The sequence below is a fragment of the Lactobacillus isalae genome (assembly GCF_947539375.1).
Taxonomy (GTDB): Bacteria; Bacillota; Bacilli; order Lactobacillales; family Lactobacillaceae; genus Lactobacillus; species Lactobacillus isalae.
This window is the reverse complement of sequence record NZ_OX443569.1, coordinates 807402-865072: the sequence shown is the minus strand read 5'-3', so window position 1 is coordinate 865072 and position 57671 is coordinate 807402. Positions and strand designations below refer to the sequence as shown.

Below are 57671 nucleotides of genomic sequence, written 5' to 3'. Positions count from 1 at the left end.
AAGTGCGGGGATGTTATTTCTAAATTTTTCCAAAAAGATTTGTCAAAGAATCTAAGTCAATCAGCACTTGAAATTCTGTCTATTATTGCATATCGGCAGCCAATTACTCGAGTTGAAATTGATGATTTAAGAGGAGTGAATTCGTCTGGAGCTTTGCAGACGCTAGTTTGGCGTGGATTAGTTAAGGTAGATGGTAAAAAAGACGTCCCTGGACATCCTAATTTGTATGTGACAACAGATTATTTCTTACAATACTTCAACTATGAGAGCTTAGCTGATCTACCAGTGATTGAAGAGTTTGAAGCAGATGATAATCCGGTTAACTTGTTTGATCAGGATGATAGAAATAATAAAGAAATTAATTTTGATGAAGGTGAATAAAATGGCTGAAAGACTACAAAAAGTAATTGCTCAGGCAGGTGTTGCTTCAAGACGTAAAGCAGAAAAGATGATTACGGCTGGGCAAGTAACTGTTAATGGTAAAAGAATTACAGAGCTTGGAACTAAAGTTGAACCAAGTGACAAGATTGAAGTAAATGGGGTTCCGATTGAAAAAGAAGCACTCCATACTTACTTGTTTTACAAGCCACGTGGTGTAATTTCTTCTGTAAAAGACGATAAGGGCAGGAAGACAGTGGTCGACTTTTTTGAGGATGTACCATATCGTTTATATCCTGTTGGTCGACTTGATTATGACACCTCTGGTTTATTGTTAATGACAAATGATGGGGAGTTAGCTAATAAGCTAATGCACCCACGCAATGAAGTGCCAAAGGTTTATGTAGCAAAAATTAAGGGGATTCTTTCTCCAGAAGACATCCGCTCTCTTACTCATGGAGTTCGAATTGATGGTCGCAAGAGCGCTCCAGCTAAGTTGAAGATCTTAAAGACTGATGAAAAGAAGAAGACTCAAATTGTACAATTGACAATTCATGAAGGCCACTATCACCAAGTTAAAAGAATGTTTGAAGCAGTTCATCATTTTGTTGAAAAACTATCTCGTGAAAAGTATGCCTTTTTGACTTTGAAGTCACTTACTTCTGGTGAATATCGTGAATTAACCCATGAAGAAGTCTTTCGTTTAAATCACTTAGCCGACTAACGCTCATTTAAAAGCTATGATAGAATAAAACTAATAAACTTAAATTGTGGAGGATTTTGGAATGAAGGAAAATAAATCTCAGGACAATAAAGAACCTAAGGGCCCTTACAAGCATTTTGAGCGTCCAACAACGTCTAGAAGTGCGATGCATCATCGTCATTCAGAGCCTGCGCCTGAACCAACTCCTAGCAGACCAGAAAATAATTCAAAGGGTACTAACCATAGTCAACTATGGGCAGGTTTAATTATTGTTGCGATAATTTTGATTGCCTTAATTCCGATTGTATCTTCAAAATTGCATTCTAGCTCTAATAACTTAGCTGAAAAGAGTGTTAAGGTTTCTAAGAGCTCTTCTTCTAAGTCTCATAAGCATAAGAGCAAAAAGAGCAAGAGTAGCTCATCCAAGAAGAGTAAGTCTAAGAGTAGTAGCAAGAAAGAAGAAAGAAAATCTTCAAGTCAATCGCAAGACGTAACGCCAGTAGTAACTAGTCAATCACAATCTCAAAGTAGTGAATCTAGCCAAAGCAGTACGCAGACTTACCAGTCAAGTACTAGTCAAACCACTACTCAGGATCAAACTCAACAAGGAACGCAAAACTACCAAACTAATCAAAATACTTGGCAAAATAGTTCTACTGAGACTGAACACAGAGCACCAAGTTCTTATACAGTTCAAGAAGGTGACTCTTTATCAAAGATTGCTCGTGAAAATAACACTTCAGTGCATCACCTAGAGCAACTTAATGGTTTAGAATCAGCTGATAGTATTAGTATTGGTCAATCAATTAAATTAAAATAGATTGCAAACAATATTGTTTACAATCAACTTAATAAGTATTATTATTTACTTGTAAAAAGTAAATAATAGGATGTTGTCTTCAGGGCAGGGCGAAATTCCCGACCGGCGGTTAGAGTCCGCGAGCTACGATGTAGTTGAACCTCAGGTACCGATAGTTAAAGTCTAGATGGAAGAAGACAGACTTAAAAACTAAACATGATTTAGATGAATAAGGTCTGTTGCTGAAGCAACAGGCCTTTTGTATGTTATGGAGGAAATATACCATGCAAAGAAAAACTAGTTTAAGTCATGTGAGACTCGCTTATTGGCTCGCTTGGGCAATGATTGGTGCATTAGCATTTTTAATTATGAAAATTGAAGTACCAATTATTCCAGGCTTTGATTACTTAAAGATGGACTTTTCTGATTCGTTAGTTGCACTAAGTACCTTGGTTTTTGGCCCTTTGGGCGGAACCATGATTGCATTATTTAAGTCCTTATTGAGCCTTTTTATTTCAGGCTTTAATCCAATTTCAATGATTGGACAATTAGCAGCATTTCTAGCAAGTCTAGCCTATATTTTGCCTTTCTACTACATTAGTAAAAAGCATGAAGACAAGGTTAAATACCAAATTTTAGGCTTAGTTGTAGGAACATTAGCTTTAACAGTTGTGATGTCATTAGCTAATTACTTTGTTTTAACTCCAATGTATATTTCCCTAATGGGCTTTAAGTTAAATTCATCGCTTTTAACTTATGTTGTTTCTGCAATTATTCCTTTCAATTTAATTAAGGGTTTAATTAACAGTATTGTCGTTTTACTATTAGCTAAGACTTTATTGCCAGTCTTAGAAAAATTCGTAAGACGTAATTTCTAAAAGAATTATGTTTAGGCAGAAGTCGATTGACTTCTGCTTTTTGTTTTGTGGTAAAATTTATTCTATATGAAAAAAGAAAGGACTCAATTATTTAATGCAAGTAGCTATTGATGGTCCTGCATCTGCGGGTAAAAGTACAGTTGCTAAAATTATCGCACATAATTTGGGCTATATTTATATCGATACTGGTGCAATGTATCGAGCATGTACATTAATTGCACACGACAATCACGTTGACTATGGGGATGAGAAGGCAATTTTAGACCTAGTTGACAAGAGCACAATTGATTTTAAGCAAGAAGACGGTGAACAAAAGGTTTATGTAAATGGCAAGGATGTATCGATTGCTATTAGAACACCGGAAATTACCGAAAATGTTTCGCAAGTATCAGCCTTGAAGTCAATTCGTGAAAAGATGGTTGAATTGCAGCGTGAGATGGCAGGTAAGCACGATGTAATTATGGATGGTCGTGATATTGGAACGACAGTTTTACCAGATGCAGAGGTAAAGATTTTCTTAATTGCAAGTGTTGCATCAAGAGCTAAAAGACGCTTTTTAGATTTTCAAGAAAAGGGAATCCATCAAGACTTAAAAGATATTGAACATGATATTGAAGTTCGAGACTATAAAGATTCTCACCGTAAAATTTCTCCCTTAAAAAAGGCAGCCGATGCGATCGAATTAGATACGACAAACCTAACAATTGATGAGGTTGTAGCCAAAATAAGCGAGATAATTCAAAAAAAGCAAAAAAATTAAACAAAAGTGTGGAAAAAAGATATCAAGTACTTTAAAATAAAGTATGATATTGGGAGGTAATTATGACAGATAATAGTAATCAATTCTTAGATGCTCTAAAAGAAATGCAGGGAGTTGAAGTCGGCAACATTGTTAACGTTGAAGTTTTAAGTGTTGAAGATGGTCAAATCGCTGTTGGTGTTGAAAATGCAGGTGTTGAAGGTGTAATCACTAAGCGTGAATTCACTAACGACCGTAATGCAGATTTGAACCAATTGGTAAAACCTGGTGATAAGTTTGAAGCTTTAGTTCTTAGAAGAGCTGGTGGCGATAAAGAAAACGGTGAATTCTTCTTCTCAGTTACTCGTTTGAAGGAAAGAGAAGCTTACAAAGAATTAGAAAAGGTCTTCGAAGAAGGCAAGACTGTTGAAGGTACTGTAACTGGTGCTGTTCGCGGTGGTTTATTAGTTGACGTTGGTACACGTGGATTCTTACCAGCATCACTTATTTCTAACCGTTACGTTTCTGACTTGAAGCCTTACATTGGCAAGAAGATGAACTTGAAGATCACTGAAATTGATCCTAACAAGAACAGATTAATTCTTTCAAGAAAAGACTTAATCGAAAAAGAACGTGAAGAAGCATTCGAAAACGTTGCTTCACAATTGGTTGTAGGTGATACTGTTGAAGGTAAAGTATCACGTTTAACTGGTTTTGGTGCCTTTGTTGACGTTGGTGGTGTGGACGGTTTAGTTCACATTTCAGAAATTTCTTACAAGCATGTTGACAAGCCAAGCGATGTTTTGAAGGCTGGTCAAGATGTTAAGGTTAAAGTTATCGGTATTGATGACGATAGACACAGAATCTCCCTGTCAATTAAGCAAACTTTACCATCCCCATTTGAAGAAGCTACTGAAGGCTTACACGAAGGTGACATCATTGAAGGTGAAGTTAAGACTTTGACTTCATTCGGTGCATTCATCGAAGTAGCTGATGGAATTCAAGGCTTAGTACACGTTTCAGAAATTGCTAACAAGCACGTTGATAAGCCAAGTGATGTTTTAAAGGTTGGTCAAACTGTTAAAGTTAAAGTTTTAAGTGTTGACCCAAGTGACAGAAGAATCTCATTGTCAATCAAGCAAGCTGATCCTAATGCTGCTAAGAGTGAAAACAACTCACGTCCACGTCGTCGTCAAGATTCTGTAGCTGATAAGTACATGAATGACAATGACAACGGTTTTGCTTTAGGTGACATTATTGGTGATCAACTTAAAGATAAGGATTAATCGTCATTAGTCTAAAAAAAGCTGACTCCGGTCAGCTTTTTTTATTTCTTAGATAAATAGAAAGGGGTAGAAATAATATGTCATTACCTATCGTTGCTTTAGTTGGACGACCAAATGTTGGTAAGTCAACTATTTTTAACAGAATTATTAATTCTCGTGTAGCTATTGTTGAAGATAAGGCCGGAGTTACCAGAGATAGAATTTATGCCCGTGCTGAATGGATGGGCCATGAATTTATCCTAATTGATACTGGTGGTATTACTTTAGACTCTGGTGAAATTGAAGAGCAAATTAAAGCTCAAGCTGAAATCGCGATTGATGAAGCTGATGTAATTGTGATGTTAGGGGATGTTACCCAACACATGACTAACATGGACGAAACAATTGCTAGAATGCTTTATCGAACTAAGAAGCCAGTTATTTTGGCTGTTAATAAGGCTGATAATCCTGAACAAAGAACTGATATTTATGATTTCTATAGTTTAGGTCTAGGTGACCCAATTCCTGTTTCTGGTAGTCACGGAACTGGAATGGGTGACTTGCTAGATGCCATTGTTGGTGAGTTTGGTGATAAAGCTAATCAACATGAAGATGATTCAATTCGCTTTAGTGTGATTGGTCGTCCTAACGTAGGTAAGTCTTCACTTGTGAATGCTATCTTAGGTGAACAGCGTGTTATTGTTTCTAACATCGAAGGAACGACGAGAGACGCCATTGACACGACTTTTACTAATGATGGGCAAAAGTATACTATTGTCGATACGGCTGGTATTAGACGTCGTGGGAAGGTGTATGAGAAGACAGAGAAGTATTCTGTCTTAAGAGCAATAAGCGCTATTGAAGAAAGTGACATTACCTTGCTAGTTTTAGACGCTAGCACAGGAATTCGTGAGCAAGATAAGCACGTTGCTGGATATGCTCATGATGCAGGCCGAGGCGTAATTATTGTCGTAAATAAGTGGGATCTCCCTAAAAAAGATAGTACAAGTATGAAGGATTTTGAAAATACAATTAGACAAGAGTTCCAATACTTGGACTATGCGCCAATTATTTTTGTTTCCGCTAAAACTGGTCAAAGAGTTCCAAATATCTTGAAACTGGTTAAGGAAGTTCACGATAATCAAACTCGTCGCATTAAGTCTAGCGTCTTGAATGACTTGCTTCTTGAAGCGACAAGAATCACACCAACTCCGCTTGTTAACGGAAAGAGATTAAGAATCTATTACATGACGCAAGTTGCAGTGACTCCACCAACATTTGTTGTCTTTGTAAATGATCCTGAATTATTGCACTTCTCATATCAAAGATTCTTAATTAATCAGTTACGTCAAAACTTTGATTTTGTAGGAACTCCGATTAAAATCTTAGCTAGAAAACGTAAATAAGCTTTAAATTTCAAAAAAATAAGGATATATCTGCGAAAAAGCTTGCAACTAAGCGTCTTAGTGTGCTAATTTTATTGCAGGGAATAAATGAATAAATCATTTTTCTTATTTTCAAAGGTTTTGTTTTAAAATATTATTAGTTCATTTCGGGAGGTGAAGTGGAATGGCAAACAAGGCAGAATTAGTTTCTGAAGTTGCTGCTAAAACTGACTTAACCAAGAAAGAAGTTGCTGCTGCAGTTGATGCAATCTTTAACTCTATTCAAGAAGATCTTGCTAAGGGTGAAAAAGTTCAATTGATCGGTTTCGGTACTTTTGAAGTACGTCACCGTGCAGCTCGTAAGGGTCGTAACCCACAAACTGGGGCTGAAATCGAAATCCCAGCTTCTAAGGTTCCTGCATTCAAGCCAGGTAAGGCTCTTAAGGATGCTGTTAAGTAATTGTTCAGTTACTAGCAAAATAAAAACGTGCTAAGTTGTATAGCTTGGCACGTTTTTTGTGTACAATTATTGTGTTAGCACAAACGAAAAGAGTGAAAAAATGACTTATTCTGAACAACTATTAGATGCAATTCAAAATCACGATTTTTCTGATAATCGAATTCTTCTTAAAAAAGCACTTGATAATGATGATCCAGAAGTTTTAGCCTCGTTAGCTGAAAATTTAACTGATCTTGGTTTTACTGATCTTTCTAAGGAAGTTTATCGTTATTTGATTGCACAATTTCCAAGAGAAGATTTGTTTAAGGTATACTTAGCTGAGATTTTGTTAAATGATGGCGATGAAGACGATGGCTTGCAGCTTTTATATGATGTAAAGCCAGAAAGTGATGCTTATGTCGAAAGTTTGCTTGATTTGGCTGATTATTACCAAAGTAATGGCCTGATCGAAACAGCTCGTCAAAAGCTCTTGGAAGCTCATAAATTGGCTCCTGAAGAAGATGCAATTAACTTTGGCTTAGCTGAACTTGATTATTTAAGTGGCGACTATGGTGAAGCATTAGGCTTGTATCGTGAGCTTGCAAAAGAAAACAAGACCTTTGGTGAGGTAGTTTTAAGCCAAAGAATCGCCGCTTGTCTTGCTAAGTTAGGTGAGTACGAAGAAGCAGCAAACGAAATTAAGAGTCATGAAAATGATATCTTGAGTATTGATGCTTTGTATGAAGCAGGTCTAATTATGTTATCTGCTGGCGACAACAAAGCCGCAATTAAGTACTTAGATCAAGTGATCGAAACTCAACCGGACTATGTAAATGCATATCCATTGCTTGCTCAAGCTTATGTCGCAGAAGATAATAATGAAGAAGTATTGAGAACGGCTCAGACAGGTCTTTCTTATAATGAACTAGATGAAGTCTTGTATAGTTTGGGTGCTAAAGCAGCTGCTAATTTAAATCAACTGGATGAAGCAGAACGCTTGCTTAAGAAGGGCCTAGAAATCGCTCCAGACAATAGTGACTTGCGCTTGCAACTATCTAACTTGTATCTTCACCAGCACCAAGATGAGGCTAATATTGCCTTATTTAAGGATCTTGATGATGAAGAGCTTGAACCACAAGCTCACTGGAATATGGCTATCTCATATCAAAGACTTGAAGACTATGATAAGGCTAAGAGTGAATTCTTACTTGCTTATCCTGCCTTTCAACAAAATGCAAGCTTCTTGAGACAAATGATTAGCTTGTTCTATGAATTGCGTGAAATTCCAACGACTAAGGAATTAATTAAGAAGTATTTGCAAGTTCAACCTGACGATATTGATATGCAAGATATGCTAGATGAATTGAATAGTGAAGAGTAGTATAGCAACTGTTTAGAAAGTAATAGACTTTGATATTAAAAAATATCCCTCGAAGATAATTTGAGGGATATTTTATTTATAATAATTTATCCAGTTGTTTGTTAAATCTTCTAACACCTAATTTAAGTATAAAAATCTTAAGTTTACTTAATTGTACTTTGTTTATATTTCGTTGCATATTAGTGATTGAACGATTACAGCTTTTATGATTATATTTTCGACTTAAGTTGTTAATGTACGCACTTGGCACTTCTTGCCCATAAATTTTAAGTAGGAATTTATTCAATGAGATTAAAATTTTGACAAATTTGCGGTTAAATTTTTCTTCATCCGTTTTAGTTTTTGCCTTAGTTAATTTCATTCTTATAGTATTAAAGTTATTTGTTTTTTGATGTTGGTGAGAATCCAAGTCTAGCTTATTCTTAAGTACTTTTTTAAAAGCTGTTAAATCTTTTTTAGTAGGACTTTTCATTGTAAGACTTACTAAAACATATAATTTCAAAAAGGTGTCTTGATCTTGAAAATCTAGAGTATCAATCATTGATGTAACTTTAAAAGGAATGATAGTGGTATTCTCATCATTTACGCCATGTTTTTCTTGCTTGCGATAGACCCCAACGAGCATATCAGCCATTTGAATACCTAACTCTTTCTTACTGTCGCACGTTTGATAGCTGAAAAGCATATGGTTTTCTTCGCCTAAACTTTTGATAATCTGGGAAAGTAACTTACAGCTAAAATATTCACTTTCAAGCTGAGAATTCAAATTAGTTTGATCAAGATAAATATGTAATTTTAAGTCAACAGTAGGATTGTGGTGGCGTAGATCTGCAATAATTTTTTTAATTGGGTAAATGTAAGATTGAAGCATTAACACTTGCTGCACAATAGCTTTATCAAGTGAAGTATCCTGCTTATGGTAAGTAGGGCGTTGATAAATATAAGCGCTAGTTAGAAAGGGGTTAACAATATCTAAAGCTAACCGATTCATCGTGTCTGAAACATTTACACTCTTTTTCTCTCTTTTACGATGTGAGCGATAGATTTTTTGAAAATACCTATCATATAGCTCTCTGAGCTGAAAAGTTGGAATGACTAAAAAACCGGTATAAAACTGTTCAGTTGTATTATTTGAGTGAGATTGAAACGAGATGCTTTCATCAATAAAAATATGGAATTCTTTAGCATGCCGTCGTGGTTGAAAAAGTTTTTTCAGAATCATGATTTCACCTACAAGTAATTTATATGAGCATTATATCGAACGTATGTTCTTAAAGGAAGCGAACACGGGAATATATTTTAGGGAAGGTTAGGCTTTAGTGCAATTCATATTTTTAATTATGTGAAGTTGTATAAAATGAGTTCTATAAATTGAAAATGGGCTTTTTTGTTTAATGAATACTGTGATATATTTTAATTTAATGAGTAGAAAGAGAGTACATTAGTTTGACAAAAAGAAATCTAAAATCACCGGTAATATATAAAACTAAATATAACGTTCAAACAGCTAGTCAATTAAATACACAGATTAGTGAAGAATATGCTACGGATGAAACAAAAAGAGTTTTATTAACTGAGTTCCCGACTGTTTATGTCATTAATGATCCGATAAATAGTAAAAGGTCACAATACACAGTTTATGTTGGTGAAACGAATGATATTCAAAGACGTACATTACAGCATTTAGATGCAGATCCAGCTAAACGTGATGATTTTTTTAACTTCAAAAATTCAAAAAATGCAAATATGTTTGTAATTGGTCACGAGCATTTTAATAAATCTATGACTTTAGACATAGAAAATAGATTGATGCAGTATCTAAGTAGTGTGCCAGCTGTACATCGTTTAAATAATAGACGTCATAATGAGCAAAATAGATACTATGATTCAGATGAATTTAATAGTTTATTTAATCTGATTTGGAAAAAACTAGGTAACCAAAATGACGATTTATTTCCTGCACGTAAAATTATTGAATCTTCAGCTATATTTAAAGCTTCACCATTTAATAAATTAACGAATGAACAATTGTTAGCAAAATCTAAGGTTATAGATAAAATCAATGAAACTTTATTTGTTCAAAAAAATAAAAATCTGCCTGAAGGTCAATTGATTTTAGTTGAGGGAAATGCCGGATCAGGTAAAACTGTGTTAATGAGCAATATTTTTTATGATTTGGTACATGAAGATCAAATTTCTGCAAAAGAGCAAAGAGGAGGTAAAAAAGCTGAAAGATTATCAGTAGCAATGATTGTTAACCAAAATGAACAACTTAAGGTATATGAAAAAATATCACAGAAACTCTTTGATAAAGATGAACAAGTACTGGTGGCTAAGCCAATTACATTTATAAATAAGGTTAAGCCATCGAAAAAAATTGATATAGCTTTGATTGATGAAGCGCATTTACTACTGACACAAAGAAATCAAGCATATGCTAAGTACGGAAAGAATATGTTAGAAGATATTTTAAAACGAGCAAAAGTAGTTATGGCCGTTTATGATCCTGCGCAAGTTTTGTCAATAGCTTCTGTTTTAGAAGATGAAAAATTTGCTGATTTGGAACGAAAAGCAGGTAAGGAAAATATTATTTATTTGAAAAATCAAATGAGAATTGACGCTTCTCAAGCTACAATAGATTGGCTTCGTAATCTTATTGATAATGGAATCATTAATAAAATACCTCAAGATAGTAAATATCAAATCAAAGTTTTTAAGACTCCTGAGGAAATGCAAAAGGCCATTGAGGAAAAGAACAAAGATCAAAAAAATGGAATTAGCAGAATGGTTGCAACTTTTGATTGGGAATATTCAGGAGGAAAAACACAACCGCCAAAAAATCAAAAATATTGGGAAGTATCTGAGGGCGATTGGCATATGCCATGGAACTATGAGATTAATAAACGAGATAAATATGAAAGCAAGCATAGAGCACATAGAACCGTAAAATATAGTAATCAATCATGGGCAGAAAAAGACTATACTATTGCGGAAATAGGATCAACCTACACAGTACAAGGTTTTGATTTGAACTATGTTGGTGTTGAACTTGGTCCCTCTGTAAAATATCGTAATGGTCGAATTATCCATGATCCAGCAGAAAGTTCTAACAGTAAAGCGACGCAGAAACGTGATTCAACTAAGAGTTATGCTGATATGTTATTAAAAAATGAATTCAATGTTTTAATGACACGTGGTGTGCATGGTTTGTATATTCATGCTGTTGATCCAGAGCTGCAAAAGGCGTTAGAGAAAGCGAAAAACAATTAGGGATGAAAGAGGAGCATTAAATCATATGAATAGAGAAATAAATATTCCAAATTCATACAGAGAAGCGAAAAGAATCATTCAAGAAGCCAAAGATGCTGATCAATTAGTTTTGTTTATTGGAGCAGGTGTATCAATTAATTCTGGTATGCCTATTTGGAAAGATGCAGTGCAACACATAGGAAATTTACTTGGACTTGGTAAAATTGAAAACAGTGATTTTCTAAAAATACCACAATATTACTATAATTCTCATGGAAAACAAGCATACAATACTTTAATGAGAGAAATATTTAAAGATGGTATAAATTTGCCAGTATCTGATATTCATCGTAAAATTTTAAGATTTAATGCGCGCTCTATTATTACTACAAATTATGATAATCTTATTGAACGTGCATCAGAAGAATATGGAGAAATTAGACAGATAATTTCGCAAGATAAAGATATACCATATAGAAAATACAATAAAGAATTAATAAAAATGCATGGGGACTTCGCACATGATAATTTTGTATTGAAAGAAGAAGATTATTTAAATTATTCTAAAAATTTCAAGCTGATAGAGAATTATATTAAATCAATCATAGGATCTAAAGTTCTTTTATTTATTGGTTATTCTTTTAATGATCCAGATTTAAAACAGATCTTTACTTGGGTAAAAAATATTGTTGGTGAGAATATGCGATTCTCTTATTTAGTTAATGCTGATAGTATATATGATGAAAATGAGGAGTTATATTATAAAAATCTTGGGGTAAAAATTATATATGCAAGCGAATTAAACCAAGATAGCTTTGATTCAACGAATGTCGGTATGAATCTTAATAATGTTTTAGATTATTTTCTGTTACCGGATAGAACGTCTAATTTAATTGATGATATATATATTGAACTAAAAAAGTATAATGACTTTCCTTATATAACTATAAAGCATTTGAATAGTGCACTATGGAAGCGTGGTTTTTATATTGCAGATAATTTGTTTTTATCTGCAGGTAATACTAGTAAGAAGATACAAAAAACGCTGAATATACTTTGTTCTGATTTAGATGATATACAAGATCCTGTTGAAAAACAAAAAGTAAAAACAATTTTAAATATACTACATAAAAGCATGATTCAGGGAATAAAAAGTGATAATAAAAAGATAACATTTGATACTCCTACGAAAAAGACAAATATAGAGGAGTATGTATATACTTTTAACTGGCAAATGCTTAATAAATTAAAAAATAAAAACGAGATTTTATTAGAAAAAAATAGTGGTGAAGTTCTTCTTCAGCAGGCGAGCATAGCTTATTACTTGGGAGATCTGTTGTCTAGCTATAATTATTTAAAACAAGCAAGTATTGCACTTTTTGAAGAAAGAGCATATGGATTATATTATATTTCACAATTTAATAGAAAATGGATTGGTAAAATTATTACCGAGGCATCTTATAGATTTGAGATTGATGAATCTGCAGTCGAAGCGATTAAAGATGAAATAAGTAATATTGATTTTAGTAAAAGATCGGATGACATAAATGATAAAGTCCCCCTAATAAGGGATATTGATCATTGGAGCTATTCTTATACTATATTTCAAGATTTGTATGATTTAAACCTAAAAACTTCTAAACAAGCAAATACAGATTATATGTTTTTTCACGGTGTTCCAGGTTATGAACAAGCTCAGATTAAAGCAATGGACTTATATAATTTTGTTTTCAAAAATTATTTATTATTAGATTTTTATAGAGATATTAATGATAATTATAAGTTATATATTCGCACTATACTTTTTTCTGTTGCGTCCGATGAAAAAAAGATACTTTTGATCCATTGATTCATACGGGTAATATAAAAAAAGAATATTTAGATGCTTTTGATTTGTTTTTAATAATTAAATATTCTTCAAGCTCCAAAAGTATATATGAACTATTTGATAAGTATCAATATCAACCATTCATTAATCTAAACGAAAAGGGCATCGATTATTTGGAAACGATTATTCCTAATATCATCGAGGCACATTATAAAGATGATATAAGAAATGATTTATATTGGAAATTAATAGCTTTATGTGGTTTTTTAAAACTAAATACTAAAATAGCTAATAAAATATTGAATTCTATTGATGATTACTTGATATATTCTTATGTTGTCACTAATCAAAATCTCATTAGCCAGTTTTTGATCAATATTAAACGCCAAAAATTAATTAATAATCAAAACAAAGAGAAGTTAAAAAAGATAATAATCAAAAATATAAATTTGATTATTGAAAATAAGTTAGCAATGGCTTCAGAGAGAGTCTGCTTCTTAAATGAATATTTGAAAAGCATTGATGAGTCATTTGATAATATATCACTAGTTGAACAAGCTATAAAAAATAATATGGATGAGGTAATAATTTCTCTATATGGGTTGGCTAATAATAGCGTTAGAAATAAGATAAAAAATTATTTTAAAGATAAAGAATTTAACAATGACTATGATAGATTTAGGATAAAATTGTATCTTGCTATCTTTAATATTATTAACTTAGATGAAGAAGAAAAAAATAGTTTAATCAATTATTTGCGAAGTAAAGACATTTCGGCTTTTCAAGTAAAAGAGCTACCAAATAAAGTAAAAGAACTAACGCATCTCTTAACAAGATTATGTGTTGTAAGAAGTAAATATACGAGTGAAGATGTGAGAGATGTTATTAAGAGATATGGTATGCCCGCAGATCAGTGGTTAATTAATTATCAGAATTTTGATTATAATAAGTTTAAATTAGATTGGTTGAAAGAGTTCGAAGTAAATATTTTAGAAAGTGTTTCTTCAGATAAAGATATTAAAAATAAAATAAAACGCAAATTGATACAAGCATTTAGAGAAAATAAGTTATCGCCTGACTTAGAAACTATTTATTTTAATTATTTTGCATAAACTTTAAAATTAAATAACAACTATCCCCACCACATAGCTAATTATTATACAAAGCTTTAGTCAACGCTTATAATATCTCTTGTAAGCGATAACAAAAAAGACGAGGGAATAGATATGGAACAAGAAACAAAGTCTCCAGTTATTGACTGGAAAGCAAATTATGATGTTGTTGTTTTAGGTTTTGGTGGAGCAGGCGCAACTGCTGCAAGATTCGCAGCTGATAATGGCGCTAAAGTATTAATTGTTGATGTTGCTCCTTATGGTCATGAAGGCGGCAACACTAGATATTCTGCCCAGCTTCTTGGCACCGGGACCGATTATGACAAGTTAAAGGAATACTATCATGGCTTAACGCATCCGATGGATTTGCCAGAAGATATGGTTGAAACCTATGTACGCGGAATGTGTAACATGCGGGAATATGTGAAGAAGTACTTAGGCGTTGAACCAGTTAGTTTTATTAATGACTTTAGTAAGATACCAAAGGAATATCGGGCTGAAGTTGCTCAAGAATATCCTGAACTAAAGGGACATGAAGCACATGACTATACATTGGTTCATAATGGATGGTTTGATGCAGCTCTTTGGAAACTTTTAAGACAAAAAATTCTAGATCGTAAAGATAAGATTGATGTCTGGTATGAGGCACGTGCTAGTCATTTGATTCAAGATCCAGTTTCTAAAGTGATCAAGGGTGTTCAGATTGAAAAATTAGGTCAAAAGATCAATGTCCTAGCTAGACGAGGCGTTATTTTGACAACAGGTGGTTTTGAAAATAACAAGGAAATGATACAAAACTACTTGGCTGCTCCTAAACTTGCTCCATTAGGTACTATTTACAACAAGGGTGATGGTATTTCGATGGCACAAGAAGTCGGCGCTAAGATGTGGCATATGTATAATTACGAGTCGCTTGGTTTACTGCATGGTTTATCATTTGATACACCAGAAGGCGAGAGATCTAAGCTAGTTCTCAGTTGGCCTGAGCTTAACCACGGTAGCGTATTGATGGTAGTAGATGATGGTAAGCGCTACTTTAACGAAGCTGGTCCCAACCGTCATGGACACATTTTCGATCACGGTATTTGGCGCGTTCCACGCAGTCATGAGAAGCCATATATTATTTTTGATCAAAAACAATATGAAACTATTGAAGCAGGGCAGATTCCATACGATAAGTTCAATGAAAAATTGATTAAGGCTGATACGCTTGAAGAGCTGGCTAAAAATACAGGCGTTGATGCAAACGGCTTAAAGGAACAAGTCGAGATGTTTAACCGTTTTGTAGAAAATGGTCATGATGATCAATTTGGTCGAGATATTAAGTCAATGGCTAAATTTGCGGAAGATGGTCCATTTTATGCAATTAAGATGGCTTACAATGTTTTGAATACGCAGGGAGGACCAGAAAGAAATACTAAAGCTGAAATTCTGGATGTTAATAACAATCCAATTCCGCACTTGTATGGTGCTGGTGAATTAGGTGGTATTAACGCAAATCAGTATCAAGGCGGTGGCAATTTAGCTGAGTGTTTGATTTTTGGTAAGATTGCAGGCGAGCAAGCAGCTAACGTTACTGATGAGGTTACGGCTGAAGCTTCTGATAAGTATAACGGAATTAACGAATTAGCTGACGGTGATAAGATTAAGGATATTAAGCTTGATAAGGACCAATATTTGGGCGAATCTAATGCCGGTATTGGTGGCAAGCTTGTTGTGCGTGTCACCTATGACAATGGAATTAAGAATGTCGAAGTTGTACAAAATCACGAAAGTGAAGATGTCGGCAAGCGAGCACTAAAGGTCATTCCAGAGCGGATTGTTAAAGAAAACACTCCAGATGTTGATGCAGTTTCGGGTGCATCTGCTACAAGTCGCGCAATCAGCGAAGCCGTCCGCAAGGCTTTGAAGAATGTGAAGGAATAAGCATAAGGAGTACTAATTCTTATAGTATTTGTCGTATAAAAAACGCTACTAGAGTAGCGTTTTTTTTGTTTTATGAAATTTGTATAGTCAAATTTCATAAAATATGTTTACAATTATAAAAACGGGTCTAAAATGACTGTAGAGGTGATAATATGCTACCATACCAAAACAAAGATTTGACTATCAGAGAGCGAGTAGAAGATTTATTAAAACGAATGACGATTAAAGAAAAAGTAGGTCAAATTAACCAACACCTTTATGGTTGGAAAACTTACTCATTTGATCATCAAAGTAAAGCGATTAAAATAAAAAAAGACTTTATTGATCATATTAAATGGGGCGGAGGTATTGGTGCACTTTATGGTGTATTTAGAGCAGATCCTTGGTCGCAAATTAATTATGAAAATGGTGTTTTACCTCAAGATGCTTGGAAGGTTGCTAATAAAATTCAAAAGACTGTAATTGAAAACTCTAGATTGCATATTCCGGCTTTATTAGTAGAAGAGTGCCCACATGGTCATCAAGGCTTAGATTCGATCTCTTATCCTACTAATATTGGTAAAGGAAATTCTTTTGATACACGATTAATTAGAAGTAGCTCGCATTTAATAGCTGAAGAATTAGCATGTAAAGGTGTGAATCTTGCATTAGTTTCTACTTTAGATCTAGCTAAGGATCCTCGTTGGGGAAGAACTGAAGAGTGTTTCGGAGAAGACCCGTATTTGACTAGTGAAATGACTACAGCTACGGTTGATGGATTTCAAAATGGCTTAATAAATGAAATGGGAGATTTTACACTAAAAACAGTTGCACAAGCTAATCCGAATCATAAGCGTATAGGGGTTGTTTTAAAACACTGCATAGCTCAAGGAGAGGCCCAAGGTGGGCACAACTCTGGGACGGTAGTTATTGGAGAACGAGATTTTAAAGAAATATATTATTCACTTCTTAAATCTTGTGCAAATGCAATTGGTATTATGGCTGCTTATAATGATATCAATGGAGTGCCATGTCACATAAATCAACGTCTATTGAAGAATATATTGAGAGAAAAATATAAATTTAAGGGAATAATTATGGCAGATGGTCTAGCTTTAGATCGCTTAAGTGATGCAATTTCTGATCCAAATTATGCAGCAAGTTTAGCCTTAAAAGCTGGAGTCGATCTAAGTTTATGGGATGATACATATACTAAAGTGGAAGAGGGAATAAAAAAGAAAGTCATTTCTGAATTTGATTTAGATCAAGCTGTTCGACATGTATTACAGATTAAATTCCTTCTTGGTCTTTTTGATCATCCCTATATTACTGATCCCAAAGAAAAATTACATAAAATACAGGAAAAATCAAAAAATATTAATAAAAGGTTAGCTGAAGAAAGTATTACTTTGGTTAAAAATGATAGCTTTTTACCTTTAAATGATAAAGTCCATCAAAAAATTGCAGTAATTGGTCCAAATGCTGATCATTTTTATAATATGTTAGGAGATTATACTTCGCCACAAAACAAATTTTTTCAAAAGAAGACTATATATAATTCAATTAAATACCAGTTTAAAGAGTCACAAGTTAGGTATTGTCAGGGGTGTGAGGTACGAAGTATTAATGATATATCTAATTTCGACCAAGCCATTAAGTTAGCTAAAGAAAGTGACATAATTATCTTGGTTCTTGGTGGATCGAGTACAAGAAATTTCGGGGCGGATTTTTTAGACAACGGGGCAGTTAAGTCATCTGATAAAAATATGGATACAGGTGAGAATTTGGATTTAGCTGATCTGTCATTAGGTGGTAATCAAGATAAATTATTAAATGCGCTGCATGAAGTGAATAAGAATATTGTTTCTATTTTGATTCAAGGAAGACCATATGATATTAGAAATGCAACTAAAAAATCAAGGGCTGTCTTAATTGGTTGGTATCCTGGTCAAGAAGGTGGAGAAATTATAGCGAATTTATTAAAAGGAGATGCAATTCCTTCAGGACGTTTGACTATTTCATATCCAAGAAATAGTCAGCAATTACCAGTTTATTATTATCAGCGAAAAAACTCTAAACAGTATAATTATGTAGATGAGCCTGGATTACCATTGTATCCATTTGGATTTGGCTTATCTTACTCTACTTTAAAATACAAGAATTTAAAAATTTCAAACATTGAGGACCTAATTAAAATAAAAATAGAGGTAGAAAATACAGGTCAGTATTTAATTAAAACATCAATTTTATTATTTGCTACTCTGTTTGGAGGAAACGTATTACCAAGATATAAGTTGCTAAAAGGCTTTAAGCGGACTTCTATCCCACCGAGACAATCTAAAGTGATTGTATTTAAAATATCTAAAACTAGTCTCAGCATCTATGATTATCAAATGAAGAAAGTTAGAGCTAATCAGGTTAAATTTCAGGTAGGAAATATATCTAAAATTATAAATATATAAAAAAGACGATAAATCCAATTGCGAAGTGTAGATATGAGCTTCACAATTAAGACTTATCGCTTTTTATTTTTGAGAATAATTTAAAATATCATTCATATCACGATGAATATCAATAGAAAAATGAGAGTGATTTCCAATAAAACGGGACTTGGAATATTCAAAAGGAATTCCATTTTGATTAAAAGCAACTTGTTCAATAACTAGTAAGGGTGTATTGACTTTAATTTCTAAAAGTTTAGCCAACTCTTGAGTTGTGCTTTCTGCATAAATAATTCTTCTTGCATCAGTTAAAAAGATATTTTTAGATCCTAAATATCCATAAATTGACTGATTTAAGACATCTTTATCTATAACGGCTATCTTAGTAGGCATTATAGTGTGTTCATAGCTATGGAATTTATCATTAATATATCTGATACGTTTAATTTCATATACAGGTTCTTCTGGAAAGAGATGTAATTTCTTTTGTTCAACTTCGTTTGGGAGTCGTGCATTAAAGTATAAAACTTTACTGGTTATTTTTTGATCACGGTGAGTATAGGTGGTTCCAATTGGCAAATCTAAAGGGAGCAATTCATCATCAGTGTCAAATAAATGTGGTCTTACAAAGGTCCCAGATCCTTGATGACTATAAACTAGTCCTTCTTCTTGAAGTTTATCTAGTGCTTTTTTTAAAGTAACTCGACTAGTATTATATTTTTTTATTAAAGTTTCTTGAGTGGGAAGAGGTTTTCCAGCACGATAATGATTGGTTAGAATACTACTCTTAATATCATTATATATATCTAGATATAAACTCATCTATCTCAGTTCTTTCTATGTTTAATCTAAGTCTATTATACCATTCTTAAAATTTGTATTTACAAATTTTGAGATATACGTTGTCAATTATATAAAACGGGTGTATAACTAAAAATGAAGAAAGCGCTTTCTATAAAAGGTATATTTAGGGAGATATATTCATAGAATGTGAGGAAAGAACGATGAAATTCGATCTGAATAAACTCCAACAAAGATTACTTGCTATTTCAGAATGGGTAAATGGCAATAGTGTATTACAAGCATTAAAGAATGCTTTTATCAGAATTATTCCGTTTACTGTTATTGGGTCATTTTCAAATTTAATTAAAACAGAACTAGATAATTTAATTAATAATCAACATATTACTTGGTTTTGGCTGGTTGAATTAGATAAACTTTGTGGCTATATTGGTACCGCTACGTTAGGAATGATCGGTATAACAGTTCTATTTTCAAGTGGTTATTCTTATGCTAAGGAATTACATAAAGATCCTAAAAATAAGAACATGAATATCTTTATTGCAACATTACTTTCCTTTGCAACGTATTTTGTAATGGTGCCAAATAATGTTAACTTTAATAATTCTAAAGCTAAAGTAGTTGAAGGATTTGCTACAAGTTTTTTCAGTTACGAGGGGATGTTTACAGCCTTACTAGTAGGCATGATTTCCGTATTTCTATATTCTCGGTTTAGTAGATCGAAATTTGCAATTAAAATGCCTTCTAGCGTGCCACAAAATATTTTTGACTCATTCTTTGCTTTGATTCCGATGCTTGAAGTATTGCTTATCTTTGGTGTTGCAAGATTAGGTCTTGAAGCATTAGGATTTAATTCATTAGTACAAATGATTTCTCAAATTTTAATGAAGCCTTTACTTTCTGTAGGTACTGGATTACCAGCTATTATTATCGTTATTTTAGCTGAACAGCTTTTATGGTTTGTTGGATTGCATGGATTTAATATCGTTTGGGGAATTATTTCAGGATTTTGGCTACCACTTTTCTTGGAGCAAGTAGCGAAATATGCTAAAACACAAAGTTTTAAAGGAATTATGATTGCTCCTAATACCATGACTAATGTTTATGCCATGATTGGTGGTTCTGGTGCTACTTTTGGATTGTTACTTGCAATTTTAATTTTCTGTAAAAAGAAATCTATGGAGCGTGAAGTGGCAAAATTAGCATTTATTCCTGGATGCTTTGGGATTAACGAACCAATTATATTCGGTCTTCCAATCGTTTTAAATCCAATTATGTTTATTCCATGGGTATTTGTTCCAATTATCAATGCAGTAATAGCTTATATTGTCACTAAGATTGGTTGGGTAGTTCCATTAGTTGTCCTTAATACTGGTAGTGAACCTATCTTTGTAAGTACATGGATTTTGGGTGCGTTTCACTTAAGTCCCGTTGTATTAACATTGGTTTTAGTAATTCTTGATACTTTCTTGTATGCACCATTTGTTTTGGCAAACCAAAAACAAGAAATGAAAGCTCATAAAAAAGCTCAAGCTGAAGGTAAACATGCCGGTGCAAGAGCAACTGCTTAAATTAAAGAGGAAGCAACATTATGAAAAAAGTACATGTAATTGCACATACCCATTGGGACTATGAATGGTATTTTACTCGTCAGCATGCGCGTGTTCAATTCGCATATCATTTAAATGAAGTCTTAAAAGCTTTAGAAGAAAATAAACTAGATTATTACCTGTTAGATGGACAAATGGCAATTATTGAAGATTATCTAGAAACTAATCCTGATAAGAAAGAAACGATTGAAAAATTTGTTAGAGAACGTCGATTATTTGTTGGACCATGGTTTACACAAATTGATGAGTTGCTTTCCCCAGGTGAATCAATAGTAAGAAATCTGCAATTAGGTATTAGAGAAGCTGATAAATTAGGTGGAGCAATGAAAATTGGATATTTACCTGATTCATTTGGACAAGGGCAAGACATGCCTAAGATTTATCAAGGTTTTGGAATAGAAAATGCAGTTTTTTGGCGAGGAATGCCGAAAGAAAAGAATGCAAGGTATTTCTATTGGACTTCTGATGATAAATCTAAAGTATTGGTTGCTGAGATCAAAAATAGTTATGCAATGGGATCACAGTTGATTGAAAATGAAGATTATCCTAAGTTATTACATCAAATTTCATCGGATACAAAACTAGATGATTTGGTTTATCCAGCAGGAGGAGATCAACGTCCAGTTGATTTCAACTTGAAGGACCGAATTAATTATATTAATGGAATTCAGAAGGATTATAGATTAGTGGAGGATAACTATCCATCCTATTTTGAACAGATAGCTAATTCAAATTTACCAGAATATACTGGAGAATTTATTGATCCTAGTTCTTCAAAGATTCATAGAGGCATTTATTCCTCAAGAGCTGATATTAAATATCTTTATAATAAATTAGAAGATGAAATGATTAATGAAATTGAGCCTTTAATGGCAATAGCTAAATATCATGGCATTGAGACTGAGACGGGTATGCTTGATATGATTTGGAAGACAATTTGTAGAGGAATGGCGCATGATTCTTCCGGTGGATGCAATTCTGATTTAACTAATCAAGATATTAAGCAACGAGGCAAAATTGCTCTGCAGCTAGCAGATGCTTTAAAATACTATATTTTGAGAAAATTATCTTCTAATTCTGATAATGGCGACTTATTCTTTTGGAATGTAAAACCTCAAAAGATGAGTGAAGTAGTAAAAGTAATCTTAAGTACAAAAAGTAAATATTTTAAACTCTTAAATTCAACTGGAAAATATGTAGATTTCGATGTGTTAGGCCAAGAAAAAGTTAATGCAGCTGAATTGCGTAAAAATAAAGCTGAGATGAAACAGGATATTTATTATAGAACTACTATTGCTGTTTTGGTCGAAGTAGATGCTTTAGATTGGACCAGTTACCAAATAAAAGAATCTGGATCATTTAGTATTGAGTTTATTGACAGTAAAACAATTGAAAATAATAATTATTCGTTAAGTTTTAGTAATGGAAAAATAGGTCTTTTGGATAAAAGAAGTAAAAGAAAATATGAAAATATTTTGCAGTTAGAAGATGGTGGAGATGAGGGTGATGGATATGATTATTCACCAGCTTATGAGGATTGGATTATAGATCTTGATTTTAAGGATGCTGACGTTAAGGCATACAAAGGAAAAATATATTCTAAATTAATCATAAAAGGCACATGGATCCTACCTAAAGACTTAAAAGCTCGATCAGAGAAAGCTAGAAATCAGAAAGAAAAATATTGTCTTACTCTAATATTAAAAGCTAATTCGCCAGTAATTGAACTCAATTTTGATATAGATAATGAGGTGAAGGATCACCGCTTAAGATTGATTGTTAATACCAATGTAAAAGCTACATATTCATATGCTGATACGGCGTTTGGATACATCAAACGACCGGTTATTGATAAGCATTTATATGATTGGAAAGAAATAGGTTATCATGAAGAGCCAACTGCTATCCGTCCACTTCTTCATTTTGTTAACAGTCATGATAAGCAAAGCAGTTGGAGTGTATTATCTAACGGACAAAAAGCATATCAATTAATTGGTAAAAAATTTCAACAAATTGCTATAACTTTATTTAGATGTGTAGGTTTTTTGGGACGTCCAGATATGATTAGACGTCCAGGTGACGCTTCTGGATTAATTAATAAGTGGGTTCCAACGCCAGATAGTCAACTACAGGGAATGCAGCATATATCTTGTGGGTTAGTCATAAATACAAAATTTGATCCTGCAAATTTACAAAATTTGAGAAGTCAAATGGTATCACCATTTTTATGGTTCCAGGAGCAAAAGATTGATGAATATACTAATCCACTACAACATTTTTGGATTAATGAAAATTCAGAATTATTAACACATAAAAAATTATTTAATCTAACTTGTGATGAATTAGTAGTTTCTAGTTTATATACTAGTAATGACAATACTGGACTTGTGCTGAGAATTTATAATCCTAATAAATATACGCTAAAAAAAGCAGGGAGGCTGAATTTTAAATCTATAGTTAATGTGTTAAAAATGGATTTAAATAATAAGGTAGAAAAAACACTCGCTGTAGATGCCAATAGTTTTGAACTTTATAATTTTAGACCTGGTGAGATTAGAAGTTATGGAATTTTTTTAAAGAAGTGATTTAAATGATAAATTTAGATGATCATATACTCGATTCTTACTTAGAAAAAGTAGAAAATCGATGTGATTTTCATCAAAACTTATATAAAATTTTCAAAAAAGGATATTTAAAGACTTTAAATGAAACACTGTATCCTGATAAAGACAATAAAATATTTGTTATAACTGGCGATATTCCAGCAATGTGGCAGAGAGACTCATCTGCTCAATTACGTCCTTTTATTTCTTTAGCCAAGAAAGATCCAGCAATAAAGCAGATTATTCTAAAGGTTCTTAAACGACAATTTTTTAATATGAATTTAGATCCGTATGCTAATGCTTTTAATCAGTTTCCTAATGGGAAGCATTATGCAGAGGATCAGACTGACATGACAGATTGGATATGGGAAAGGAAATTCGAACTTGATTCTTTATGCTATCCAATTCAATTAGCTTATTTATTGTATAAAAGAGTCGGTGAAATATCTCAGTTTGATGAACAATTTAATCAAGGCGTTTTAAAATTATTAAACGTGTTTAAAACTGAGCAACATCATGAAATTTCAAATTATTATTTCGAAAGAGATACAGATTTAGTAACAGAAACTCTGGCACACCATGGTAGAGGAAATAAAGTAAAATACACTGGAATGATTTGGAGTGGTTTTCGACCTAGTGATGATGCATGTAGGTATAATTATTTGATACCAGCTAATATGTTTGCGGTGGTGATATTAAAGTATATTCAAGAAATATATTCGAATATTTTAAAAAATGATGACATTGTTTTTTGCGCTAAGCAGTTAGAAAAAGAAATCGAAGACGGCATACAAAGATATGGCATCGTAAAGAAAGATGGACATAAAATATATGCATATGAAGTTGATGGATTAGGTAATTCAGTAGTAATGGATGATGCTAATATTCCTAGTTTACTTGCTGCACCTTATATTGGATATTGTTCACAAGATGATTCAATTTATTTAAATACGCGAAAAGTTTTATTATCAAGTGAAAATCCGTATTTTTATTTTGGTCAATATTGGTGCGGACAAGGAAGTCAACATTCTCCTCGTGGATATATTTGGCCACTTGCGATGATAATATTGGCATTAACTCAACCGGAGAAAGCAGAGCAAATAAATATTTTAGATGTATTAAGTCATACAACTGGTGGAACCAACTCAATGCATGAAAGTTTTGATCCTAATAATCCTAGAAAATATACTCGAGAATGGTTTTCTTGGGCAGATATGATGTTTTGTGAGCTTCTATTAGCTTATTTAGATATAAATTAATTTACAACCACAATGCGGTTGTAAAAACGGTTGAAAAGCTTTTCGACCGTTTTTTTAACCGTAAATAGATTGAAAAATAAACTTTTGTTTTTTAAAGTATTGAAAATCATTGATATCATAGGATTCTTATTTTAACTCTCGCAAGAGTTTAGTTGAAATGATTAAGTATATTCTAAAAATATATAAAAAACAGAAAAAGTTTGGAGTTAACTCCAAATCGCTACTTACATTTAGTAAATAAAATAGGACTTTAATAAAGCAATATGAAAAAAATAAATTTAGTTAGTGTCAATTTTTGGCGCGAAGCAGATAAAAGAAAAATCGATTTTAATGTTTTAGACGTAACTAGAAACGAGAATAGTTTAAATATAATTATCTGTGCCTAAAAAATGATCAAGATATAATTGATAATTGTGATGAAACGAATGGTGATGAATGGTTTGAGCGTGGAATATGAAATTGGAAAAATAAAGCTTGGGCGATAGGAATTCATCTTGAAACAAATGAAGATTGGTCCACCAATAGAATAGGAGTTGGTGAGGACGCAATAGCATCTTATTATGAAATAGCATATTCTAATTCTATACATGAGGATAATTCGCTATTTTTTCCAATGAACGCGATACATGAATTTATGCTTAAGTACAAAAAAAGAAACTAACCACAACGACTAGTTTCTTTCTTATATCTTGGCTGTTTTGCAAATCCTGTTGATGAATAGCTTTGAATGAGAATCAAGCAACTAAAGAATAGTTGTTTGATTCCTTTTCTTTTATGATATTTTCTTCCAGTCTGATTCTAATTAATAGATGTCTAAAACTGCTATAGCCATAGGCAGTACGTTCAATTTGCTTAATTTTACGATTGACACCTTCAAGACAGCTATTAGAATAGCTGGAAGAGAAGCCGTTTAGTACGCCAGTATAATTACGTTTAAAAGTTAATAATGTCTGATGCATTTGCTTGCCGACAGCTTGTTTTGAATGAAGGAAGTGAATAATTTGCTTTTCGTCTTTGTTTTGGATAGCAGCCATAAAGTTCTGCATAACCCAATATGTGTTTTCAAGCTCTTGATTGCAGTCTAAGCCATCTAAAACAACGTGCTCTTGAGTCAGATAGTCTTTGAAATGCCAGTAATAGCAAGGCGTTTTCTTATTGAGCTTATCATACTTCATGAGATAAAGCTTTCAGGTAGATTTTAATAGCTTATATTCACGGCTTTGCTTCTTAAAATGCTTCATAGTCTGAACTCGTAAGCTATTAAAAGATCTGGTGAGCATTTGCACGATGTGAAAACGATCGATGACAATCTGAGCATTAGAAAATAGCTTTCTAGTCACGATTGGATAATAGCAGTTAAGATCCATGGTTACTGTCTTAACCATAGCCCGAGCCTTCGGAGTAAACTTATAGAAGTAGCGCAAAATCTCAGGCTTAAAACGCGTTCTAAGGATTTGGACTACTTGGTGAGAATCACCATCTAAACAAATAAAGTGGAGCTTCTTGCCAACGCCTTTAAACTCATCAAAAGCTAAGTGCTCAGGAAGGTGATCTAAACCATCGTAGAACTTAGAAGAACAAGATTCCAAGACTCTTTGAACCGTATTAACTGATAAGTTATGCTCACGAGCAATGCTGGTCATAGAGCGATCTTCTGTTAGAGCGGCTAATACTTTACGCTTGGATGCGTTAGAGATATGGCAATATTTATTAACAAGGTTAGATTGAGCCATAGATCTTTTCAGGCAGTCATTGCATAAAACACGCTGTTTATTAAGTCTGATAGTAACTGGATGGCTAGCATCAGCAGTAATAAAACGCACGTTAGAAGTATAGTGGCCATTATGCTTAAAAAGGACAAGCAGGCAGAACCAGTTCGGCTACGTAGACCTTATGAAACTTGCCGTTAATAAATTTTTTAAAATAATCAGAAAAAACAATATTAGGGTCTTCAATATTGAGATGAAATTTAATACAATCATTGTTAGAGGACATAAGCAATCACTTTTATTCTTTAGAGTGGAATCAGAAGATTTAATGCAGTGAGGCTTATGCCTCTTTATTTATGCAATAAAAAATCCTGTCGATAGAATATCATAGATATCCATCAACAGGATTTTTTATAGAGCCGTTTTTTGCTATCTTTTTATTAAGGCCAAAATGAAAAATAGACCAATATAAATTGTGAAGTATAGTGACTCGTTTTTGATGAAGATCATATAGGTTTTGTGTTTGTCTGGATTATTGAAGAAAGTCTGTAAATTTTTCCATAAAAATGGTGTTATGAGCACAACTAGGGTATTAAGCCACCTAATTTGGTTTATAGCTGCTAAAAGAATCGGAGTAATAAAGGCCAGGATCGTAAGGATCTTCAGTAAATAAACAGATTTTTGGGTTCCAAGATAACTGGCAAATGTCCGTCTACCATTTGTGATATCCTCTTGTAAATCACATGTATTATTAGCTAGTTGCGTGGCAAAAAATAAGAAGAATATTGGTAAACACTTAAGTAGGGTAGTTAAGAAAGTGGTCCAGGTAAAAGTGTATTGTCCGCAAATGGCAACATACACGCCGACTTCAATAATAAAAACTGAAATCATCCCACTAACAATTAATTCACAAAATTTGGTTGCATTAAGCGGCTTAGGACCAGCAGTATAAAAGATCCCGAAGAAATAGCCAATCATCCCTAGTATCAAAACGATATAGTTAGTTCGGTATACTAAAATTAGACCTGGAATAGATGAAACAACGTACATAATGACCATTAATTTTTTAACTGCCGGTAGTGAAAGTTTCATTCGACCAATAGTACTAGTAACAGTTAAAAAATGTGGATCTTTACCGTGCAAATAATCAAAATAGTCATCTGCAATATTAACTGCTAGATCAAATAAAAATACATCTAAGAAACAAAGTAAAATATTGATAATGTTTAGATAGTGAAAGTCTTGATAGGCAATTGCACTGGCAAATAAAAACCAAATTAGATTTAAAGGTGCAATATAAATTTCTGATAGTTCGTAGAAGGCTGCCCAAGTAATCTTATTTTCCATTATTTTCCTCCATATTATAAATAAAATCCTTAATTTATAATACTCGTTTTTTAATTGATGTAAAATAGGGCGCTATATTTGATAAATAAAAGTTTGGAGTTAACTCCAAACTAATGAAGATATTTTAAATATAATGTCGAAAGGAATAATATGAAAAATCTAAATTTAAGTGGGATAAACTTTTGGCTTGAAGCAGATCAAGAAAAAATAGATTTTGAGACGATAGATGTTACTAAGAAAGAAAATAAAAAACTTATTGATGAAGAACCTCAATACATAATGGAACAAGCAATAATGCTTTTGCCTCATTTTTCCAAATCTTTTCACTATAATTATCTCTGTTTAAAGAATGATCAAAATATAAGCCAAGCTTTTAATGAGACCAATGAAGATGAATGGTTTGAACAAGCAATATGGTATTGGAAAGATAGAGCATGGAGCATTGGAATTCATATAGAATCAAACGAAGAGTGATCAAGTAATAGAACAGCTTTTAGAGACAATGGATTAGCTGCTTATTATGATATAAATGATACCTTAGTTAATAAATTATACTTTGAAATCATTTATAAAGACGCGATTGAGTATAGAAAGAATGTAGAAAAACACCTTGCTTATATCCATAGCAGCGAAAAATTTGATCAGCCAATTTTTGAAGATAATTCATTGTTTTTTCCAATGGATGCTATGCATGAACTTATGCTTACAAAAAAAGAAACTAACCACAACGACTAGTTTCTTCTTAACTACTATCTTCTAAAGAAAATATGTCTCTTTTTTCTTTCGTAGGTAAAGCCTTGACCTAATGCTTCGTGAACATCAACTACGGAAACAAAGGCATTAGGATCTTCACGCAAGATTAAATCTTTTACTTGACTAATTTCTCGAGGGGATACTACGCAATAAATAATCTTTTTAGCAGAGCGATCATAACCACCTTCGGCATCTAAGAATGTATAGCCGCGGTCTAGTTGTATATCAATCATCTTGGCAATTTTTTCATACTTATTTGAAATAATAAACAATCCGCGTGCAGCATAAGAACCGGCTTGAATCGAATCTGTGATCCGAGATAATACAAAGCTAGCAAGTAAGGTATAAATCATATGTTTAATGTCTAAGTAAGATAGTGAGATTGTTAGAACAAAGGCATCAAGCGCAAGAAGTGTTTTACCAACAGGAATACCTAATTTTAAGTCTAAGATTCTTGCAATGATATCAGTTCCACCGGTCGTTCCACCATATTTAAAGACAATACCAATTCCAAAGCCAGAAAACAGACCAGCTAAGACACCGGCAATAAAAAGATCATGTTCTAAATCTAATTGGTTTATAATAGGAATGTGCAACCAAAATGATAAAAAGAAGGATAGACAAAGCGTACCCCAAATGGTCAGAGCAAGCAGCCGTTTGCCCATAAAACGATATCCGATTATAATTAAAGGGATATTTAGAAGTAACGTTGATAGACCAGGATTGATATGGAACCAATATCTAAGTAAAAGCGCAATACCACTTATTCCACCATCAGCTAGTTTATTAGGGATGCTGATGGCATCTAAGCTAAAAGCATAAATACTACACCCAAGAGTTATGAAAAATAATTGTTTGAAGAGTTGTTTATTGAAAATCTTAGTCATGTTACTTCCTTCTTTCTTATATTGCAAACGAAGAAATAATTAAGGGGAATAGGGAATATATGAAAATCACTAATTTACCGGAAGTTTTTACCGCTGCGCTTCCAGTTTTGAAACAAATTAATGAAGCGGGATATGAAGCTTATTTTGTCGGAGGAAGTGTTAGAGACTTGCTCTTGAAGCGTCATATTCATGATGTTGACATTGCAACAAGTGCTTATCCAGCAGAAGTTAAACAAATTTTTAAAAAGACAATTGATACAGGAATCAAGCATGGGACTGTGACAGTTCTGTATAATGATGAAAGCTATGAAATTACAACTTTCAGGACTGAATCTGGTTACCAAGACTTCCGCAGACCCGATCATGTGACCTTTGTACAAAATCTGTCAGAAGATTTGAAGAGAAGAGACTTCACAATTAACGCTTTGGCAATGGACGTTGATGGTAATATCATTGACCACTTTGATGGCTTAGGCGACTTAGAAAAGCATCTTATTCGCGCAGTTGGTAAGGCCGAAAATCGTTTTCATGAAGATGCTTTAAGAATGATGCGTGCAGTTCGCTTTATGAGTCAGTTGCAATTTACACTTGAGCCAGAAACTGAACAAGCAATTAGTGACAACCATGAATTGCTTAGCAAGATTTCTGTTGAACGTATTCGTGATGAATTTGTAAAGATGGGAATTGCACCTGGTAGTCAAAAGGCCTTCCAGGTGTTCTTAGATACTGGTTTATCAGAAGAGGTTCCAGGTTTTAAAGGTAAAAAAGAGAACTTGTCTCTCTATCCTCAACTTAATTTTAGTCCTACTAATGAAGCTAATCTATGGGCTTTAATGATTATTTTACTAAAATTGCCAAATGAGAAGATCCCTCATTTCATGAGAATGTGGAAAAACTCTAATGCAATGGAGCGAGAAGTTGCTGACATCGTGGCATTCTTTGACTTAATTAGTTCACGTGCTCCAAATAATTACGACTTGTTCAAAGCAGGCTTAGAAACTATTGTTTCGACTATTGACCTAGCTCATATTTTAGGACAGCCAATTAATGGTAGTGCTTTAGTAGACCGCTATGAAGCTCTTCCAATTAAGAATAATCATGACCTAGTAGTTGATGGACACTTTTTATTAAAAAATGGAATTCCAGCTGGACCTAGAGTTGGACTTTTATTAGAAGAAATTAAAAAAGCAGTTCTTGAAGGAATGATTAGTAATAACCAAGCGGCAATTACCGAATTTCTTTCTTTAAATAATTAATAATAGCTAACAAAAAAGGCGAGTAGTGAGATAAAATCACTACTTGCCTTTTTTAAACGTAAAGTAAAATTGAAAAATACATCAAGATCGAACCCAATAAAACAAACATGTGCCAAATTACATGAATGTAAGGAACTCCGCGCATTGAGAATAAGATGGCGCCAACTGTATAGGCGATCCCGCCCCAAACTAAGAGCCAAAAACCAGTTGGTCCCAGAACTGGATAAAGAGTGCTAGAAGCAATAATTACGATCCATCCCATTAATACATACAGAATCGTATCTAAAACAATATGCTTTCCTTGATTAAAGATGTAAAACAAGATGCCGAAAATTGCTAAAGCTAAGATAATTCCAAACATTATCCAACCTTTGGCCCCGCCAATTGCAACCAAAGTATAGGGTGTATAAGTTCCAGTAATTAAAATAAAAATCGAGGAATGATCAAATACCTGAAAAACTCTTCTAGCTCTTGTAAAAATCAAACTATGGTAGAGCGTTGAAAAAAGATATAGAATAATCAAACTAGAGCCGTAGAGCGTAAATGCTGTTACTCTTAAGGCGCTTCCCGTGCGAGCAGCTTTAACGATTAAAACGACTAAGCCAGCGATTGCTAGGCCAAAGCCAATGCCGTGAGTAATTGCACTAAAAATATTATTTAAAATGTTGTATGTTTTTGAGCGATCTTTTGGCTCTTGCCACAATTGTTTAAAAGACATTCATTGATTCCGCCTTATATACTTTATAATCTATTTAATAAATTTTAACTCATTTTTATATTTTTGATATACTTGAGATTGTACTTAATAAATTCTAACATAGAATAATAATTAAAGAAGAATAGGGGATAGGAGCTAGAATGGCTAAGATTAAAGTAGTAACTGATTCCTCAGTTCAATTAACTCCTGAAGAAATTGATAAATATGACATTACTGTGGTTCCATTAACCATTACCATTGATGGTCAGACTTACACAGATGGCGTCGACATTAGCCGCGAAGAATTTGTGAAAAAGATGGATGAATCAAAAGAATTACCTAAGACCAGTCAACCATCAATCGGAATTTTTGAAAAAGTATTCAAAGACTTAACTGCTGATGGTAGTCAAGTTGTAGGTATTTTTCTTGCCCGCTCTTTAAGTGGAACGATTGAAGCTGCAAGACAAGCTGCTGACTTGATTGGTAAGAGTAAAGAAGTAACTTTCATTGATTCTGAATTAACTGATCGAGCAGAGGCATATCAAGTATTAGCTGCAGCTAAGGACGCTCAAGAGGGCAAGAGCCTTGAAGAAATTGTTGACCATGTTGAAAAACTTAAGGAAAAGCAAAAGCTTTATATGATGGTTGTAAATCTTGATAATTTAATAAAGGGTGGTCGTCTGGGGCCACTTGCTGGTAAGATTGCTACCTTATTAAATATTAGAATTGAATTGCAGATGCCTGGTGGTAATTTAAAGGTTGCGAAAAAGGGACGCGGTAAGAAATTTTCTAGAAACTGCGACAAGCATATTTTGAAGGACATCGAAGAACACAAGCATGAGATTAAAGAAGTAGCAATTTCTTATGTCGATACTCCTGAAGATATGAAGGTTTGGACTGAAAAGATCAAAGAAATCAATCCAGATATTAAGGTCTTGGCCCGTGTGACCAGTCCAATTATTGCAACTCACGCAGGTAGCGGTGCATATGCAGTCTTCTATACAATGGAGGAATACTAATGGCCTATCGTGAAAGTTTTTATCGCTTTTTGATGACGCAAAGAGATCCAGGATCCGTAGATGATATTGCTCAATTTGCTAATAATGCGCAACATGATAGTTCTTTTCCAAAACAAGAAGAAAATTATGAAAAGCTATCAGAATATTTAGAACTAAATGCTGGCTATTTGCCAAGCATGAGTGTTTTTGACAAGGCATATCAATTATATTTAGACAATATGAACTGAGGCTAATATGGCAGAAGTAGAACCCAATAATTCTCATCAAAATAAAGAAACTTCAAAGCGTAAAAAGAAGCATCTTCCCAAATATGCTCAATTTTTGTTAACCGGTATAGCTGGTGCGGCAATTGGTGCAGGTTTGACCTTTGGATTAATGGAAGTTAAGGAATTAAAGTCGCCTTTTTATCAAGTTGAAAAAGTGTATGAGCAATTACAAGGTTCATATTATAAAAAAGTTTCACCGCAAACATTGCGCCAAGGGGCAATTAGTGGGATGCTTAATAGTCTTAATGATCCTTTTTCAGAAGGCTTAAGTGGAGTAAATCAAGAACAGGTTAATAATATCTTAGAAGGTTCAAGTTTTGGTGGAGTTGGTATTCAGATGGCAGTACGCAATAATAAAGTTGTTGTGGACTCGATTGTTGCTAATTCTCCAGCTTCAAAAAGTACTATTAAGCCCGGCGATGAAATTGTGGCCGTTGACAATAAAAAAGTTAGTGCAGCTCAATTTGCTAAAGTCGCTTCTTTAGTTAGAGGAAAAATTGGAACAAAGGTGACATTGAAACTTAAGCGTGCTAATTCAACCTTTAATGTTACTTTAACGCGGGCTAAAATTTCTCAATCTAGCTTAACAAAGCGAACAGAAGATAATGCGACAATTATTACAATTACGCAGTTTGATGTAAATACTGCTAAAGATTTGAAGACTGCTTTAAAGTCAATCGATACTAAGAAGTACCCTAAGTTAATTATTGACTTGCAGGATAATCCAGGCGGCGAGATGAATGCGGCTTTGAAGTCAGCATCTTATTTCTTGCCAAACAACAAGGTTATTATGCAGTATAAGGATCGCACTCAAAAAGAAGTGATTCGTTCTGATAAAAAACTTTCTGGTGGTTTCCATACATCCCTAAAACCAATTATCTTAATTAACGCAAATACTGCAAGTGCAAGCGAGATTTTTACAGCTGCTCTAGTTCAAAACCATCGTGCAGTTTCAGTGGGACAAACAAGTTACGGTAAGGGAACAGTGCAACAAGTTGGTCAAACTGAAGATTCAGAGTATAAGTATACAGTTGCCAAATGGCTTACTCCAAATGGTACTTGGATTAACCAAAAAGGTATAAAACCAACGTATCCAGTTCCAGAATCTTCTTTGGCGAAATTGCCGCAATTCCAAAGTATGAGTATTTTGAAGAAAGATATGACTGGCGTTGATGTAGCTACATTGCAGCAGTATTTGACTGCTCTGGGGTATATGCCAAAGCATGTTACTGGTGTATTCGATGATGAAACAAAGAATGCAGTAATTGAGTTCCAAAAGTCTCACGGCTTGACAGCTGATGGTATAGTAAATGGGCAAGTACAAGCTCAACTTTATTTAGCAGTTGCTCAAAAATTGCAAGATGACAATCCTGCTTTAAAGAAAGCATTGAGTTTAAATCTAAAGGATATGGAGGACTAAAAATGGCAACTATTCAATGGTATCCAGGACATATGAATAAGGCTAAAAATCAACTTGAAGATAATTTAGACTTAATTGATGTTTTAATTGAAGTGTTAGATGCACGTTTACCAGTTTCTTCTCGTAATCCAATGATTGGACAATTAACGAAGAAGAAACCTCATATTATTATTTTGAATAAGTCTGATCTAGCCGATCCAATTCAGACTAAAAAATGGACTCGTTATTATCAAGACGAGGGTAATTTTGTAATCTCGATGGATGCTCAGCATAATACGAATATGACTAGTCTATTTAAGATTATTAAGTTAGCTGGCAAGGAAAAGACCGATAAGTTAATTGCTAAGGGTGCATCAAACCCAATGATTCGAGTAGCTATTGCTGGTATTCCAAACTGCGGAAAATCAACAATCATTAATCGAATGGTTGGGAGAAATGCCGCAATTGTTGGTGATAAGCCAGGCGTCACTCGTGGTCAAAGTTGGTTAAAGACCAAGACAAATGTTCAAATATTAGACACGCCAGGAATTTTATGGCCAAAGTTTTCCGATCAAGAAGTAGGTTATAAGCTTGCTGCCTGTGGAGCAATTAAGGCTGATATTTTTCATCCAGATGATGTAGCCTTATTTGTAATTGAATTTTTGAAGCAAAATTATGAAAAAGATCTGGCTAAATTTGCGCAAGCAAGTAGTGAAGAACTTGAAAATATGTCTAATCCAGACTTATTGTTAGCTATGACTAATAAATATGGTATGAGAGATGACTACGACAAGTTTTCACTCTTTATGCTTCAACGCTTACGTAAAGGAAAACTGGGAAGGATTACGTTTGATCTTCGATGACCATTACTGAAATAAAAAACTTACTTCAAGGAGAAGTAAGTGACAAACAACTAGATGAATTAAAAGCTGACGAAAGAAAAGGCGTCCAAAAGCTCTTAATTAGCTACGAAAAAAGACAGGCTAAGCTTGCACAAGCTCGTGCTCAGTTTCAAAATCGTTTTTCTTATGAACAGGAATTTTGGCAAAAAAATCAGCTTGTCGCTGGAGTAGATGAAGTAGGCAGAGGACCACTAGCTGGTCCTGTAGTTACTGCGGCAGTTATTTTGCCACACGATTTTGATTTAATTGATGTTAATGACTCAAAGAAACTTTCTCCTAAGAAAAGACAGGCACTTTTTCCAAAAATATTAGAAAAAGCTGTCAGCGTTAGCGTCGGATTAGCTAATAATGACGTGATCGATAGAATCAATATTTATGAAGCAGATCGCGTGGCAATGGCGCATGCAGTTCAAGGCTTAAAAGTTAAGCCAGATGCTTTATTAGTTGATGCGATGAATGTGCCTTTAAATATTCCGCAAGTTAAATTAATTCATGGGGATGCTAAGTCTAATTCAATTGCCGCTGCTAGTATCGTAGCCAAGGTGTTTCGTGATAATTTAATGGATGCTTATGGTGAAGTTTACCCAGAATATGACTTTAAACATAATGCAGGATACGGAACGCGCGAACACATGGAAGCTTTGAAAAAGTATGGTCCAACCCCAATTCACCGTCGATCTTTTGCTCCAGTTAGCGAATACGAAAAATAAATAAAAAATAAACCTTCACTTTTGCGTACTTGATAGTGGAGGTTTTATTTTATGAATTTAAAAGAATTTTGTTTGAGACTAAAGTTGCAAAAAGGTATCGGAATTACAACTTTAGGAAAAATTGTAGAAAATTTCACTGCTAGCGAAGAAATAACAGTTGACAAAATAGAAAGTTTACAATTAAAATCAAATATCAAAAATCTTGTATTAGCTGCAATGAAAAATGATAAATTTAATTTTTGGATTGAGAGAATCGAATTACAGTGCGATGTAGTTACTATCTTTGATTCGATTTATCCAGGCAAACTCCGTGAGATGTATAATGCGCCGACAATTCTTTTTACTAGGGGAGATTTATCCTTGCTTAAAAAAGAAATTACGACTAGAGTTGGCGCAAGACAGCCCACAAGCTATAGCCGCTTTGTTTTGAAACAGTTAATTCCGCAGCTAATAGAGCAGGATTTTGTCATTGCTAGTGGGTTAGCGCGTGGAGTTGATGGAATTACTCATCGAGAAACGTTAAATAACCATGGTAAGACAATTGCTGTGGTTGGGAATGGACTTAATCATTTCTATCCGCAAGAAAATAGGAAATTGCAAGAAGAAATTGTGGCTAATGGCTTATTAATTAGCGAATATTTGCCAGATACTCCGCCGCGTCCTTATAGATTCCCTGAACGAAACCGTATCCTTGCGGGATTAAGTAAAAATATTATTGTCACTGAAGCCAGAAAAAGATCAGGCTCTTTAATAACTGCAAATATTGCTTTAGAAGAAAATCGAAATATTTTTGCAGTTCCTGGCCCTGTTTCTAGTCCCTTATCTGAAGGGCCTAATGAGTTGATTGCAGCAGGTGCTTATCCACTAGTTAATGCTGACTTTAAAAACTTACTTTAGTTGACAAGAGTGAAATTTTTGGTATTTTAGAATTTGGTAGAAATTGTGCAAGGAAGGGGCATTTTATGCCTACTAAACGAAAAAATAAAAAGAATTTAGTTATTGTCGAATCGCCTCACAAGGCTAAGACAATTGAAAAATATTTAGGTAGAAATTATCATGTTATCGCTTCAAAAGGTCATATTCGTGATTTACCCAAGTCCCAAATGGGAGTTGATGTAGACCATGATTATCAACCAAAATATATTTCCATTCGTGGAAAAGGCGATACGATTAAAGAATTAAAAAGTGAAGCTAAAAAGGCTAAATACGTTTATCTTGCTTCCGACCCCGATCGTGAAGGAGAAGCTATTGCTTGGCATGTTGCGCATGCTTTGAACTTAGATCCTAAAGAGCATAACCGAGTTGCCTTTAATGAAATTACTAAAGACGCTGTTAAAAATGCCTTTAAGAATCCACGAACAATTGATATGGATATCGTTGATGCTCAACAAGCACGTCGTGTTCTTGATCGTTTGGTTGGTTATTCAATCAGTCCAATTTTGTGGCAAAAGGTTAAGAAAGGCTTGTCTGCTGGACGTGTTCAGTCAATTGCCTTGAAGTTAGTAATTGATCGCGAAAACGAAATTAAAAACTTTAAGCCAGAAGAATATTGGACAATTGATGCTGATTTTGAAAAAGGCAAGGAAAAGTTCAAGGGTGCCTTTTATGGCATTAAAGGTAAAAAGCAAGAATTGCCAGATAATGAAGCAGTTCAGGATGTTTTAAAACGCATTGATAAGCGGAAGAACTTTGAAGTTACAAAGGTAGTCAAAAAGGAAAGAAGACGTCAGCCTGCAGCTCCATTTACTACTTCCACTATGCAACAAGAAGCTAACAAACGTTTAGGCTATCGTACTCGTCGAACAATGAGAATTGCTCAATCTCTTTATGAAGGTGTTAACCTTGGTAAAGGATCGGTCGGTTTAATTACTTATATGCGTACTGATTCTAAGCGTATTGCTAATGTTGCTAAGCATGAAGCTTCAAAATTCATCCATGAAGAATATGGCGAAAATTACGCTGCAATTAAGCCGCAACATTTTAAAAATGATGCTGATGCTCAAGATGCGCACGAAGCAATTCGTCCAACTTCAGCTTTCAGAACGCCAGCTTCAGTCAAAGAATATTTAACAACTGAAGAATATCGTCTCTACACTTTGATTTGGTCAAGATTTATTGCCAGTCAAATGACACCAGCTGTTTACGATACAGTAAGAGCTGATATTGAACAAAATGATGTAACCTTTAGAACAACTGGTTCAAAACTTAAGTTTGCTGGTTTTACCAAAGTTTACGATAATCAAAAAGAAAAGAGCAATGAATTGCCTGAATTAAATGAAGGCGATAAGGTTAAGCTTAAAAAGACTGATGATCGTCAGCACTTTACTCAACCACCAGCAAGATATACTGAAGCTAGCTTGGTTCGAGCACTTGAAGAAAACGGTGTTGGTCGTCCATCAACTTATGCGCCAACAATTGATACGATTCAAAAACGTTACTATGTAAAACTTGAAGGTAGATCAATTGTACCAACTGAGTTAGGTGAAATTGTTGACAAGTTAATTGAGGAATTCTTTCCAGATATTGTTAATGTTGATTTCACTGCTCAACTTGAAAACGATCTTGATGGCGTTGAAGTAGGAAAGAAGAACTGGATTAAGGTAGTAGATGAATACTACAAGCCATTTTCTAAAGAATTAGCTAAGGCTGATCAACAAATTGAAAAGGTTCAAATTAAAGATGAACCAGCTGGTTTTAATTGCGATATTTGTGGGGCACCAATGGTTATCAAGATGGGCCGCTATGGTAAGTTCTATGCCTGCTCACGTTTCCCAGACTGCCGTAATACTAAGCCAATTGTTAAAAAGGTCGGCGTAACTTGTCCTAAGTGTGGCAAAGGCGAAGTTATCGAAAAGAAGTCTAAGCGTAATCGTAAGTTCTATGGTTGTTCTCGCTATCCAGATTGTGACTTTGTATCTTGGGATCAACCAATTGGTCGTAATTGTCCAAATGATGGTCATTTTTTAGTTCAAAAGAAGAATAAGAAGGGCTTAGTCATTCTTTGTCCAAACGGCGATTATCGTGAAGAGCCAGAAGAAAATTAAATTATTATAAAAATCAATGATATCATTAAAACGAAAGCGGTTTAATGATATCATTTTTATATAGACTTGAAAGAGTCGAGCAGAAAGGAAAGATTACATGGTAAAGAATGTAACCGTAATTGGCGGAGGTCTTGCAGGAAGTGAAGCTGCATGGCAATTAGCTAAACGTGGCATCGAAGTAAATTTATATGAAATGCGACCAAAGAAGAATACGCCTGCTCATGAAACTGCAAATTTTGCGGAATTAGTATGTACTAATTCAATGAGATCTAACCAACTTTCAAACGCCGTTGGTTTATTAAAAGAAGAGATGCGTCAGCTTGATTCTTTAATTATGAAGGCAGCTGATGAGACAGCAGTTCCTGCTGGTGGAGCGTTAGCAGTTGATAGAGATAAGTTCAGCTCGGTAGTAACTCAGACCTTAAAAGACTTGCCAAATGTGCATGTTCACGAAGAAGAAATTACTGAGATACCAAAAGAGGGCATTACAATTATTGCAACTGGTCCGTTAACATCCGATACTTTGGCTGAGCAAATCAAAGAATTTTGTGGCACTGATTCACTTCATTTCTTTGATGCGGCTGCGCCAATTGTTGCTGCAAGCTCAATTGATCGTGACATTGTTTATAAAAAATCTCGCTATGACAAAGGTGAAGCTGCTTACTTAAACTGCCCAATGACTAAGGAAGAATTCTATAATTTCTATAAAAACTTAGTCGGGGCAGAAACAGCTACTTTGCATGGTTTTGAAGATAAAAATGTCTTTGAAGGCTGCATGCCAATTGAAGTTATGGCTAAAAGAGGAGAAAAAACTATGCTCTTTGGCCCACTTAAGCCGGTTGGTTTAGAGGATCCTAAGACAGGAAAAACTCCATATGCAGTTGTGCAATTGCGTCAAGACAATGCAGCAAGCACGATGTACAATATCGTTGGTTTCCAAACCCACCTGAAATATGGCGAGCAAAAGAGAGTCTTTTCAATGATTCCAGGTCTTGAAAACGCAAAATTCGTACGCTACGGCAAGATGCACCGCAATACTTACATTGCTAGTCCGGAAGTTTTAAATGCAAACTATGAAGCTAGAAAACAACCTGGTTTATTTTTTGCTGGACAAATGACTGGCGTTGAAGGTTATGTTGAAAGTGCAGGATCTGGGTTAGTTGCTGGGATTAATGCAGCTAGAGAGGCTTTAGGTGAAGAAACATTAGTCTTTCCGAAGTCAACAGCCTTAGGTTCAATGGCCCACTATATTACAACTACTAGTGCTAAGCACTTCCAACCAATGAATGCATCTTATGCTCTTTTACCAAAATTAGATTACAAGGTTAGAAATAAGCAAGAAAGACACTTGGAAATTTCTAAGCGAGCATTGAAAGATCTTGAAGCATTTAAGGAAGAAAAGAAGCTTGATTAATAATGTCTAAAGAAAATGATAAATTAATCAAACAATTTCAGGATTACTTGAACTATGAACGCAATTATAGTAAAAATACTGTAAGCTCTTACTTAAATGACTTAGATGAAGCTAAGCAATTTTTTAAAGAAAATGGAGGCTTTAGCGGCTGGGGCCAAGTTAAAAGTCGCGATGTCGAAATTTTTTTACAAAGTTTAGCTAGTCAAAAGAGGTCCAGAACAACCCAGGCACGTAAGATGTCGAGCTTGAGATCTTTTTATCGCTTTCTCGTTAAGCGAGAAGTATTAGAAATTGATCCCATGCAGACGATTAGTTTGAGATTGGGCGAGAAGAGACTACCACAGTTCTTTTATGAAAAAGAGATGCGGCAAGTCTTTGATAGTCTTGTCGGACATGACAAGCTGGTAGTGAGAAATCGCGCAATGTTTGAACTTTTTTACGCGACAGGGATGCGTTTAAGTGAGATGGCATCTTTGAAGCTAGATCAGATTGATTTTGATTTAAAGATTATCTTAGTTCATGGGAAGGGTAATAAAGATCGCTATGTTCCTTTTGGAAAAGATGCATTTGATGCTTTAAAAGAATATCGTGATACTGCCCGGCCGGCTTTGCTTGATCAAAATAAAGACTTAGGCTATGTATTTTTAAATAATCGCGGGCAAAGGTTAACTGGTCGCGGAATTGAATATATTATGCAGCAAGTCTTCATTAAGGCTGGAGTTGGTGGAAAGGTTCATCCCCATATGCTTAGACACTCTTTTGCAACTGAAATGCTTAATAATGGAGCTGACCTACGGAGTGTCCAAGAATTATTGGGACATGAGTCCTTATCAACAACGCAAATTTATACGCATGTTACGATGAAACATTTACAAGCAGATTATCAAAAATTTTTCCCAAGAAAAGATAAGAAAGACGAGGCATAATAATATGACAACAATTTGTTCTGTTAGATATAACAACCAAACTGCCATCGCAGGTGATGGTCAAGTTACTTTAGGCGAAAAGGTAATCGCTAAAGCAACTGCTAAAAAAATTAGAAGAATATACCATGATCAAGTAGTAATTGGCTTTGCCGGCGGTGTTGCAGATGCAGTGAGCTTGCAAGATATGCTTGAAGGCAAGCTTGAAACTTACTCAGGTGACTTACGTAGAGCCGCTGTTGAAATGGCACAAAGCTGGAGAAAGGATCCAACTTTAGCTAAATTACAAGCTATGGTAATTGCTTTTAACGATAAGGATCTATTATTAATTTCTGGTAATGGTGAAGTTCTTGAACCAGATGAAGATGTGGTAGCTATTGGTTCAGGTGGTAATTTTGCACAAGCAGCAGCCATTGCAATGACTCGCCACAGCAATGGAATGAGCGCAAGTGAAATTGCAAAAGAAGCAGTTAAGATTGCTTCTGGAATTGATGTCTTTACTGATGACCACATTACTACTGATGAAATCTAGGTGAAATATTTTGACTGAAGAAAAAACTCCAAAACAAATTGTAGAATTACTTGATAAATATATTATTGGCCAAAACGAAGCTAAAAAATCTGTTGCGGTAGCTCTATATAACCGCTACCGTCGTTTGCAGCTACCTAAGCAAATGCAACAAGATATTACGCCAAAGAACATGTTAATGGCTGGTCCTACTGGTGTTGGTAAGACAGAAATTGCCCGTCGTTTGGCTAAAATTGTTGACGCACCATTTGTAAAGGTTGAAGCAACTAAGTTTACTGAAGTGGGTTACGTTGGACGCGATGTTGAATCGATGGTCCGTGATTTAGTTGAAGAAGCTGTTCGCATGGAAGAAAAAGACCAATTCGAACGTGTTAAGCTTCAAGCAACTAAAAAGGCTAATAACCGTTTAGTTAAATTGATTGTGCCAGGTATTAAGCGTGAAAACCGTGAAAACTCGATGCAGCAAATGATGCAAATGCTTTCTGGTAACTTCAATATGAATCAGCCACAAGACAATGAAGAAGTAACTGATGATATTCGTAATGAACGTCTGAGCGTAGCTGATCAACTTAATAAGGGCTTGCTTGAAAATCGTGAAGTTACAATTGAAGTTGAACAAGCACCAAAGGTTAACCCAATGGGCGATATGATGGGCCAAATGGGAATTGATATGTCGAGCTTGATGGGTGACTTAATGCCTAAGAAGACAGTTAAGCGTACTTTAAAGGTTTCAGATGCACGTGAAGTTTTAATTCAAGAAGAGTCAAAGAAGTTAATTAACTATGATTCTCTCTATCAACGCGCTATTGAACGTACCCAACAAAACGGAATTATCTTTATCGACGAAATTGATAAGATTACTGCTGGTAACAAGAAGACTTCTGGTGAAGTTTCTCGTGAGGGTGTACAAAGAGATATCTTGCCAATCGTTGAAGGATCAACTGTTTCTACTAAGTATGGTCCTGTATCAACTGACCACATTCTCTTTATTGCAGCGGGTGCTTTTGCTGAGAGCAAGCCAAGCGATTTAATTCCAGAATTGCAAGGTCGTTTTCCAATCCGTGTTGAATTAAATGCCTTAACTCAAGAAGATTTTGTCAAGATTTTGAAGGATCCTCAAAACTCACTTTTGAAGCAATATATTGCACTTCTTAAGGCTGATGGCATTAAATTGGTCTTCACTCAAGAAGCAATTGATCGTATCGCTCAAATTGCCTTTGAAGTAAACCAAGGAACTGACAATATCGGTGCCCGTCGTTTAGCTACTATCTTAGAAAAATTACTTGAAGATGTGCTTTACGAAGGTCCAGATATGAACATGGGTGAAATTACAATTACTCAAAAGTATGTTGACCAAAAATTGAGTGATATAATTATTAATAAAGACTTAACAAAATTTATTTTGTAATTTTAGTAGATAAAGAGAAGTTAAATTATGGATTATCAATTAAAAAATAATTTTTTAACAGTAACGCTTTCTGATAAGGGTGCTGAAATTCAAAGCGTTAAAGATGTAAACAGTGGTCGTGAATATATGTGGCAAGCTGATCCTGAAATCTGGGGTCGTCATGCACCAATTTTATTCCCAGTAGTTGGTCGATTAAAAGATGATCAATATAGTTATGATGGTAAGACTTATCATATGGGACAACATGGTTTTGCTAGAGATTCCAAGTTTACTGTTGAAGAACAAGATGATAAGCACATTGTTTTTCTTCTAACTTCTAATGAAGATACTAAAAAGATGTATCCATTCGATTTTGAGCTAAGAGTTTCTTATAGCTTAGTTAATAACTTGCTTGAAGAACACTTTACTGTAACTAATACTGATACTAAGGAAATGATCTTTGGTATTGGTGGTCACCCAGGCTTTAACTTGCCAACTGATAACGGTTTGACGAAGAATGATTATTACTTCAAGTTTGATCCTTCAATTGACCATGTGAAGATCCCATTAAAGGCTCCATATCTTGATTGGGATAATCGTTCACTACTTGCCACTGACTCAATGTTTGAAATTAGTGATGAATTATTTAAAGACGATGCTTGGGTCTTTGAATTAAAGCAACCTAACAAGATTTCGATCAGAACTGATAAGAGTGAATATCATATCAATGTGAAGATGGAAAATGCACCATTTGTAGGTTTATGGTCACAATATCCTAAGTCCGGTAATTACATTTGTATTGAACCTTGGTGGGGTATTGCTGATACTTTAGATAGTGATGGTCAATTAGAGCACAAGCGTGGCATGAATCACATTGCTCCAAATGAAGTTTGGGAGAATGGATTTACAATTGCCTTCCATGATAAGGCTAAGTAATTAAAGATTTAAGACTTTGGTTGAGAGATCAAAGTCTTATTTTGTATATGGGTGAAAAAATGAAAATTGGATATTTAAAGAATTTGGGTAGACATGAATTAGAGCAGGCGGCAGCTAAGTGGCAGACTTTACATAAAAATGCAAAAGTAGATTTAGAACCAATTAACTATGATGAGATTGAGCCTAAAATTCAAGATGGTAAAGTAGATGCAGTCTTAGTTAATGCTAGAAATACCATTTATCAGACACTTAAAAGCTATTCAGTGGGTGATATTGCCTTACTTGCGTTAGTTCAGGCGGGTAATTTTAATAAGTATCAACAAACTATTGAATTAACTGAGCTAGGAAATATGCCTTGCATTATGGTAGCTACAGTAGCGGAAGAGAAGAGTGAATATCATTATCTAAAAGATATCTTAAGAATAGAGAACGATCTGATTGCAGTTGAAACTTTAGGTGAAGCAATTTTGATGGTTGAATCTGGGTCAGGTTACTTAATAATGAATGAAATAACAGCAAGTCATATCAATGATGACCAATTGCAGAAGTTATTTTTGCTTAGGGATGGTAAGCAAATGCGTGAAAAATATGTTTTGCTTGCTAAGCCAGAGAATTCGCAAGTAGCAGAATTTAGTAAGATATTAAAAGAAGTTATTGATTAAATTAAAATAATTATGTTAAGTTGCTTGAATTAAGTAGTTTAAAAACGTCCAGTGTAAAAGCTGGCCGTTTTTTGTATCTTGGTGTATACAAGTTCCCATTCCAGTGCTAAGTTTGGTACAATAGAATGTATGTTCTATAGAAAGGGTGAAAAGAAGTGCTGACTAGGTCGCATCGGATTTGCAGTATTGCAATTGTTGAACTAAGTTTATTATTAACTAATCATTTGCTAATTGATCCAGTTAATAACATCATTATTCTAGCTGCAACTGCAATCGGCGCTTCTTTACCTGATATTGATGAATATAATAGTTCAGCAAGCAAGAAGTCAGTGATTAACTTTAGTCTTTTCCTTAAACACCGTGGAATCACTCATTCTTTTCTTGGTTGGGCAATCTTTTCCGGTGGTTTATATTATCTGATGAATAAGTTTATCCCCATTCGGATAAATAACCTTACTTCGCAGAACTATTGGAGTGCCATTTGGTTTGGACTGATAATTGGTTACTTTTTACATTTAGTTCAAGATAGTTTCAGTAAGCAGGGAGTAGAATGGCTAGCACCATTTTATAAGAAAAAGAAAAAGTCACCAATTTATTATAAGGTTGGTGGTTGTTTCGAAAAATTTTTAACCATTATATCTTATGTTGCAGTAGTTATGATGACTTTTTACTGGATTTGGCTGTCTTTGACGCCAGCAACTCAAGTCTTTTTGTTTTGAAATGTAGACATATCCTTGTAAGATAAGCGGTGGGGGAAGGTTTCAAGAAAGGAGACCTTGAGTATGTCCCAATTATTTGTAATAGCTGGATTAATGAGTCTTTTATATGTAGCAATTAATGTTAAAAGTAAACTAATTCCAGTTGAAAACGATACAGTTCATAAAGGACGTTGATTGAAATTAAGTGACCAAGAGTCAAAATCACTCTTGGTCATTTTTATTTTAGACAGTATACTGATAATAATGAAACTATTAAAGGATATGAATTATGGATTCAAATGAATTAATTTTTGCTAAATTAGAACATAAGCGTCTACGTTATAATTTAATCGCCGATGTGCTACTAATTATTGGTGGTATTTTGCTTTTTAGGCAAGCTCCAATGGATATACTGTTTCGATTACTTGGCTCAGTAATGATTATAGTTGCAACTGTTTTTACAATTCTTTCTTTTAAAATAAGAAATAGTAAGCAATATCGTGCTTTATATTTATTAGTTAACAATGAACCAAGTAGCTTTAAGGAAATAATAAGTGCATTTGGGGCAAAGATGACAATTTTAGCCTTATTTATGGCTGTAGGCTTAATTATAGTGGCAATAATTTTCTTTTTCTTGCTTAGTCGATCATGGATTAAGGCATTACTATTTTTTATTACTTTTGAAACGGTAATTGATCTGAAAGACTTTATGAATAATATCACAAAATTGAAGGATGAAAGTGTGATTTAGGCTTTCATCCTTTTTATTTCAGTAAAAATATTTGTGATTTTATGAGCATATCAATTTACTTTTAGCTTAAAATTCGATAATATAATATCTATAGAATTTTACTTTCTAGAGAGAATCAATTTATAACATTACATAATTGTATATTCCGTAAATTTTCCTGGGTTGGAATAGACAATTAAAATGGAGGTATTTTTATTGATAAGTATTGTTAAAAGTAAATCATTTGGTCTAGCTGCTGTAATGACTTTAATATGTTCTGTTGCAGGAATTTTTCTTGCTAAATTACCATATGTTAACTTAATCGGTGCCTTAGTAATTGCACTATTGCTAGGAATTTCTTTACAAGTTTTACCAGTTGGAGTTAGAGAAGAAGCAGCACCCGGAATCGGATTTATTTCTAATAAGTTTTTGAGACTTGGAATTATCTTACTAGGTTTTAGACTTAACTTAACCAAGTTAGCTGATGCCGGCATTAAGACTATCTTAGTTGCAATGTTGGGCGTTAGCGGTACTATCGTCTTAACCTACTGGTTAAGTAAAAAATTTGGTGCTGAAGATGAATTAGCAGTTTTATCTGCTTGCGGTACTGGTATCTGTGGGGCAGCAGCTGTAATGGGTGTTTCTCCCCAAATTGAGAGCCGCGATGAAGAACGCAAGAGAGAAAATGAAGTTCTTGCAGTTGCCGTAGTTTGCGTGATGGGAACAGTCTTTACGCTTTTAGAAATTGTAATTAAGCCAATGCTGGGATTGACTGATTCACAATTTGGAATTGTAGCTGGGGGTTCTCTACATGAAATTGCCCACGCTATTGCTGCAGGAAGTGCTTTTGGTGAAGCTAGTTTAGACAGTGCCTTGATTATGAAGCTATCTCGCGTTCTGCTTTTAGCACCGGTTGCCTTGATTGTAGGTTACTGGTACCAAAGAAGACTAGTTAAGGAAAGTGCGCAAGATCATACACAAGCACCTAAAAAATTACCAATTCCATGGTTCTTGGGTGGCTTCATTTTAACTAGTATTTTGGGAACTTTCTTACCATTTCCACCAGTAGTTTTGGATGGTTTAGTTCAAGCCGCATACGTATTCTTGGGAATGGCAATGGCCGCTTTAGGTATTTCTGTTAATTTCAATGTGATCTTTAAGCGTGGTGGTACAGTCTTTGGTGCTGCTGCAATTAGTTCAACTTGTTTGATGATTTTTATGATTATCATGAGTAAATTATTCTTTTAAACTGATAAGATATAAAATATAATATTGCTTTGCGTTTTTGCTAGTTTAGATATATAGGATAAAGAAAATGAAAAAGAGGTATGGATAATTTCCGTACCTCTTTTTCATATAATAATTACTTATATTATTAGAGCATATTTTAATTAAAATTCGTTAAATTTATAACTTTTGGTTTACTTTTTGAATCTGAGTTTTAACTTGGTGGTAAATACATAACCAAATTATAATATAGCCAATTATGTAACAAAGTGTAAAGATAATTAATGACATAAAACTCATTTCAATCCAATTGTTAAATAAATAAAAGAATAGATAATCTAGATAAATTACTACAGCATCAATTAAAGTAGCGATTCCAAGAGATAGTTTTTCAATCTTAAATACAGCACTGATACCTCCAGCAATAAAGGCTAAAAGTAAACTAGATAAAATGTTTTTGTTAATTTCTAAAACAGAAGTTGGATTGTAACCGATCGCAAAATTGTAGCCGTAATAGAAAATAGTTAAGATTAAGGGACCGAAGCCAGCTGCAATTAGACCTCTTTTGATAAAATCTAAGATAAATTTTTTCATTTTAATCTAGCTCCTTTCGTATTTTTTTGAAACAACGTCTAGAAGCATAATCTGTAAGACCATTTTTCATAACAATGTTTACACCCGCTGTCTTAGTTTCTTCAAAGCGATCAATATAGATTTGATTAACAATTGAAGATTTATTAATGCGCCAAAAATTATCTGGCAATTCATTAATTAATTGATAGATACGTTTACGTAGATGGTACTTTTTATTGTTTACGCAAATTGCAAATACCTTATTACTAAGTATTGTGATCATAATAATGTCTTCTAGTTGCAAAATAATAATATCTTTATCGTCGTAAGCAATAATTGAATTTGAATTACCATTTGTTAAAACAAACTTTTCTAAATTATCAGTAAAAATACTTTTTTGATGTACTTGTGCTTGAATTATTTCCTCTTTGTGAGGATTAATTAGCAATTTAAATTTCATCTTTTTAGCTCCTTTCAAGAAAAATTATATTTGATAAACATGAAAATATCTTACTATTGCAATTATCGGTAAATTTTAAAAATTAATCGGTTTAAAAGTTGAATTTTGAATATACAAAAAGCTAGTGTATGTTAATTGATGCACTAGCTTTTACTTTAAGGATGTATCTAAAAGAAATTATTATAGAGTGATCTGTTTGATTAGAGGTTTACTTTTGATCATATTTACTCCACTGATCTTGCAACTTTTCAATTAAAGGTTGAACTCGATCCTTATTGTGTTTTAAGTAACAAGCGTAGAATTTCTGATGTGCTACTTCGTCTTTTAAGGGACGCACGCTACGGTTATCAGGCAAATTATGTCCCCACTTAGAATCTAAACTCGTCAAGTTTGTTGTAAAGAAAGGTAAAACAGAGTATTGAAGAATCTCACTGTATTCGCTTGATTCATTTTGAAAAATAATTTTGCTATCTGGAATTTTCTCTTGATAAATTTTAGACCAAAATCCAATTGGCGATGGACTTAAGATTGTCTTCCCCTTGAGCATCTTAAATGACAGTTGCTCATGTTGATTGAGATTACAATTAGCTGGCAAGTTAACAGACATGGATTCTGTCCCTAAGTAAGTTGAACCAATATCCCGATCGTTAATAGGAAAGTTAAGCAAAAGACAGGTCACTTGGTGCTCAGCTAATAAATTTTTAAAATTTGATTCAACTAACTCACTTACAATTTGAATGTTTTTATCATGTAAAGATCGTAAAACAATACCAGGACCAGGTGCATTAATGCCGACAATTAACGTGGTTTGGTCTTTTTCAAATTGTTTGACCCGTTTAGTAAAATCAAGATTATCGTCGATTAACTTTTTTGCTTCACGTGCTGTGTATTTGCCGGTCTCACTTAAGTAGAGTCTGTTTGGCTTTCTAATGAATAAAGTAACGCCTAAATCTTCCTCAAGCTTTTTCATAGAATGAGTAACGGCTGGTTGAGTTAATCCAAGAACTTCTGCTGTCTTGGCAACCGTTCCGTACTTTGCGAAGGTTACTAGTTCTTCTAATAAGTAATTTTCGATCATCTATATGTACCTCGTTACAATAAATTCAATTTATACTAGCATTAAAAACTGTGATTTTTCAAGTATTAGACGACTAACTATAATTAATTATGAAAATTGAATATAAAAGAAGGAGGCTTTATGACGAAAGTAGTAATTTTAACTGGAAGTCCGCACTTTAATGGTGCTTCTAATAAATTAGCTGATAAATTTGAAAAAGGAATAAGAGAAACTGAAAATAAAGTTTATCGCTATGATGCAGGTTTGCAAGGCGAAAGTGCACCTCATTTTTTGCAGTTAGAACACGCACCAGGTATGGAAGTTGGCATTCCAGATAATGACATAGTAGAAAAAGAAGTAATTCCTAAGCTGCTAGAAGCTGATATTGTTGTTTTAGTTTCATCCCTTTATTATTTTGGTCTTAATGCCCAACTTAAGGCAGTCATTGATCGTTTTTATGATTATAATCATGAACTTAAAGATAAAAAGATGGTCTTTATGATGGCTGGGTATGGTACGCAAGAAGATATGGATGCTGTGAAATTACATATACATAAGTTAAGTGATTATATGCGCTGGCAAATAATTGATGAAATTTATGCGGATGATTCATGGAACGATCAAAAATTAGAAAAGTTTGCTCAAAAGGCTTATAAATTAGGTAGGAGTATTAAATAAGGAGATCTATTTATGAAATATGCAGAATTTGTTAAAGCTGGCGAAATGAAAGTTGTTGATAAGCCAATGCCAAAGATTGAAAAGGATGACGATGTAATCATCAAGGTCCTTCGTACCTGTGTTTGTGGTTCTGACTTATGGGCATATCGTGGTTTAGAAGAACAAGGCCATGAAAATGCTGGTCACGAAATCATCGGTGTGATTGAAGAAGTGGGCAAAGATATTACTACTGTTAAAAAAGGCGATTTTGTAATTGCACCATTTACTCATGGATGTGGACACTGCCGAGCATGTTTAGCTGGCTTTGACGGTGTATGTATGAATCATGACTTGGGTGACAATTTCTCCAGTGGTTATCAAGCTGAATATGTGCGTTTTCAACATGCACAATGGTCATTAGTTAAGGTTCCTGGTAAGCCCGAAGACTACAGTGAAGGGATGCTTAAGTCGTTTTTAGCATTAGCAGATGTAATGGCAACAGGTTATCATGCGGCTCGAGTTGCTAATGTTCAACCAGGTGATTCCGTAATCGTCTTAGGCGATGGTGCTGTAGGTTTATCAGCAATTATTGCGGCTAAGTTGCGTGGAGCAAAACAAATTGTTTCAACTAGTCGTCACCCCGACCGTGAAGCGTTGGCTCGTGAATTTGGAGCTACAGATAATGTAGTGCAGCGTGATGAAGAAGGAATTCAAAACTTGCTTGCTATTACACATGGCGGAGCTGATGCAGTATTAGAATGTGTTGGTAGTAAGTTATCAAATGAAGAAGCTATTCAAGTAGGTCGACCTGGCTCATTGGTTGGTCGTGTTGGGTTACCACACGGAGCAGAATTAAATCCAGGTTTAATTTTCTTTAAGAATATGAGTGTTGCTGGTGGACCTGCATCAGTTACAACTTATGATAAAGAAGTATTACTTAAGGCAGTCTTAGATGGCAAGATTAATCCCGGTAAAGTATTTACTAAGACTTATTCTTTAGATCAAATTAATGAAGCCTACCAAGATATGGCAGATAGAAAAGTAATTAAATCCTACATTAAAGTTAGTGATTAAAGGTGATATTAATGGCACAATGGACTGATGAAGAAATAGCAGCTTTTAAGAATGCGCAAACCTTGCAGAATCGTCCTTATAACGATGACCAATCAAGCTTTGCGGAAGATAATCCAGTTTGGGAAGTAGTTGTAGATAAGCAAGTTTTTATTCGTGGTGCTAAAGGAATTAAGGATACTAAGTGGTATCAAGCAGGCACTAAAAATGGTGGCCAAGTAGAAATTAATGGTCGAAAATTTGAAGTTGAATATCAACCAGTTAATAATGCTTCTTTAATTCAAGACGTTACCGATGCTTTTAATAATAAATATCATGGTCAATATCCAATTGATTTGATGGTATCAGATCCAGTTGCTAAGGCAACGATTGCAATTGTGAAAAAGTAGAAAAATGAAGAAGAAAAATTTATTTATTTTATTGATGGCCAGCATCCTTTTAATTTTGGCAGGATGTTCAAGCCAAAGTAATAATAGTAGTAAAAAGGTGCAAATTACTTCAACGCCAACCTTGTTCTTTCATGGTGGAGGTTCTTCTTACCATGCTGAAGAGCATATGGTTGATGCTGCCAAAAAGGCTGGTGTAACTAAGTCGGTTATTCGTGCAGAAGTATCCAAGACAGGTAAGGTTACTTTAGTTGGAACTTGGAATAAAGGAGCTAAGAACCCAATCTGTGAAGTTAATTATGAAAATAACCGTCAACTTAATTTTGATAAGCATGGCGAATATGCAACCAACGTAGTAAAAGCATTGCAAAAGAAGTATGGAATTAAGAAGATCAACATGGTTGGTCACTCTTTAGGTAATATTTCAATTATTTACTATATGCTTCAAAATGGTGATAAAAAACACATGCCACAAATTCAGAAACAGGTTGATATTGCTGGACATTTTGCTGGTTTGACTTTTGATGGGATTCCTAAGTCAATAAAGCAACCTAAAGGGATGAAGTTGAGTAGTAATGGTAAACCAAATAAGATGAATTCAACTTATAAGCAAATGACTAAAGTTAGAAGTCTTTATAATAAGAAACATGTTAAGGTGTTAAATATCATTGGTGACCTGGGTAACCGTAGTGATGGTCGTGTAGATAATATTTCTTCCTTATCTCTCCAATACCTAATTGGTAGTGGCCATAGTACTTATCGAGTTTTAAAAGTTAATGGTCGATATGCACAACATTCAAAATTACACGAAAATGCTCAAGTTGATCGCTCTTTGATTAAGTTTTTATGGAATAAATGATAAAAACTAGTATATTTCTTATTGAAGGCGATAATATTTCATGATATTCTAATTTTATCAATTGAAATTCATCTCTTAGAAAGAAGGGTCGCCGTTGCGTCTTTAATCTTGTGAAAATAAGCATAGTTAAATAAGGATTCTATTTTAGTAGGAAAGACTATGCACTTTTGACAAGATTAAAGTTAGGCACTATCTTCTTTTTGATATCTTAAAAATAGAAAGAGTCTGTACTTGTCATAAGTGCAGGCTCTTTTTTCGAGGTGATTTGATGAGTAGTATTAAAATTTCAAACTTATCATTTAGGTATGAAGACAGTATCGATAATATTTTCAATAATTTGAATTTGGATTTAGACAGTTCTTGGCGTTTAGGCTTAGTTGGTAGAAATGGACGTGGGAAGACAACGTTTCTGAAGATATTAAATAGGAAATTACTAGGAAGAGGCAAGATACAAACTAGATTGAGATTCTCTTACTATCCTGTTTCAATTAATGATCCTAAAAATATTACTTTATATGAACTGCAAAATCAGATGCAATTCGAACAATGGGAGTTAGAGCGTGAGTTGAATTTATTAGGTGCCGATCCAAATCTAGTTTGGCAATCGTTTAATAGCTTAAGCGGAGGAGAGCAGACGAAGATCTTGCTGGCTTTGTCTTTCACTGATCAAAATTCGTTTCCCTTAATTGATGAACCTACGAATCACTTAGATGAAGCAAGTCGTAAGGAAGTAAGTAATTATTTGCGTGGGCATCGGCAAGGCTATATTGTGGTCAGCCATGATCGGGACTTTTTGAATCAGGTAACGGATCATATCTTAGCAATTGAGAATAGTGAAATTCACTTATATCAAGGAAACTTTGCGACCTATGAAGAAGTTAAGAATGCACGCGACGAGTTCAACCGTGAAAAAAATCAGAAATTAGCTGGTGAAATTAGTAATCTTCACAATCAAAAAGAGCAGTTCTATCATTGGGCGCAAAAGATAGAGGCTAAAAAGAAACTTGGTCAAAAAACGCAGTACATTATTAACCGGAGGTCTAGAATCAATAAGGCAGCTTTAGGCCATGTGTCAGCGAAGATGATGAAGAAATCCATTAGTGCTAGAAACAGAATGGATAAGCGGATCGAAGAAAAAGAAGGATTAATGGTTAATATTGAAGATGTACCAAGCCTAACGATGAATTATTGCCCTAATTACCATCAAGTTCTGCTTGAAACAGAGAAGTTAAGATTAAGCATTCAAGATAAGGAATTGTTTACTGATCTAAACTTAGTGGTAAGGAATCACGGCGTAGTTTCGCTTGAAGGTAAGAATGGAGCTGGTAAGTCGACATTGCTAAAGTTATTGCTGGGAAAAGCAAGAGAAGTTAAACATCAGGGAAAGTATAGCTTAGCTAGTGGTTTGTTAATTTCCTATTTACCTCAGAATTTCACTACATATAAAGGAAGCTTAAAAAAATTTACTCAAGAGCAGGGGATATCATATGAAGACTTGCTTAATATGTTGAAAAAGATGGGATTCCCGCGTTCAAGCTTTGAGACGCCGATTGAAAAGATGAGTATGGGGCAGAAAAAGCGGGTTGCTATTGCTAAGTCATTAGTTGAGAAAGCTGACTTATACTTGTGGGATGAGCCAGCGAATTACTTAGATGTGTTTAATCAAGATCAATTGATTAGACTGTTAAAAGAAGTAAAACCAGCTATGTTGTTGGTTGAACATGATGAGTATTTTATTGAACAAGTTGCAGCTCAACGGATTGTAATATAGGCAAGAGAGCAAAAGTAAAATTTGATAGGTTGTATAGAAAATGGAGCTCACAGTAAATGTGAAAGCTCCATTTTTTTATGGTTAAAAAGTAGTTAGTAAGAATAATAGTATGAAGGACATAACCAATTTTTGTGGAGAACTTGACAGAAATTAAAATGGGCGCGTATCAACTCTTAATTTTGTTATTTAAAAGAGTGTAATATGTGCAAATAAGAAAAGTGAATAGTAAAAAATTGTCGGTAAGATTTGCTACTCCTATAAGATATAGAACATAGAATAAATTATAAAGAAATTCGTATAAATTCTATAAATGTATATGATTGGGTGACGATGTATGTTACTATATCGTTTGTAATTTATTGTATTCGATAGTATATTGATGGTGTTAAGGTCAATGATGTTAGATTAAATAGGTTAATAAGGGATGATAAAAATATAATTTAATAAACTCAAAGTTTAAGCTAATATCAATAAATATACTTCGTTATAATTGAACGAACTTAAATTTTTGATGCTGGAGGAAAATATGGTCTCAAAAAATAATATTAAGATGAAAAATGAAAAAGTTAGAGACGAAAAACAGCGTTTCTCTATTCGTAAATTTAGTGTAGGGGCTGCATCTGTTTTAATTGGATTAAGCTTTAGCCTATATACTGGTCAGCAAGTATCAGCTGATACTGTTGATAACAGCGATAAAACAGTTGTAGCAAATACCAATGATAATAATCAAGCTACTCAAAATAAGAGTGAAGAAAAATCAAATACTAATCAAGCTAAAAGTACAGTAACTGATGATCTTGATCAGAGTACAGTTGTTGCTAGTTATGAAGCTAACGCTACTACTGACTCAGCTAAAACTGAGAGCAATAATACCGCTACTGAAACCAAGCAAGATGAAAAGACTGCTACAGAAACTGCTAAGACTAATACTACCGCTGAACAAAAAGCAGATTCAGAAAAGAATGTTGCTACTGAAAATGCAGAAAATTCTACTAAGGTAGAGACTGTTAATGCAACTCAACAAGCAAAAGTAAATGACGATACCAATGAAGTAGCAAATAAGAAGACTGAATCAACTATAAAGACAGATGCTATTTCTAATACTAATAACGCAGCAGATGTAAAAACTAATGAAACTTCTGATGTATCAACTAATACACTTAAGTTGAATGACATAGTTAAGAGCGCTTCTTTCTTAAGTGCAAAATCAGCTACTGAAAGTAAAGTTGCCGTTGCATCTGATGATAGTGAAGATACTACTTCAGTAACTGTTAGAGATGCTGATGGTTTAATTGATGCTATTCAAAATGGAACTGCTACTACTATTAATGTCGGTTCGGATATTGATTTAGGTACTAAGAGTATAAATCAAAGTCACATTGTGAATATTAAAAATTATAGAGATATCGTAATTAAATCTGCAGATGATAATAAGAAATACATTGTTGACTTTAATGGGTATTCATTTAATATGGCAGGTAAAAGTGGGGTTACCTTTAGTAAGCTTGATTTATATGATCGGTCGTATTGGAGTCCAATTGAAAATGCTAAGGAATATACATTTGATAATGTCACTTTTCATGGCTCTCAATTAGTTTATACTGATACTTCAGTACCAAGCGTAACTGTTAACTTTAAGGGAAATGTTACAGCTGAATCTGTGAATGGATATACCAGTCCGATAAATCAAAAGAATCAAACTACTCAAGGAAATGGTAATCAACAAGTTCTTCAATTTAGATCAGGAAATAATTCTATTAATTTTGCGGCTGATAGTAATGTTACCCTAAAAACGTATGGTAGTAATGTAATCGAAATTGATGGTGGAACTACCGCTATTAACCTTCAGAGTAATAATGGAGTCAATGGTGCTCAAGTTACATTGGAACCACATACTCAAACTGCTCCTGAGCCAAACTTTATGGGAGTCGATAGGATTGGTAGAGGTATTGCATCACAGGGTACCACTAATATCAATATTGACAAAAGTTCCAATTTGACTATTAGTTTAAACAAATTATCAACAGATAAGTGGCTTTCAGGTGCATTATATTTGACTAAGGGGGCTACTATTGAAAACAAAGGGACTTTGAATGTAAATGTAGATGGTGTTCCTTACAACAAAGATATTGATGCACCAATTTATATTAGTGGTGACTCTAAAATTGATGTTAATGGTGGCCAATTTAGCGTTAATGGTACTAATTTAAATGATTATAACGGAGCATTATTAGTTTCTGCCGGTACTTCAACAATTTCTATTAATCACCACGGTACTTTCCAAGTAACTGGTGATGGGGCTCAAGCAACTGCTGTAAGTTTAGGTAGTGGTAGTATCTTCACTTCAACTCAACCAACATTATTCAATATAACAATGCCAGAAAGTGCAACTGCCATTAAGAATGGTAAAGTTCAATTCCAAGCTGTAAAGACTTCTGAATCAGGTCAACCAATCGGAACAATTGATATTTCTTATGCAGCTAATGGTACTCCAACAGTTACCAAGGTAACTAGTTATGACAAGCAAACGACCATTGACGCTCGTGAAACAGGCAACAATGCTAAAAATGCAATCAATTTAATTACTTCCGGTCCAAGAGTTGATTTAACTGATGTTAGCTTTACCAAGGATGCCGATGGAAACTACATTATGAGTGGTATTGCCAATAACGCTGCTGCTACTGGTGCATTTGTTTATATTTCGGTAAATGGCGTAGTTCATCAAGTTGCTACTACTAATAACAAAACTCTTTGGACTATTGGTCAAACTGGTGATCCAACTTCATCTAATGAACCATATAGTGTTGAAACTGGTACTGATGGTAAATTTAGTGTTAATTTAGGTAAGTTAAACGACAACGATAAGGTTTCTGTTTATGCTGCTAAGGATTTTGTAACTAGTGATACTGACACCAAGACAGTTTCTGAATGGATGACTAATTCATACCGTGATCAATTGCAAAAATTAGTTACTGAGGCTCCGACTATTGAAGAGACTACTAACTATACTCAAGCAGATCCAAATCTTAAGACAGCTTACACAAGTGCAATTAGTGAAGGAAATACCCTTCTTCAAAATACTAGTGCAACTTCACCTCAACTAGAAGCAGCAATTAAGCAAATTACTGATGCTAAAGCAGCTTTAAACGGTGATAGTAATATTTCTGCTGCAAAAGATGCATTACAAAAAGCGGTTGATAATGCTACAAATGTTGAAAATTCTTTTAAGTACTACAATGCAACTGAAGATTTGCAAAATGCATATAAAGATACAATTGTTGCAGGAAATAATATTCTTAGTGAGAAGAATCCAACTTTAGCAGATCTTCAAAATGCTTTAACAGCCATTACAACTACAGAAAGTAAGTTAAATGGTACGGAGACTGATAAAGATGCTCTTGAAGCAGCAGTAAAAAATTCTGATACTGTAAAGGCAAGCAATAATTACACTAATGCCGACGAAGCACAAAAGACTGCGTATGATAATGCAGTTATTGATGCACAAGCAGTTTTAGATAAAACTAATGCAACTCAAGCAGAAGTAAACCAAGCTCTTCAAGATCTTGA

49 protein-coding genes, 1 pseudogene and 1 riboswitch (2 of these 51 cut by a window edge) are annotated in these 57671 nt (G+C 34.1%); of the genes and pseudogenes, 41 read left to right on the top strand and 9 right to left on the bottom strand.

Annotated elements, in window-relative coordinates; translation table 11 throughout:
• The 9 genes from scpB to QM512_RS04130 form a co-directional block, all read left to right on the top strand.
• Window positions 1–381, top strand: the 3' portion of a protein-coding gene (gene scpB / locus QM512_RS04170; RefSeq protein WP_282806263.1) for an SMC-Scp complex subunit ScpB. The gene continues 210 nt to the left of window position 1, outside the view; the window shows 381 of its 591 coding nt (coding positions 211–591); its start codon lies beyond the left edge, outside the window; it ends in the stop codon at window positions 379–381.
• 1 nt (window position 382) lies between these two features.
• The gene (locus QM512_RS04165) at window positions 383–1102 is read left to right on the top strand and encodes a pseudouridine synthase (RefSeq protein ID WP_282806262.1); all 720 of its coding nucleotides are present in this window, start codon (window positions 383–385) and stop codon (window positions 1100–1102) included.
• A 61-nt stretch (window positions 1103–1163) separates the two neighbouring features.
• Window positions 1164–1901 carry a LysM peptidoglycan-binding domain-containing protein gene (locus tag QM512_RS04160; protein WP_282806261.1) on the top strand — a complete coding sequence of 246 codons (738 nt, stop codon included), beginning with the start codon at window positions 1164–1166 and terminating at the stop codon, window positions 1899–1901.
• A gap of 71 nt (window positions 1902–1972) precedes the next feature.
• A riboswitch (FMN riboswitch) is annotated at window positions 1973–2083 on the top strand.
• An 81-nt stretch (window positions 2084–2164) separates the two neighbouring features.
• On the top strand, window positions 2165–2758 hold the full coding sequence (locus tag QM512_RS04155; RefSeq protein ID WP_282806260.1) for an ECF transporter S component: 594 nt from the start codon (window positions 2165–2167) through the stop codon (window positions 2756–2758).
• Window positions 2759–2852: 94 nt separating this feature from the next.
• Window positions 2853–3518 (top strand): (d)CMP kinase, encoded by a 666-nt coding sequence (gene cmk / locus QM512_RS04150; protein WP_282806259.1) that lies wholly within the window; start codon window positions 2853–2855, stop codon window positions 3516–3518.
• 62 nt (window positions 3519–3580) lie between these two features.
• Complete coding sequence (gene rpsA, locus QM512_RS04145; RefSeq protein ID WP_282806258.1) at window positions 3581–4783, top strand: 30S ribosomal protein S1; 1203 nt, start codon at window positions 3581–3583, stop codon at window positions 4781–4783.
• 77 nt (window positions 4784–4860) lie between these two features.
• A complete protein-coding gene (gene der, locus QM512_RS04140; RefSeq protein WP_282806257.1) occupies window positions 4861–6168 on the top strand; it encodes a ribosome biogenesis GTPase Der in 1308 nt (435 codons plus the stop codon).
• A gap of 163 nt (window positions 6169–6331) precedes the next feature.
• On the top strand, window positions 6332–6607 hold the full coding sequence (locus tag QM512_RS04135; RefSeq protein ID WP_004894504.1) for an HU family DNA-binding protein: 276 nt from the start codon (window positions 6332–6334) through the stop codon (window positions 6605–6607).
• Window positions 6608–6707: 100 nt separating this feature from the next.
• Window positions 6708–7967, top strand: coding sequence for a tetratricopeptide repeat protein (locus QM512_RS04130; RefSeq protein WP_282806256.1), 1260 nt, complete (start codon window positions 6708–6710; stop codon window positions 7965–7967).
• Window positions 7968–8043: 76 nt separating this feature from the next.
• Here the strand turns inward: QM512_RS04130 and QM512_RS04125 are convergent, their stop codons facing one another.
• Window positions 8044–9189: a DUF3800 domain-containing protein gene (locus QM512_RS04125; RefSeq protein ID WP_282806255.1), complete on the bottom strand. Its 1146-nt coding sequence runs from the start codon at window positions 9187–9189 to the stop codon at window positions 8044–8046.
• Window positions 9190–9413: 224 nt separating this feature from the next.
• On the opposite strand from QM512_RS04125, the gene QM512_RS04120 reads away from it, so the two are divergent.
• The 5 genes from QM512_RS04120 (at window position 9414) to QM512_RS04100 (ending at window position 18523) form a co-directional block, all read left to right on the top strand.
• The gene (locus QM512_RS04120; RefSeq protein WP_282806254.1) at window positions 9414–11237 is read left to right on the top strand and encodes a DUF2075 domain-containing protein; all 1824 of its coding nucleotides are present in this window, start codon (window positions 9414–9416) and stop codon (window positions 11235–11237) included.
• Window positions 11238–11262: 25 nt separating this feature from the next.
• Window positions 11263–13065 carry an SIR2 family protein gene (locus tag QM512_RS04115; protein WP_282806253.1) on the top strand — a complete coding sequence of 601 codons (1803 nt, stop codon included), beginning with the start codon at window positions 11263–11265 and terminating at the stop codon, window positions 13063–13065.
• Window positions 13062–14156 carry a hypothetical protein gene (locus QM512_RS04110; RefSeq protein ID WP_282806252.1) on the top strand — a complete coding sequence of 365 codons (1095 nt, stop codon included), beginning with the start codon at window positions 13062–13064 and terminating at the stop codon, window positions 14154–14156. Before QM512_RS04115 ends, QM512_RS04110 begins: the two co-directional genes overlap by 4 nt.
• A 114-nt stretch (window positions 14157–14270) precedes the next feature.
• Window positions 14271–16082 carry an FAD-binding protein gene (locus tag QM512_RS04105; RefSeq protein ID WP_282806251.1) on the top strand — a complete coding sequence of 604 codons (1812 nt, stop codon included), beginning with the start codon at window positions 14271–14273 and terminating at the stop codon, window positions 16080–16082.
• A gap of 152 nt (window positions 16083–16234) precedes the next feature.
• Entirely contained in the window at window positions 16235–18523 is a 2289-nt protein-coding gene (locus QM512_RS04100) for a glycoside hydrolase family 3 N-terminal domain-containing protein (protein ID WP_282806250.1), read from the top strand.
• A 63-nt stretch (window positions 18524–18586) separates the two neighbouring features.
• Here QM512_RS04100 and QM512_RS04095 read toward each other — a convergent pair whose 3' ends face one another.
• A complete protein-coding gene (locus QM512_RS04095; protein ID WP_282806249.1) occupies window positions 18587–19324 on the bottom strand; it encodes a GntR family transcriptional regulator in 738 nt (245 codons plus the stop codon).
• 182 nt (window positions 19325–19506) lie between these two features.
• On the opposite strand from QM512_RS04095, the gene QM512_RS04090 reads away from it, so the two are divergent.
• From QM512_RS04090 to QM512_RS04080, 3 genes are read left to right on the top strand one after another with little or no spacing between them, the layout of a single operon-like run.
• Window positions 19507–20874 carry a PTS sugar transporter subunit IIC gene (locus tag QM512_RS04090; protein WP_282806248.1) on the top strand — a complete coding sequence of 456 codons (1368 nt, stop codon included), beginning with the start codon at window positions 19507–19509 and terminating at the stop codon, window positions 20872–20874.
• 20 nt (window positions 20875–20894) lie between these two features.
• Complete coding sequence (locus QM512_RS04085; RefSeq protein WP_282806247.1) at window positions 20895–23498, top strand: glycoside hydrolase family 38 N-terminal domain-containing protein; 2604 nt, start codon at window positions 20895–20897, stop codon at window positions 23496–23498.
• A 5-nt stretch (window positions 23499–23503) separates the two neighbouring features.
• Complete coding sequence (locus QM512_RS04080) at window positions 23504–24775, top strand: glycoside hydrolase family 125 protein (RefSeq protein ID WP_282806246.1); 1272 nt, start codon at window positions 23504–23506, stop codon at window positions 24773–24775.
• A 734-nt stretch (window positions 24776–25509) separates the two neighbouring features.
• Here the strand turns inward: QM512_RS04080 and QM512_RS04075 are convergent.
• Both QM512_RS04075 and QM512_RS04070 read right to left on the bottom strand, forming a co-directional pair.
• A pseudogene (locus tag QM512_RS04075) lies at window positions 25510–26770 on the bottom strand (ISL3 family transposase).
• A gap of 143 nt (window positions 26771–26913) precedes the next feature.
• The gene (locus tag QM512_RS04070; protein ID WP_282806245.1) at window positions 26914–27831 is read right to left on the bottom strand and encodes a prenyltransferase; all 918 of its coding nucleotides are present in this window, start codon (window positions 27829–27831) and stop codon (window positions 26914–26916) included.
• A gap of 150 nt (window positions 27832–27981) precedes the next feature.
• Between QM512_RS04070 and QM512_RS04065 the strand changes: the two genes are divergently transcribed.
• Entirely contained in the window at window positions 27982–28305 is a 324-nt protein-coding gene (locus tag QM512_RS04065) for a hypothetical protein (RefSeq protein ID WP_282806244.1), read from the top strand.
• Window positions 28306–28580: 275 nt separating this feature from the next.
• Here QM512_RS04065 and QM512_RS04060 read toward each other — a convergent pair whose 3' ends face one another.
• The gene (locus QM512_RS04060) at window positions 28581–29471 is read right to left on the bottom strand and encodes a YitT family protein (RefSeq protein WP_282806243.1); all 891 of its coding nucleotides are present in this window, start codon (window positions 29469–29471) and stop codon (window positions 28581–28583) included.
• A gap of 59 nt (window positions 29472–29530) precedes the next feature.
• Between QM512_RS04060 and QM512_RS04055 the strand changes: the two genes are divergently transcribed.
• Window positions 29531–30727: a CCA tRNA nucleotidyltransferase gene (locus QM512_RS04055; protein WP_282806242.1), complete on the top strand. Its 1197-nt coding sequence runs from the start codon at window positions 29531–29533 to the stop codon at window positions 30725–30727.
• Window positions 30728–30779: 52 nt separating this feature from the next.
• Here QM512_RS04055 and trhA read toward each other — a convergent pair whose 3' ends face one another.
• Entirely contained in the window at window positions 30780–31445 is a 666-nt protein-coding gene (gene trhA / locus QM512_RS04050) for a PAQR family membrane homeostasis protein TrhA (RefSeq protein WP_282806241.1), read from the bottom strand.
• 140 nt (window positions 31446–31585) lie between these two features.
• On the opposite strand from trhA, the gene QM512_RS04045 reads away from it, so the two are divergent.
• From QM512_RS04045 to QM512_RS03970, 16 genes are all read left to right on the top strand, one after another.
• Window positions 31586–32443, top strand: a complete 858-nt coding sequence (locus QM512_RS04045) for a DegV family protein (protein WP_282806240.1) — start codon at window positions 31586–31588, stop codon at window positions 32441–32443.
• Window positions 32443–32670, top strand: a complete 228-nt coding sequence (locus QM512_RS04040) for a YozE family protein (RefSeq protein WP_282806239.1) — start codon at window positions 32443–32445, stop codon at window positions 32668–32670. The genes QM512_RS04045 and QM512_RS04040 overlap by 1 nt, the downstream gene beginning before the upstream one ends.
• A gap of 7 nt (window positions 32671–32677) precedes the next feature.
• Window positions 32678–34129 carry a S41 family peptidase gene (locus QM512_RS04035; RefSeq protein WP_282806238.1) on the top strand — a complete coding sequence of 484 codons (1452 nt, stop codon included), beginning with the start codon at window positions 32678–32680 and terminating at the stop codon, window positions 34127–34129.
• Window positions 34130–34131: 2 nt separating this feature from the next.
• Entirely contained in the window at window positions 34132–34971 is an 840-nt protein-coding gene (gene ylqF, locus QM512_RS04030) for a ribosome biogenesis GTPase YlqF (protein ID WP_282806237.1), read from the top strand.
• A complete protein-coding gene (locus tag QM512_RS04025) occupies window positions 34968–35720 on the top strand; it encodes a ribonuclease HII (RefSeq protein WP_282806236.1) in 753 nt (250 codons plus the stop codon). Before ylqF ends, QM512_RS04025 begins: the two co-directional genes overlap by 4 nt.
• Before the next feature lie 51 nt (window positions 35721–35771).
• Window positions 35772–36617 (top strand): DNA-processing protein DprA, encoded by an 846-nt coding sequence (gene dprA, locus QM512_RS04020; protein ID WP_282806235.1) that lies wholly within the window; start codon window positions 35772–35774, stop codon window positions 36615–36617.
• 65 nt (window positions 36618–36682) lie between these two features.
• Complete coding sequence (gene topA, locus QM512_RS04015; RefSeq protein ID WP_282806234.1) at window positions 36683–38764, top strand: type I DNA topoisomerase; 2082 nt, start codon at window positions 36683–36685, stop codon at window positions 38762–38764.
• 97 nt (window positions 38765–38861) lie between these two features.
• A complete protein-coding gene (gene trmFO, locus QM512_RS04010) occupies window positions 38862–40178 on the top strand; it encodes a methylenetetrahydrofolate--tRNA-(uracil(54)-C(5))-methyltransferase (FADH(2)-oxidizing) TrmFO (protein ID WP_282806233.1) in 1317 nt (438 codons plus the stop codon).
• A 2-nt stretch (window positions 40179–40180) separates the two neighbouring features.
• Window positions 40181–41104 carry a tyrosine recombinase XerC gene (xerC, locus tag QM512_RS04005; protein ID WP_282806232.1) on the top strand — a complete coding sequence of 308 codons (924 nt, stop codon included), beginning with the start codon at window positions 40181–40183 and terminating at the stop codon, window positions 41102–41104.
• 4 nt (window positions 41105–41108) lie between these two features.
• Entirely contained in the window at window positions 41109–41633 is a 525-nt protein-coding gene (hslV, locus tag QM512_RS04000) for an ATP-dependent protease subunit HslV (RefSeq protein WP_282806231.1), read from the top strand.
• A 10-nt stretch (window positions 41634–41643) separates the two neighbouring features.
• The gene (gene hslU, locus QM512_RS03995) at window positions 41644–43038 is read left to right on the top strand and encodes an ATP-dependent protease ATPase subunit HslU (RefSeq protein ID WP_057719287.1); all 1395 of its coding nucleotides are present in this window, start codon (window positions 41644–41646) and stop codon (window positions 43036–43038) included.
• A gap of 27 nt (window positions 43039–43065) precedes the next feature.
• Window positions 43066–43953 (top strand): aldose 1-epimerase family protein, encoded by an 888-nt coding sequence (locus QM512_RS03990; protein ID WP_282806230.1) that lies wholly within the window; start codon window positions 43066–43068, stop codon window positions 43951–43953.
• A 59-nt stretch (window positions 43954–44012) separates the two neighbouring features.
• Complete coding sequence (locus tag QM512_RS03985; RefSeq protein ID WP_282806229.1) at window positions 44013–44615, top strand: LysR substrate-binding domain-containing protein; 603 nt, start codon at window positions 44013–44015, stop codon at window positions 44613–44615.
• 155 nt (window positions 44616–44770) lie between these two features.
• Window positions 44771–45334 carry a metal-dependent hydrolase gene (locus QM512_RS03980; protein ID WP_282806228.1) on the top strand — a complete coding sequence of 188 codons (564 nt, stop codon included), beginning with the start codon at window positions 44771–44773 and terminating at the stop codon, window positions 45332–45334.
• Between the two features lie 268 nt (window positions 45335–45602).
• Complete coding sequence (locus tag QM512_RS03975; protein ID WP_282806227.1) at window positions 45603–46064, top strand: hypothetical protein; 462 nt, start codon at window positions 45603–45605, stop codon at window positions 46062–46064.
• A 180-nt stretch (window positions 46065–46244) separates the two neighbouring features.
• Complete coding sequence (locus tag QM512_RS03970) at window positions 46245–47291, top strand: YeiH family protein (RefSeq protein WP_394358300.1); 1047 nt, start codon at window positions 46245–46247, stop codon at window positions 47289–47291.
• 159 nt (window positions 47292–47450) lie between these two features.
• Here QM512_RS03970 and QM512_RS03965 read toward each other — a convergent pair whose 3' ends face one another.
• The 3 genes from QM512_RS03965 to QM512_RS03955 form a co-directional block, all read right to left on the bottom strand.
• Window positions 47451–47864 (bottom strand): DUF3021 domain-containing protein, encoded by a 414-nt coding sequence (locus tag QM512_RS03965; protein ID WP_282806225.1) that lies wholly within the window; start codon window positions 47862–47864, stop codon window positions 47451–47453.
• A gap of 1 nt (window position 47865) precedes the next feature.
• Window positions 47866–48303 carry a LytTR family DNA-binding domain-containing protein gene (locus tag QM512_RS03960; RefSeq protein ID WP_282806224.1) on the bottom strand — a complete coding sequence of 146 codons (438 nt, stop codon included), beginning with the start codon at window positions 48301–48303 and terminating at the stop codon, window positions 47866–47868.
• Between the two features lie 208 nt (window positions 48304–48511).
• Window positions 48512–49381: a LysR family transcriptional regulator gene (locus QM512_RS03955; protein WP_282806223.1), complete on the bottom strand. Its 870-nt coding sequence runs from the start codon at window positions 49379–49381 to the stop codon at window positions 48512–48514.
• A 120-nt stretch (window positions 49382–49501) separates the two neighbouring features.
• On the opposite strand from QM512_RS03955, the gene QM512_RS03950 reads away from it, so the two are divergent.
• The 6 genes from QM512_RS03950 to QM512_RS03925 form a co-directional block, all read left to right on the top strand.
• Window positions 49502–50038 carry a flavodoxin family protein gene (locus QM512_RS03950; RefSeq protein WP_282806222.1) on the top strand — a complete coding sequence of 179 codons (537 nt, stop codon included), beginning with the start codon at window positions 49502–49504 and terminating at the stop codon, window positions 50036–50038.
• Between the two features lie 12 nt (window positions 50039–50050).
• Window positions 50051–51091: an alcohol dehydrogenase catalytic domain-containing protein gene (locus QM512_RS03945; RefSeq protein ID WP_282806221.1), complete on the top strand. Its 1041-nt coding sequence runs from the start codon at window positions 50051–50053 to the stop codon at window positions 51089–51091.
• An 11-nt stretch (window positions 51092–51102) separates the two neighbouring features.
• A complete protein-coding gene (locus QM512_RS03940) occupies window positions 51103–51477 on the top strand; it encodes a DUF2255 family protein (RefSeq protein ID WP_282806220.1) in 375 nt (124 codons plus the stop codon).
• A 4-nt stretch (window positions 51478–51481) separates the two neighbouring features.
• Window positions 51482–52333, top strand: coding sequence for an alpha/beta hydrolase (locus QM512_RS03935; RefSeq protein ID WP_282806219.1), 852 nt, complete (start codon window positions 51482–51484; stop codon window positions 52331–52333).
• Window positions 52334–52601: 268 nt separating this feature from the next.
• On the top strand, window positions 52602–54104 hold the full coding sequence (gene abc-f, locus QM512_RS03930; protein WP_282806218.1) for a ribosomal protection-like ABC-F family protein: 1503 nt from the start codon (window positions 52602–52604) through the stop codon (window positions 54102–54104).
• 526 nt (window positions 54105–54630) lie between these two features.
• On the top strand, window positions 54631–57671 hold the beginning of the coding sequence (locus tag QM512_RS03925; RefSeq protein ID WP_282806217.1) for a DUF1542 domain-containing protein. The gene runs 10726 nt beyond the window's last position; 3041 of the gene's 13767 nt are visible here — the first part of the coding sequence; its start codon is at window positions 54631–54633; its stop codon lies beyond the right edge, outside the window.

Excerpts from the sequence above, each read along its gene's own strand:
- QM512_RS04125 (WP_282806255.1), bottom strand. The coding sequence starts at position 9,189 with ATGATTCTGAAAAAACTTTTTCAACCACGACGGCATGCTAAAGAATTC.
- dprA (WP_282806235.1), top strand. The coding sequence starts at position 35,772 with ATGAATTTAAAAGAATTTTGTTTGAGACTAAAGTTGCAAAAAGGTATC.
- abc-f (WP_282806218.1), top strand. The coding sequence starts at position 52,602 with ATGAGTAGTATTAAAATTTCAAACTTATCATTTAGGTATGAAGACAGT.
- QM512_RS04045 (WP_282806240.1), top strand. The coding sequence starts at position 31,586 with ATGGCTAAGATTAAAGTAGTAACTGATTCCTCAGTTCAATTAACTCCT.
- QM512_RS04105 (WP_282806251.1), top strand. The coding sequence starts at position 14,271 with ATGGAACAAGAAACAAAGTCTCCAGTTATTGACTGGAAAGCAAATTAT.
- QM512_RS04155 (WP_282806260.1), top strand. The coding sequence starts at position 2,165 with ATGCAAAGAAAAACTAGTTTAAGTCATGTGAGACTCGCTTATTGGCTC.
- QM512_RS04100 (WP_282806250.1), top strand. The coding sequence starts at position 16,235 with ATGCTACCATACCAAAACAAAGATTTGACTATCAGAGAGCGAGTAGAA.
- QM512_RS04115 (WP_282806253.1), top strand. The coding sequence starts at position 11,263 with ATGAATAGAGAAATAAATATTCCAAATTCATACAGAGAAGCGAAAAGA.
- hslV (WP_282806231.1), top strand. The coding sequence starts at position 41,109 with ATGACAACAATTTGTTCTGTTAGATATAACAACCAAACTGCCATCGCA.
- QM512_RS03970 (WP_394358300.1), top strand. The coding sequence starts at position 46,245 with ATGGAGGTATTTTTATTGATAAGTATTGTTAAAAGTAAATCATTTGGT.
- xerC (WP_282806232.1), top strand. The coding sequence starts at position 40,181 with ATGTCTAAAGAAAATGATAAATTAATCAAACAATTTCAGGATTACTTG.
- QM512_RS03985 (WP_282806229.1), top strand. The coding sequence starts at position 44,013 with ATGAAAATTGGATATTTAAAGAATTTGGGTAGACATGAATTAGAGCAG.
- QM512_RS04060 (WP_282806243.1), bottom strand. The coding sequence starts at position 29,471 with ATGACTAAGATTTTCAATAAACAACTCTTCAAACAATTATTTTTCATA.
- QM512_RS04055 (WP_282806242.1), top strand. The coding sequence starts at position 29,531 with ATGAAAATCACTAATTTACCGGAAGTTTTTACCGCTGCGCTTCCAGTT.
- QM512_RS04090 (WP_282806248.1), top strand. The coding sequence starts at position 19,507 with ATGAAATTCGATCTGAATAAACTCCAACAAAGATTACTTGCTATTTCA.
- QM512_RS04130 (WP_282806256.1), top strand. The coding sequence starts at position 6,708 with ATGACTTATTCTGAACAACTATTAGATGCAATTCAAAATCACGATTTT.
- rpsA (WP_282806258.1), top strand. The coding sequence starts at position 3,581 with ATGACAGATAATAGTAATCAATTCTTAGATGCTCTAAAAGAAATGCAG.
- QM512_RS04035 (WP_282806238.1), top strand. The coding sequence starts at position 32,678 with ATGGCAGAAGTAGAACCCAATAATTCTCATCAAAATAAAGAAACTTCA.
- QM512_RS04135 (WP_004894504.1), top strand. The coding sequence starts at position 6,332 with ATGGCAAACAAGGCAGAATTAGTTTCTGAAGTTGCTGCTAAAACTGAC.
- QM512_RS03950 (WP_282806222.1), top strand. The coding sequence starts at position 49,502 with ATGACGAAAGTAGTAATTTTAACTGGAAGTCCGCACTTTAATGGTGCT.
- QM512_RS03990 (WP_282806230.1), top strand. The coding sequence starts at position 43,066 with ATGGATTATCAATTAAAAAATAATTTTTTAACAGTAACGCTTTCTGAT.
- trmFO (WP_282806233.1), top strand. The coding sequence starts at position 38,862 with ATGGTAAAGAATGTAACCGTAATTGGCGGAGGTCTTGCAGGAAGTGAA.
- QM512_RS04095 (WP_282806249.1), bottom strand. The coding sequence starts at position 19,324 with ATGAGTTTATATCTAGATATATATAATGATATTAAGAGTAGTATTCTA.
- QM512_RS04070 (WP_282806245.1), bottom strand. The coding sequence starts at position 27,831 with ATGGAAAATAAGATTACTTGGGCAGCCTTCTACGAACTATCAGAAATT.
- QM512_RS03945 (WP_282806221.1), top strand. The coding sequence starts at position 50,051 with ATGAAATATGCAGAATTTGTTAAAGCTGGCGAAATGAAAGTTGTTGAT.
- QM512_RS04080 (WP_282806246.1), top strand. The coding sequence starts at position 23,504 with ATGATAAATTTAGATGATCATATACTCGATTCTTACTTAGAAAAAGTA.
- QM512_RS03955 (WP_282806223.1), bottom strand. The coding sequence starts at position 49,381 with ATGATCGAAAATTACTTATTAGAAGAACTAGTAACCTTCGCAAAGTAC.
- QM512_RS04160 (WP_282806261.1), top strand. The coding sequence starts at position 1,164 with ATGAAGGAAAATAAATCTCAGGACAATAAAGAACCTAAGGGCCCTTAC.
- QM512_RS03935 (WP_282806219.1), top strand. The coding sequence starts at position 51,482 with ATGAAGAAGAAAAATTTATTTATTTTATTGATGGCCAGCATCCTTTTA.
- QM512_RS03975 (WP_282806227.1), top strand. The coding sequence starts at position 45,603 with ATGGATTCAAATGAATTAATTTTTGCTAAATTAGAACATAAGCGTCTA.
- QM512_RS04040 (WP_282806239.1), top strand. The coding sequence starts at position 32,443 with ATGGCCTATCGTGAAAGTTTTTATCGCTTTTTGATGACGCAAAGAGAT.
- der (WP_282806257.1), top strand. The coding sequence starts at position 4,861 with ATGTCATTACCTATCGTTGCTTTAGTTGGACGACCAAATGTTGGTAAG.
- topA (WP_282806234.1), top strand. The coding sequence starts at position 36,683 with ATGCCTACTAAACGAAAAAATAAAAAGAATTTAGTTATTGTCGAATCG.
- QM512_RS03940 (WP_282806220.1), top strand. The coding sequence starts at position 51,103 with ATGGCACAATGGACTGATGAAGAAATAGCAGCTTTTAAGAATGCGCAA.
- ylqF (WP_282806237.1), top strand. The coding sequence starts at position 34,132 with ATGGCAACTATTCAATGGTATCCAGGACATATGAATAAGGCTAAAAAT.
- QM512_RS04065 (WP_282806244.1), top strand. The coding sequence starts at position 27,982 with ATGAAAAATCTAAATTTAAGTGGGATAAACTTTTGGCTTGAAGCAGAT.
- QM512_RS04165 (WP_282806262.1), top strand. The coding sequence starts at position 383 with ATGGCTGAAAGACTACAAAAAGTAATTGCTCAGGCAGGTGTTGCTTCA.
- QM512_RS03960 (WP_282806224.1), bottom strand. The coding sequence starts at position 48,303 with ATGAAATTTAAATTGCTAATTAATCCTCACAAAGAGGAAATAATTCAA.
- QM512_RS03965 (WP_282806225.1), bottom strand. The coding sequence starts at position 47,864 with ATGAAAAAATTTATCTTAGATTTTATCAAAAGAGGTCTAATTGCAGCT.
- trhA (WP_282806241.1), bottom strand. The coding sequence starts at position 31,445 with ATGTCTTTTAAACAATTGTGGCAAGAGCCAAAAGATCGCTCAAAAACA.
- QM512_RS04025 (WP_282806236.1), top strand. The coding sequence starts at position 34,968 with ATGACCATTACTGAAATAAAAAACTTACTTCAAGGAGAAGTAAGTGAC.
- cmk (WP_282806259.1), top strand. The coding sequence starts at position 2,853 with ATGCAAGTAGCTATTGATGGTCCTGCATCTGCGGGTAAAAGTACAGTT.
- QM512_RS04085 (WP_282806247.1), top strand. The coding sequence starts at position 20,895 with ATGAAAAAAGTACATGTAATTGCACATACCCATTGGGACTATGAATGG.